This is a genomic window from Ruminococcus flavefaciens ND2009 (assembly GCF_000621785.1).
In the GTDB taxonomy this organism is placed as follows: domain Bacteria; phylum Bacillota; class Clostridia; order Oscillospirales; family Ruminococcaceae; genus Ruminococcus; species Ruminococcus flavefaciens_C.
The window spans coordinates 1-57,671 of the sequence record NZ_JHXI01000011.1; the positions used below are offsets into that span (position 1 = coordinate 1).

The following is a 57,671-nucleotide window of genomic DNA, read 5'->3' on the forward strand; positions in this document are numbered from 1 at the left end:
ACATATGCTCCGCCTGCCTTGATGATTCCGTAGATCCCGGCTATCATTTCTATGCTTCTGTCTGCTATTATCGCTACGAAATCGTCAGGCTTCACTCCCATCTCTCGCAGCTTATGCGCCAGGCTGTTTGCCTTTGCATTCAGCTCTGCATAAGTCAGTTCCTTGTCTTCAAATACAAGTGCAACATTGTCAGGGGTCTTCTTTACCTGCTCTTCAAACAGCTCTGCTACTGTCTTTTCTCTCGGATAGTCTGTCTCCGTTGCGTTGAAGTCGTTGAGGATCAGCTGCTTTTCAGAATCCGTAATTAATGATATATCCTTAATAATTGAGTCAGGATTATGCAGAATATCGTCTATCAGTCTACAGTATGAATCAGCAATTTTTTCTATTTTCTCATGAGTATAAATATCTTCAGCATACTGAATGATCAGCTCAAAAGAATCCGCCAATTCGTTCACATAAACCGAAAGATCATTAGAACAATGCAGAGGTGTTTCACCCTTTATCTGGCAGCTTGCTCCGTCAATAGTAAGCAAGTCTCTATATGATTTCTGATAACGGAATGCAACATTATATAGTTCATTTTTTACACCGCAGACATCATAAATAGTTTCATAAAGAACATCAGAATTATCAAGTACTTCATAATAGCTTGTCTGCATTTCGCTTACAAAGTCACCTAAATTTATATTTGTATCGATCTGCTTTTTTACAGGTACAGTATTAACATACATACCTACGGTATTGGAAAGCTCATTAAACTTTCTGCCGGCAACAAATGTTCCGATTGTTATATCCTTTTCAGATGTGAGCTTATTAAGAACCAGGAACAAAGCTGAGACAAAAAAAGTATTTCTTGTGCACTTTTTAGCCTTGCAAAAATTATTGATCTCATCAGCACACAAAATACTTCTTTCAAATCTTACATTGTTCATAAGATTTTCCTTAACATAAGGATTATCCTTAAGAAGATCAAGTGAGCTGCTGTTATCATCAACAGTTTCCTTCCAGAACTCTGTTTTTGCCTTATACTCGACGCTGTTGATGTATTCCTTCTGCCATCTTACAAAATCACAGTACTGATATTCAGATAAACAATCTGTTACTTCATTCTTGTTATAAAACTCACCAAATTGTTTCATAAATACAGCTACACTTCTGCCGTCAAATACAATATGATGAAAGGCAAGCAGCAATAAAAATGTATCATCACTGCATTTTACAATTTCTGCTCTTGTCAGGAGCTCGTCAGAATCAAGATCAAAGGGCTTGCTAAAACTTTTTAATTCCCTCTCCTTTATCATATCAAATGATTCACCGTCAACTGACAGATCCTTATAATCAATCGAGGTTGAAACGAAATCTTTTATAAAATAAAAAAGCCCATCATTATCATGATAGAATCTCGCTCTAAGCATCGGGTTAAGACTTATGCATTTATTATAAGCCTTTTTCAGCTGGTCAATGTCAACAACGCCATTGATTTTTACTGAAAGGGTTATATTATAATCAAGTCTTGACGGTTCAGAACAATAAAGTGCATATAACCTTTCCTGAACTGATGAAGCAGCATTACGCTTCTCAAAATCAGAATGTTCAAGTGTTAAATACTTCTCTTTATCGTCTTCAGAACTATTTTCTATCAGATCGATGAGATCTTTTACATATTCACAATTTGCCAGATCATGTATCCCAATCCCCACATTAAAAACATCTTTTATCTCTTCAATAATACTTATAAACTCAAGAGAATCCCATTCCTCTATATCTTCCAGCGCAAAATCAGGGGTAATAATTATGGAATTATCTTCAAAAACATCAATAAAAATATCTTGTAACTCTTTTACTATCATTTTTCTTCTCCTATTATGCATTTATTACTATGTAATTAAGAAGCTTAAATAGTAATTCATAATAAAGAATATCATTATTGATAATTAATAAAGCACAAACATTTTTCATTATTAAATTAAGTACTGCTAAAACTATAACTGGATCTATTGGTAAAAAGTTGAAACTACTGCTTTGTAATACAACAATGTATTCTTTATTGAATCACTTTAAAGCTTTTCAAAACTCAACAATACTTTGCTATATCACGCAATACTTTCTTCAGGTACGAAGGGTATTCAGGGCAATTGAACGGAAAGAAATGCGAGTCATCAAAGCATTTCAATAAAAACAACGATGTTGTATATTTTTTCCATTCACCCATGTCCTCAGCAGGCGCTTCATCATCTTGTAAACCGGTACCAACAAACATCGGTATATTGATAGGCTTTATTTCATCCTGCTCAAAATTTTCACCGGCGCTGATATCAGCAATAAAAATATCCGAGAGGATATCCATAAGTTCAGGATCCTTCAGGATCTCCTCGTCCATCTGTCCCAGTTCTATCATCTTTTCAATGATCTTCTCTTTTGAATATCCGGACAATCTTTCGTCCTTATACTTCAGATGAGGAGGTCTTGTACCGCCTATAATGACAGCCTTGGGAGGATATTTGTACCGGGAGCTCAGCTTCAGCGCGGTCAGATACGCTATAAGGCATCCCATGCTGTGCCCATACAGAACATAATTGCTGGGAGCTTCGCTTATAATTGTTTTGACCACATCATCGGAAATCTTCTGAGCGTCATTATAGAGCTCCTCAGTAAACCTTGAACCATGGCCGCTGTACTCTACAGGTATCACCTCAGCAACATCGGAGTATCTGCTTATCCAGTCGCTGTATATCGTTTTACTTCCACAGGAATACGGTAAACAAAACATTTTTAACTTATTCATGAGTGCCCCCTATAATAAAAACATATTGTAATATATATATAATTATAACCTAACTGTAGAAAAATGTCAATAGTTAATAGTACCTTATTATTTATTACATCTTTCAATTGTATTATATAAAACTGTCAATTATATTGTAAAGAATGCACAAAAAGCAATATTTACGCTCCATTTCAGAGGATAAATACAACAGTTTTCTTAAACTTTAATTTAATAATTAATTCCTTGCTTAAATCAAAGCTTTATCATATGGACAAATAATAATCTTTTATGTAATTGACAAAAGTGAAACAAATTATCATCCACTATATATAAAAATTATATTGACAAATAGTTATATCGATGCTATAATATAACAGTGCGTTGATTGTTAAAGAGGTTTATTTTTTATACAATCTTCATAATTTTTGCAAAAAATCTCAGGAGGGAATATGGAATCACTTATCGTTAACAACCTGGTTAAGAAATTTCCTTTGAGTAAAAAACAAAGGAAAAAACTTTACACATCCGAAACCGAAAAAACAGCTGTTGACAATATCAGCTTCGTAGCAAAATCGGGAGAGGTTTTCGGGCTTCTCGGAACAAACGGTGCCGGAAAAACCACTACTATGCGTATGCTTGCTACACTTATCAAGCCCAACTCAGGTCAGATCTTTTTCAACGATATCAATGCTATCGAAAATCCTGAAAAAGTACGTTCACAGCTTGCATTTCTCACGACAGACCTTAAACCTGATATGAAATCCACGCCAAGTGCAATGTATGACTTTTTCGCTGAACTGTATCATATTCCTCGTAACTACGCTTTGGAACGTAAAAAACAATTATTTAGTGAGTTCCAGATAGAACCCTACGCTGAAACAATGATAGCTAAGCTCTCACAGGGACAGCGTCAGAAGGTTTCATTGGTCATCTCTGTTATACATGATCCCAAATTTGTTATTTTCGATGAGCCGACAAACGGACTTGACATCATAGCAGCCAGAGAGGTTCGTGATTTTATCATTTCCATGAAGAAAAACGGAAAATGTGTCATTATTTCCACGCATTTATTTGATCTTGTCGAAAAGATATGCGATCGTGCAGCTATAATCATGGACGGTAAGATCATCGCCAATGACACCCTTGATAATTTAATGCAGGGTCGCTCACTCGAAGATGCATTTTACGAAATGTATTTAAAGCAAGTTAAGATGAAAGAGGTGTGACCATGAGAGATATTATTACAGTTGCAAAAAAAGAACTAAAGACCTTCTTCTCAGATAAGGTTATTTTATTCCAGATGATTTTTCTTCCTTTCGTAATTATTTTCGGCTACTCCTCTCTTATGTCCGGAATCGCAAAAGCCAATACAGAACCGGAAAAAAAGGAAGTCAAGGCATATTATATGAATGCGCCTGAATCCTTCAAGGATCCTCTCGAAAACCTGAAAATAAAGGTCGCTCCCGACAATAATGAAGAGAAATACATAAAAGATGTCAAGAACAAAGAATTAGACCTTTTTGTTATATTCCCCGAGAATTTCAAGGAAGCTCAGCCGGGTCAGACAGACCTCTCTAATATCGACATCTATTACAATTCGGAAGAGAGTTCTTCGATCGAGCTGTTTTCAGGTGTTACAGCCCTCTTTACAACAATGCAGCCGCAAATATTCACAGTAAATGCTTCCCCCGATAAAACATATGACCTTGTCGATAAAGATGCAGCATTCAGAGACCTCATCAGTTCATTTGTACCATTAATGGCATTTTTCGCAGTATTTATGATCTGTATGACACTTGCAGCAAATTCAATTGCCGGTGATAAGGAAAACGGTTTCCTCAATACTCTCCTTGTTTCTCCTATCCGACGCAAAGATCTCGCAATCGGAAAATCAGTTTCTATTCTTATAGTTGCAATAATCGCAAGTCTCTCAACATTCGTCGGAATCATATTATCACTGAGAAAGCTCTCTGATGCCATCAATTCAGGTGAGGGAGTGAAGTACGGTGTTTCTGAATATCTTGTACTTTTAATGGCACTTGTTACCGGAGCATTTACCCTTGCTGCAGTTCTTCTTATCGTATCAACTTTAGCAAAGAATGTAAAACAGGCAACAACCGTTGCCCCGATATTCCTGTTCTTCTTAATGATACCGTCATTACTCAGTACAATACCTACTTTTGAATCCTTTATAAAAGCACTCGGAAGAAAGAATTACATCATTCCGGTATGGAATTCCGTAAGACTGTTCCAGGATGTTTTAAAACTTGATTTCTCAATGCTCAATGCACTCATAACTTTCGTTTCAAATATTATCGCAGTCCTCTTAGGAGCACTTCTCATCGGACACTTATTCAATAAGGAAAAGATCGTAAACGGATAATAAACACACACATATACAATAAGCGCCACCATCCTATAGTCAATAACTCCCCCGCAGTTTTCTGTCGGGGGTTTTTGATTGAAGATAACTAAAAGAATGGTATAACAATTGAAAAGATAGCCGCACCTGATAAGGACGGTAATGCGCCTGCGATAGTAGTACCAAAGGTCAAGACAGGTAAACCTCAGATAATTGAAGTTGAAGCAACACCTGAGCAGCGTGAGATAGTTAAGGACTTTGCAAGACGTGGTAGAGAAATACAGCTCGGCAACGTCAGACCAGATCAAGACAATCTCTTAAAGATAACAGGAGAAGCTCATCTGGTAGGTCTTGGCAACAGAGCTGTGGCTTCGGTTTACGCGAAAAATGGTTGGGAGCTGATGAATACGAAGAAGAATATTATAAAAAATGAAAAAAGTGCAGAACACTTCGATTTTTATTTACAGAATTCAGATTTTTAGTCGTATCATAACCAATTATTTCAGATAAAAAGAAAAGCCGCAATTGCCGATATATAGGCAACAACAGCTTATAAATGAAAAACCTTTCTGAACGTGCGGGTTCAGAAAGGTTTAGTCATATCATATGGTTGGGGTGGAAGGATTTGAACCCTCGAAATAACGGAGTCAGAGTCCGCTGCCTTACCACTTGGCGACACCCCAGTGTATGTACTGAATTATTCAGCTTTATTATTATATCACTGTCAGAGCTGATTGTCAATAGATAAAATATATTTTTATTTTTTAACTTTAGTTCCCATATGAAAAGCAGCAGCTCCCACGTTAAAATGACCGACCGCGGGAGCGCGCTTTTTCGCATATAAATACATTTTTCTTTCTTTTGCTCTGACTCTATGTAAACGCCGTAAGCTCCGGCGAAAACCAGTATAAAAGCATTCTGCGCTCTTTTCCTTTTGTATCCCTATTATACTCTTTTCCCCTGCCATTTACAATAACAGAAAAGTTCCGATATAAGAACGGTTTGACTGCATTTTTCTTACGATGCAGTATCATAATCTTACAGAATGTTTAAATAGTTACAGAATTCTTTCGGTTGCCTGTTCTCCCATTATACATTTTATATGAAAAAAATTCCGTCCAGGTCTTTTCAAGCAGTGATAAATGTGATATAATATACTTATCCTTTAATATAAAGTTTTAAAGCTTTTCTGAAGTGTGCTTCGGCATACTTTTTAATTACTAAACAGCGTATATGGAGATCTTTTTTATGGACACTAATTCTTACAATTCAGCAAAACAGGCAGCGCTGAAAAGATATTTCAGCCGTATGAACGATATGCAGCAGGAGGCTGTATTCACTGTGAACGGTCCCGTTCTTGTGCTTGCAGGCGCAGGAAGCGGCAAGACCACGGTGATAGTCAACCGTATCGCAAATATGATAAACTTCGGCAACGCCTACTTCGATACCACCCGTCAGGGCAGTGATGATGACATCGCCTTCCTGAAGGAGTACGCAGAGGGCAGGACCGATGACTTCGATACCCTCAGGGACACCGTTGCCGTTGACCCTGTGCGCCCCTGGAATATCCTCGCCATCACCTTCACCAACAAGGCAGCAGGCGAGCTGAAGGAGAGACTCTCCGCAATGCTGGGCGAGGAGGCTCTGAATATCCATGCCTCCACCTTCCATTCAGCCTGCGTAAGAATACTCAGGAGCGAGATAGAGGCTCTGGGCTACGGCAGGGACTTCACTATATACGACTCCGATGACAGCCAGCGCATGATAAAGAACGTCATGGGCGAGCTGGACGTTTCCGAGAAGCAGCTTGCTCCCAAGGCGGTTCTCAGTGAGATAAGTTTCGCCAAGGACAAGATGATAACTCCCGCGGAGCTCCGCGCCGATGCAGGTCAGGACTACCGCAAGAAGATGGTAGCCAAGCTCTATGCCCTGTATCAGGAGCGAATGAGGGCTGCAAATGCTGTGGACTTCGACGATATACTGGTTCTTACAGTTGAGCTTTTCGAGCAGTTCCCCGAGGTCCTGGAAAAGTACAGGAGCCGCTTTAAGTACATAATGGTGGACGAGTATCAGGACACCAACCACGTTCAGTTCAGACTTGTATCCCTCCTTTCGGGCGGACACAAGAACCTCTGCGTAGTGGGCGATGATGACCAGAGCATTTACAAATTCCGTGGCGCAAATATTGAGAATATCCTGGGCTTTGAGGAGCAGTTCGAGGGTGCAAAGGTCATTCGTCTCGAGCAGAATTACCGCTCCACACAGACCATACTCAACGCCGCAAACTCAGTTATCAGCAACAACAACGGCAGAAAGCCCAAGACTCTCTGGACCTCCGGCGAGCAGGGCGACAAGGTATACTGGTACAAGGCTGTGGACGAGACCGATGAGGCAAAGTTCGTGGCGGACACTATACTTGCCTCCTACAAGGAGACAGGCCGCTATTCCGACAATGCTGTGCTCTACCGTATGAACGCACAGTCCAACTCAATAGAGCGTATGCTGGTAAAGTGCGGCATACCCTACAGGGTTTACGGCGGTATGCGTTTCTACGACCGCAAGGAGATAAAGGACGTTACCTCCTACCTGAGCTTTATCAACAATCATAACGATATGCTCCGCTTCAGGCGCATTATCAACGAGCCCAAGCGCGGTATCGGCGACTCTACCCTCACCGTTATCGAGGACATCAGCCGCGACCTGAAAATATCACCCTTTGAGGTGCTGAAAAACTGCGAGGAGTACGCTCCACTTGCCAAGAAGGTCACAGCTCTCAAGAGTGCCTACCAGATGTTCGAGTTCCTCACCGAAAAGTCTGAGGAGCTTCCCCTTGACGAATTCCTCGACGTCCTCCTTGACAAGACAGGCTATCTTGACAGCCTGAAGGCTCTTGAGAATGCCGAGGCCAAAATAGAGAACGTACAGGAGCTCCGCACCTCCATGGCTCAGTACATGGAACAGGCTGAGGAGCCTACCCTCGGCGGCTTCCTTGAGGAGGTAGCCCTCTACACAGAGGCTGACCGCGATGACGGAAGCGATGACAAGGTAACTCTCATGACCATACACTCCGCAAAGGGTCTGGAGTATGAGAATATATTCGTTATCGGCATGGACGACGGTATCTTCCCCAGCTCGCGCTCCTTCGACAACGAGGACGATATGGAGGAGGAAAGACGTCTTGCATACGTTGCCATAACCCGTGCAAAGAAGCGTCTCTACCTCACCAACGCCAGCCAGCGTATGCTCTTCGGTCAGACACAGCGCAACGTCACCTCACGCTTTATGCGCGAGATAGGCAGTGAACTCATCGAAAAGCACGACAACGCAGCCGCTATGAAGAAGCACCTGGAGGAGAATGACAAGTCCGTTACCGAGGTTCGCTCGGCAACTCTCCAGCAGCAGCTTGCAAGAAGCAAGAAGGCAAGCTCAGCTCCCAGGGAGGCTGTTGCCTATGCCGCAGGCGAAAAGGTATCACACAGCATTTTCGGCGAGGGCGTTATAGTTTCCGTGACCCCCATGTCCAACGATTCAATGCTTGAGATAGCCTTCGACAAGGTGGGAACAAAGAAAATAATGGCAAATTACGCAAAGCTTAAAAAGCTCTGATACACAAGGAGTGATAATATGAGAAAGACCAAGATAGTCTGCACTATAGGACCTGCAACTGACGATGAAAACATTATGCGCGAGCTCATGCTGGCAGGCATGAACGTAGCCCGCTTCAACTTCTCCCACGGAGACTATGAGACCCACGAAAAGCGCTTCCGCGTTATCGAGAAGCTCCGCAAGGAGCTTGATCTCCCCGTGGCTACCCTTCTGGATACAAAGGGACCCGAGATACGTCTGGGCAAGTTCGTTGACGACAAGCCCGTAGAGATACACGACGGCGACACATACACCCTCACCACCGAGGACGTGCTCTGTGATGACAAGGTGGGAAGCATCAGCTTCAAGAAGCTTCCCCGTGACGTCAGCATGGGTACAAGGATACTCATCAATGACGGCGTTATTGAGCTCCTTGCGGAGAAGGTCACCACCACCGAGATAGTCTGCCGCGTAGTTCACGGCGGTACCCTCTCAAATAACAAGGGCATAAACGTGCCCGGTGTAAAGCTGTCAATGCCCTACCTCAGCGAAAGGGACATGGACGACCTTGAATTCGGCTCAAAGATGGGCTTCGACTTCATCGCCGCCAGCTTCGTCCGCACAGCTGCGGATATAAACTACCTCAGGAAGTTCACACAGAGCCTGGGCTGGTTCGACGTAAGGATAATCGCAAAAATAGAGAACACCGACGGCGTCGAGAACATCGACGAGATACTCGAGGCTGCCGACGGTATCATGGTAGCCCGCGGAGACATGGGCGTTGAGATACCCTTCGAGCAGATACCCGCTATCCAGAAGTCCCTTATCAAGAAGGGCTACAACGCAGGAAAGCAGGTCATTACAGCTACACAGATGCTGGAATCAATGATAACCAATCCCCGTCCTACCCGTGCGGAGATAACCGACGTTGCAAACGCTCTCTATGACGGCACCAGCGCTATCATGCTCTCCGGCGAGACCGCCGCAGGCGCTTACCCTGTGGAAGCCGTAAAGACCATGGCTCTCATAGCAGAGACCACCGAGAACAACATAAACTACAAGGCACGCTTCTCCTCACGCCGCGCCGACCAGAACGGCACTGTGGCTGAGGCTATCGCCCACGCTACGGTAACTACTGCCCATGACCTCAACGCAAGGGCTATCATCACCGTATCTCTCGGCGGACAGACAGCGAGACTTATCTCAAAGTACCGTCCAAGCTGTCCCATAATCAGCTGCACCATGAGCGAGGTGGTATGCCGCCAGATGAACATGAGCTGGGGCGTTATACCTTTCATAATCGACGAAAAGACCAATACCGACGACCTGTTTGCCGCAGCTGTTGAGGCTGCAGAGTCCCACAGACTCGTAGAGGACGGGGATCTTGTGGCTATCACCGCAGGAGTTCCTCTGGGTGTATCGGGAACCACCAACCTTATGAAGGTGGAGAAGATCGGCGGCAAATAATATTAAAATGGGATAATTGCTCCTTTGCTAAAAGGCGCAGAATATATTTTATAAACATGATATAAGGAGAAATAAAAATGTCAGTACAGAAAAGAAGCAGAATATTTGAGGTCATCATTGCAATACTGATGATAAGACCGACATTATCGATATTATCCGACCTTTATTCATATGACAGCGGTGATATAATAAGCGGTTTATTCAGACAGAACGCTCCGATCTTTTTCATCACAGTATCGGCAGCTATACTCATCATCACCCGCAAGTACGACCGTTTATGGGCAAAGCTTCTCCTGGGGGTCTCTATTGCCGTTTTTGCCTTTTCAGAGAGAAACAGGACCTATTTTGATATTAAGTTTGTCGGTAAATATATAAAAAGCTGCATCGATTATTTTACTTTTGACGGTATTTTCACATTGTTCACGTTCTATCTCACGATAGCCATGGGAATAATTATCCTTCTTATGATGTTCGGAGTTATAAAATGGAAAAACAGGACCAAGCTGCTTATCTATCTTTATGTAATTGCAGGCATTGCAGCTGTCGGAGCACTGGCGTTTTCTTCGCGCAGCTTTACTGTAATGCTGTACCTTTTACTGACCTGTTTCATTTACGAATTGCAGGAAAAGCCCGAACGCACAGCCCTTATCGGCTGGGCAGGAGCCATTACAGGAGCAGCCTCCGAGCTGTTCTTTGAGTATTATAACAAGTACTCCATGAAGGTCAATAGTACTGATGATATTCTTGATTACCTGAATGCAGGAAGGCAGAATGAAACTATACGCTGCCTGATATTTGCAGCTGCGATCATTCTTATTCCCCTTATTGTCTTCGAGAGAAAGTCTCCCCTTGAAAAAGTGGTATCTCCTGTTATTACCGACATCGAAGATGAAGACGATGACGAGTCCGACGATAACGAATGACTGTCTTTTTGCTCCGCCGCTGACTGCGAAGGACGGAGACCTGTTGGCTATCACCGCAGGTGTTCCTCTGGGCGTATCGGTAACCACCAACCTTATAAAGGCGGAGATGACCGGCGGCAAATAATAACATGATATAAGAGGGGATAAAAAATGAATATCACAGTAAAAAAGCGTACAAGGATCGCAGAGATCTTTGTCGGAATAGTTCTTATCTGCTTTTCTGTTATGAGCTTCCGCAGTTTCTGGCTGATGTATTTTCCGGATATGAGCTATTTCAAGCTCAGGATAACGCCCTATCTGCTGATCCCTGTACTTTCCACATTGTTCAGGATACTGCTTGCCGTAATGCTCATATTCAGACTGTATCACTCCAAGGTCATAAAAATACTCTACTGTATAACGGTGCCGGGATTGCTGCTCAACAGCCGCGGCGGCAGTATACTGCTGGGTTATTTCTTTGAGCCCTATTCAGTTTTCACTGCGTCAGGCTCATATTATGAAAATCATGACCTGATATTGTTCACTGATATACTCATGTTCCTTATTGTACTGGCAGCAGCTGTCATAGCTTTTCTGACTATGAACAGGAACATAGTATGGAAGTCAAGGAAACATCTCCTTATCTATACCTATGCCACAACAGGCTTGTATATGGCGCAGTCGCTCATCAGTTTAGCTGATTATTATGCAGTCCTGCTCTTTATGCTCCCCTGCCTCATGCAGGACTACACCGAAAACAAGAACACAAAGGGCATCACAGGCTGTTCTGCCTTTGCAGTAAAGCCCGTACTCCCTGCTGTCATCGGCTATTTTTACGCTCATTATTACGATAGCATATCAAGCGGCTTCTCATACATCACAACGGGCAAGAGCAATATTTCATCAAACGGCAACGAACAATACATATTATTTATGACCTGTCTGAATATTCTCCTTGTCCTCCTCACTCCCCTCATGCTCTTTGAGAGAAAGTGCACCGAGGCTGAGGACGTCGCTCAGGTAAAAAAGCTCAGCTCCGACGATGACGATGATGATGAAGACGATTACGAAGATGATAACGAGTATGAGGACGACGATGAGTATGAGGAAAATGAGCCCGAGGATAACGACTGATCGTCTGCTGCTCCGCCCCCTGACCATCGATGACGCCGAGGCTGCCTTTGAGTGGACTGGGGACGATAGAGTGGCGCAATACATGATATACTCCACCCACGAAAGCGTTGATACCACAAGGGAGTGGCTCCGCAGCATAGTCACCTCGGATACGCGCTTTGAGTTCGGCTTTGTCCGCAGGAGCGATAACAAGCTCATAGGCTCCGGCGGCATAAGGCTTCTTGAGGACGGCTTCTGGGAGTTCGGCTATAATCTCCGCTTCGACTGCTGGGGACAGGGCTATGCCACAGAGGCTTCAAGGGCAATGATGGAGCTTGTGCGCAGTAAGTTCGGAAACATAAAACTGAGAGCCGAATGTGCCGTGAAGAACACAGCCTCCGCTCATGTGATAGAAAAGTGCGGACTTGTGTTCAAAGAGTTCGGCGAGTATTCAAGCTATGACGGAAAGAAAACCTTCAGAGCGAAAATATTCGAGCTTTGATACCAAGCACTATGCACTAAAAACCAACAACTAAACAGAAAGAAGGAAATATTATGATAAAGCACATAGTTATGTTCAAATTAAAGGACGCCGAGGGCAGAAGCGAGTACGAAAACGCTGTTGAGGCTCAGAAGCGCTTCGACAACGTCATCGCTAATGTCAAGGAGCTGAAAAAAGGTGAGGTTGTAATCAACTCCAAGGACGCTCCCGAGAGCAACTACACTATCGCTCTTATCTGCGACTTCGACACCATCGACGACCTGAACGCATATCAGGTACACCCCGCACACCTTGAATTCGGCAAGTTCATTGGCACTGTAAAGACCGACAGAGCCTGCATAGACTACGAATGCTGATGATCGTCCCCGTGGCACGCAGCACGGGGATGTCATATATATAAAACCCGAAAAGGGAGGTAGAAAACATGGTAAATGTAAAAGGCAGATGGGCACTCATTACAGGCGCAAGCCGCGGACTCGGCTATCTTGCAGCCATAGAAATGGCTAAGCTGGGCTGTAATCTGGTGCTCCACAGCCGCACCGAGGAGCACTGTGCAAAGGTGCTCGGCGAGGTGAAGACTCTGGGCGTTGACGCCTATGTGGTCACCGCAGAGCTTTCCGACATGGAACAGGTGGAGGCGATGTGCAGAGCTATCGACGAGAGAGGGACAAAGCTCGACATCATCCTCAACAACGCAGGTCTTCAGATAGCCTACAGAACGGAATATCTCACAACACCTGCATCTGATTATGACATCAGCTTCAGGATCAACACCACCGCTCCCATGATGATCTGCTATCATTTCCTTCCCGGTATGAAGGAAAGAGGCTTCGGACGTATAGTCAATACCACCAGCGGTATCGACCTTGAGCCCGAGCAGGCAGGCTATTCCGCAGCAAAGGCTGCACTCAACAAGGTAACACGCGACCTTGGCAAGAACTACGAAGGCACTGACGTAACTATCAATCTCACTGACCCCGGCTGGTGCAGAACAGACCTTGGCGGTCCCAACGCTCCCAACTCTCCCGAAAGTGCTATCCCGGGAGTTATTGTTGGCGCATTCGTGGACGACAAGAAGTGCGGACGCATCTTCGCTGCCCAGGAATTCAGCGGCATGAGCCTTGTGGAGGCTGTTGCCCAGGCTGAAAAGCAGGCAGGAGTATATTAAGTATAGCGGTATGGGCGGCATTGCCGCCCTGCTGATTTTTTATCTGTTTGATAAAGGGGGAAATAGTATGAAGATAGGCAAATTGAAGGAAGTCAACATAAGAGAGCTGTGGGCGCATGAGCAGTATGACTTCTCCGCATGGCTGGCTAAAGAGGAGAACATCGAGCTCCTTAACGAAAAAATCGGTCTCACTTTAGTTGATATAAATACGGAAGCTTATGTAGGCTCCTACAGATGTGATATTGTTGCAGTCGATGAAACTACGGGTATCAGGGTAATAATCGAAAATCAGCTTGAGAACTCCAATCACGACCACCTGGGAAAGATAATAACCTATGCTTCGGGCTTGGACGCAAAAGTCATCGTGTGGATAGTCAAGGAAGCAAGGGACGAACACCGAAGCGCCATCGAATGGCTCAACAACAATACAGTTCAAGATATAAATTTCTTCTTAATTGAGCTCCATGCTTACCAGATAGGCAATTCAGACTATGCACCTATGTTTCAGATAGTTGAACAGCCAAACGATTTCATAAAAGAGCAAAAAGGCAAAAAATCAACCGATACAATGAATAAAAGCCAATCAGAAAGGCTTGAATTCTGGACTCTCTTTAACGACCATGTGGTTGAGCGCAACAAACCATTTGCAATCCATAAAGCAAGTTCTATAAGTTGGTACAATATAGCTGTCGGAACAAGCCAGGCGTATATTAGTGTTTCTCTTGTGAATAAGGATTCTTACATTGGCGTTGAATTATATATTGCTTCTAACAAAGAATTATTTGACAAACTATATGCAGAACATGAAATAATTGAAAAGGAACTTGGCTTTGAAGTCGATTGGCAGAGATTAGACAATGCAAAAGCAAGCAGGATACTGTATAAAATCGACGGCTTGAATTTCGACGACCACAGCAACTATGATGCGCTTATCGAAGAAGCTATCGATAAGGTTCTGATAATGCGCGACGTATTCAAAAACAGGCTGAAATAAGTACACTATAAGGAGAAACCATGAACATCGAAGAATGTATGAGCTTCATAAACTCCTACAGCAAGTCGGGGGGCAGGATAACGGACCTCTCCCGCGCGAGAGAGCTTATGAGACTTGTGGGCGACCCACAGGAAAGACTGAAATTCGTTCATATCGCAGGCACCAACGGCAAGGGCTCCACCCTTGAATATATCGCCAATGCCCTGCAATTCTCGGGCTATAAGACGGGAAAGTTCACCTCTCCCTTCGTGCTGCGCTACACCGACAGGATACGCATCAACGATGACGAGATAGACGAGAACTCCCTCTGCGAAATAGCTGAGTTCGTAAAGGAACGTATCGGCGGCGCGGCTTACTCTCAGTTCGAGATAACAATGGCAATCGCCATGCTCTGGTATGACCGCGAGAAGTGCGATGTGGTAGTGCTGGAAACGGGTATCGGCGGCACTCTTGACTCCACCAACGTCATACCGCCTCCGCTGGTATCTGTCATAACCTCTATATCCCTTGACCACACGGCTCTGCTGGGCGAGACTGTTGAGGAGATAGCCTCCCACAAGGCAGGCATAATCAAGAGTGGCTCGGCAGTCATACTCTCAGAGGATAATCCCGACAGTGTCCGTGAATTAGTCCGCGAGACCGCCGACAAGGTTGGCGCGGAGCTCATTCCCTGTGAGAACTGTCCCCCCTCGGTTGACGGCGGACTTTTCTCCCCTTTCATGTACAGGGGCATAAAGCTGACTCCTGCCATGGCAGGAATACACCAGAAGTACAACGCCCAGACTGCAATAACCGCCTGTATTTACCTGAGAAGCAAGGGCTTTTCGGTCAGTGACAGTGCCATTATACAGTCCATCGAGACCACTCAGGTCCGCGCAAGGGTGCAGTACATAGACGGCGAGCCCCCAGTGATAGTGGACGGCGGACACAATCCCGCAGGCGTGGGAATGCTGTCCCTTATGCTCATGTATCTCAGTACAAGGGGCAAAAAAATATACACCGTCATGGGCATGGTGGACTCCAAGGACTATGTGGACTGCGTAAAGAAAATATCGGAGCTCTCCGACAAATTCTTTGCGGTGGATGGCTTTGCGCCCAACGCCGTATCTGCGGAGACTCTTGCGGACATTGCCAGCTTCCGCACGGAAGCCGAGTTCGGAAGCCTTGAGGAGTGCACCAAAAAGGCAAAGACACTTGCCCTTGAAAACGGTGGAGTTGCCGTTATCTGCGGTTCTCTATACCTTGCCAGTGAGTATCTCAATACAGTGCAGTGATCTGTGAGAAGTTCCCCTAAGCAAGACTTATGCTCATATATAAAATTTGCCCCTGAGTGTTACAAAACGCTCAGGGGCATTGTGTTTTATTCGGATGTAGGATAAATCATAATTTATCGTAATACCTTGCGGCAACTATGAATGGGATTCCAAAGGGACTGTGTTCCTTTGGCGGAGTCCAGAGGCAGCGCCTCTGGCAGGGGTCAAGGGGCAGAGCCCCTTATTACGTCAGGCGCCTCGCAAGGGGTGAATCCAAAAACAGTCCGGTGGACTGTTTTTGGAGAGGGGACGCCTTGTAAGAGAAGGCGTCCCCTGGCTGAGCGGATGATAGTCGTCACTATAATACGAATTTTGTGGGACGTCGAGGACGCCGTCCCCTACAAATGTAAATTATGATTTATATCAGCTGTAATTCTTTGCGATGCGGTAGTCCACAGAGCCTGTGAATGGGTCATAGAGTATATCCTCATTATCCTCCTTGGCAACAAGGTAGGAAGTCTTATAGAACAGAGGCACGAAGCCGTATTGCTGAAGGATCTCCCTCTCAGCGGAAACATAGCCGTTTACCAGCTCGTTCACCGTAGAGCACTTCATGACAGCCTCAGAGCTGTCAATGCCCCCTGCCGCATTTTTAAGGCAGTCCACCTCAGCGAACTTCTCAAGAACGGCAAGTCCGCTGTTGAAGTCGCCCTTCACAGGATACAGGGCAATGCTGTAGTCGCCGCTTTCTATCCTCTCGCGGAACTCCTTCGAGGTAAGATCCTCTATGCCGATATAAATACCCAGGCTGTCCTGCCAGCTCTGTGAGAGTATGTGGAGATAACGTGAATCCACTGTGCCTGAGTCCACTATTATCTTTACGCTGTCGATGGAGCTGACCTTCAGTTCAGTCTTAGCCTGCTCCACAAGCTCAGCTGCCTGCTGGGGAGCGTAAACATCGAACTGCTTGTCAGAAGCAAGTTCACGGTAGCTTCTGCCTGCAATATCCACAGCGGGCGGGATTATGCCGTATGCTGCTTTGAGGTCGCTGTCCAGCTCCTTGTCAAGAGCCTCCCTGTTCACCGCAAGGGCAACAGCCTTACGGAGAGCGGCGTTTGAATAGAGCCTGTCCTCGGGGTTGAATATCATACCCAGGGTCATTGCCTTCTGACCCTTGATGTTGTACTTCTTGGGATTATAGCCTCCTACCTTCATAGTGGAGAAGCACTCCGTCTCGTCGTCCTTGAAAGCCTGCTTCACCTCAGCCTCGCTGTCCAGAACGGAGAAGCTTACAAAGGTAGGCAGCACCTCGTATCCCTCATGGAGGTTCTTGTCGTTCCTGCGCATATAGAGGATATTGTTGCTGCCGTAGGGGTCATAGAACCACTGGCGGACGTAAAATGGACCGTTGGACATTACCGACCTGTCATCAAGACCGTATCTGCCCTTGGTGGAGTTGAAGAACTCCTCGTTGCAGGGGAATGCGGCAGGCGAGGTCAGAAGTCCCAGGAACTCCGCACAGGGATAGTCCAGAGTGAACTGAATAGTGTAGCTGTCCACAGCCTCAACGCCCAGACTGTCGGCGCGGTAGCTTCCCTCAGCTATCCTTTTGCTGTTTTTCAGACACATGAAGTACCTTGAGAAGGGCGAGTGCATCTTCGGGTCAAGGAGACGCCTGAAGGCGAAAACGTAGTCATCGGCGGTAACGGGAAAGCACTCCTCCTCGTCGATGACATCGTCATCATTCTCATCAAAAAACCAGTAGTTGTCCTCTCTCAGATTGAAGGTATAGACACAGCCGTCTGCGGAAACGTTATAGTCCGAGGCATTGCAGCAGACTATGCTTCCGTCCTGATCCTTCATCATGAGACCGCTGTACATATTCTTTATTACAGTTGCCGAGGAAGGATCGTTGGCGAACTGCGGGTCAAGGCTCTGAGGATTTCTTGCCAGAGCGGCTCCGTACATATGACCTTCGCCGCCGCCCTTTTTGTCTCCCCCTCCGCAGCTTCCGAGTGAGCCTGCTACCACAAGGGCACAGGCTGCAAGAGCGAGTATTTTTTTCTTTTTCACATTTTTCTCCGTTTCTTCTGCGCCAAAAGGCTTTTGCCGCACCTGCGGCACATCGTGTCATAATCAAAATATGTCCCCCGAAAACGGGGGACATTCAGCTTTAATTCATGCTTACGGTAATGATGAAGCCGTCAACGTTATTTCCCGATACCGTATAGGTCTTGTTGGAGGGAACGGGCACCTCTGTATCACCCGTAGCGTTGGCTGCTGCGTAGTATATCTGGTAAAGCTTATTGCCGACCGTGACCTCAAGGGGGCTTTCGTTAGTATGCTCCTTGATCTTGTCGATATACTCCTCGAGGCAGAGTTTATTCTGCTTCATATAAACTGCATGGGGAACTCCCACATACCTGTATGTATAGTCTCTCTGACGCTCCCCTGTTACGGAGTCCTTACCCTCTGGGAAGCGGACAACGAAGCCGTACTCTGCGGCGTGCTCGTCGATCCAGCCGTAAACGCCCGTAGGCATATAATATCCCGAGCTTGAACCGTCTGTGGGGAAGATACCCAGATCGAAGCTTCTGCCCGTATGATAGTCGGAATAGCCGCCCTGGAACTGGGAATTGCCGTAGTTATACTTTTCGTCCTGCTCCTCAGCAGTACGATATGCGCCGATAACATAGATGTCTGAATTTGTCTCTGCATCATAGAAGCCGTCCATGAGCTGATTGAGGTGATCCAGAGCCTCTGTATCCAGCTTTGTTACCAGATCGCTTACATGATAATGTGTATCGTCGTGGTTATAGTAGATGACTTCCAATTCGGTGTCGCCTTCGATGAATTTGTACTCATGGGCTGAGTTTACGAGGATGAGGTTTCCTCTGTTCACATCGTCGGCCTTGTGTACTTCTGTTGTATACTGTGACTCCGAGGGCTTCTGATCGCCGGGAGTACCTGTTATAAGCGAGCTTGTCTCTCCGTTGGATGTGAGGTTATCCACGATTGAGGACTGCTGCGTATTGTCAGTGATAGTTGTCTGTGCCTGTTTACCGGAGGTTTTTCCATTGTCCTTCTTTGAACAGCTCTTACAGCAAGAGCCGAGTACAACCAGGAGGACAACAAGTACCAGTACCACCGCAACGAGTCTGTCGTATCTTACCTTGTAGCGCTTTGATACACGGTCTCTCTTGCGGTTTCTGCGCTTATCTCCGTTAGCCATAAAATGAAATCGCTCCTTAAAGAATATTCGGTTAAATCGTAACAGTCAGCTGCTGAGAAAGAGGGTAACAGCGTACTGTCTGCGTATGCACACCGCGCTAAGCCGCGGGATCTCTCCAAAAATTGCTCCCCAAGCGTCAATATATCATAAATTGCTCATACTCAGTATTATATCACAAATTTTTGTAATTGTAAAGAGTTTTTTTGATTTTTTGCACTAATAATTTCATATAATTTGCGCATAGTGTACTAAGGAAATCAAAATGTCCACAAATGTCTACTGTTCTTCCCCTGATAAAGCCCTTCTCCGGAACTCGGAGGGAGTGCAGTTTTTGTGCTTTTTGAACTGCCTCATGAAGTAGGACTCGCTGTCGTAGCCGCAGTCCACAGCTATCTCATATACGGACTTATCCGTATTTTTCAGCAGCTCAGCTGCTCTGAGCAGTCTGCTCTCGATGACGTCCTGGCGGCAGGTAACGCCGAAGGCTGCGAACCACAGCCTGTGGAAGTATGTCCTGCTTATGCGCATCTCGTCGCACATCTCGTCGATGGACCAGCTGCTGACGGGATCGTCGTATATAGCCTGTCTCAGCTTTCTCAGCTCATCATAGCGCGGTATGGTCTCCCCGAGAGAGGCGGGGGCGTTATCGTTTATCTCGCTGAGGGCGATGAAGATGATACGCATTGAGAGCTCCATGAACTCGCTGAAATGCCTGCCCCTGTGCATGGACTGTGACTGCATGGAGCGGAGGGCACCTGCGATGACGAAGTCGTCCCCCAGCTCGATAGGCGTATCCTGAGGCAGGTTCATTGAGGCGATGTACTGTCTGTCGGCGGCAGAGGTCCTGAAGCTGACAAGGTCATAGCGGATGGACTTGCCTTTGAGCGGGCGGAAGCTCTGCTTGTAGCCGCTGGTGAGAAGGGCAGCCGAAACGCCCTCGGTGCGGCGCTGCTCACTGTCCTCCTCATACATGATAGGAGTCCTGAGCAGCAGGAAAACGGGGTCTGCGCCCAGCTCGCCGCCGAAAGCGGTATCGCGTCGGCAATTCAGCTGTATACGGTTGATCTTCACAAGCTCTCCCCCTTCCCTGTTACAGTAACTATATATATTATTATAGCATAAACTGAACAAAAATGCAAGGAGCGCGGAGATAACTCTGCGTTTTTTCTTATTTATATCGCGAAACAGCCTGCGGGGGCTCCCCGCTTGTAACATAAACTATACAAAAATGCAAGCCTTGCAGGGAACGCTGCCCTCGCCATAATCACGCATTACGCATTATTAATTACGCATTAAAAAAGGGGCATTGCCCCTTTTTTCAGAATTATTCGGCAGTTTCAGCCATTTTAACAGCCTTCATCATGATAGCGCACTCAAGGCGCTTCTTTTCCAGCTGACATGAGATCTTGTGAGCAGTTCTTATATCGCCCATATACTGGTAGTTATTGGCGTTACAGCCGCCGCTGCAATAGAACTTCGCCCAGCAATCGCGGCAGTCGGGCTTTGAGTAAACGTGAGCCCTTGCAAAGTCTGCCTTCATCTCCTGATCGAAGGTGCCCTCGTCGATGTTGCCCATCTTGTACTCGTCAATGCCTACGAACTGGTGACATGGGAAGATGTCTCCGTCGGGAGTAATGGCTACATAGTCATTTCCGCAGCCGCAGCCTCTCAGACGCTTGATGGCGCAGGGACCCTGATCCAGATCCAGCATGAAGTGGAAGAAGTTGAACTTCTTGCCCTTTTTCTCGTTTTCGAGAAGCTGAAGCGCCAGTTTCTCGTACTCTGCAAATACCGCAGGAAGGTCCTTTTCGGTAAGCGCGTAGACATCGTCATCGCCTACAACGGGCTCAACGGAGATCTGGTCGAAGCCTGCCTCGTTGAGGGCGAAAACGTCCTTGGAGAAGTCCAGGTTCTTGTTGGTGAAGGTACCTCTTACATAGTACTCCTTATCACCTCTGCCCTCCACCAGCTTCTTGTACTTGGGAAGGATAATATCATAGCAGCCCTGACCGTTGGGGAGCACGCGGAAGTAATCGTTTACCTCCTTGCGTCCGTCGATAGAGAGGACAACGTTTGACATCTCGCGGTTGATGAAGTCTATCTTCTCGTCGTCCAGAAGCAGACCGTTAGTGGTGATAGTGAAGCGGAATTTCTTGTTGTATTCCTTTTCACGGCTCCTTGCGTACTCAACTACCTTCTTTACCACGCCGAAGTTCATAAGGGGCTCGCCGCCGAAGAAATCAAGCTCCAGATTGGGACGGTCGCCCGAATTTTCCAGCAGGAAGTCGATAGCGTGCTTGCCTGTCTCGAAGGACATGAGCTTTCTGCCCTTGCCGAAGTCGCCTGTGGACGCAAAGCAGTACTTACATCTGAGCTGGCAGTCATGGGCGATATTGAGGCACATAGCCTTTACGGGAGAAGCTACGGAATACTTTGCATACTTCTCGTAATCGTCCTCTGAGAAGAGTATCTTATCGTTATACAGCTCCACTATCTCGGCATAGCAGTCGCGTATGTCCTCCTCGGGATAAGCCTTTGAGAGCTTGTCCACCACATTCTGAGGACATTCAGCCTCGAAGGGGGGCTCGACATTGTCCAGAAGGTCGTATGTGAGCTCGTCAACGATATGAACGCCGCCGCTGTTCACATCGAGAACTATGTTCAGTCCGTTAAGCTTGTACTTATGTATCATTATTCATACCCTCAATTCAAAAAATATGAGGCAGCATTTTCATACTGCCTCCACCGTTTTTTCAGTGTTAAGAGCTTATCTCTCGCACTTCTGGTTAGCAACTGTGCAAGAGGTCTTGCAAGCAGACTGACATGAAGCCTGGCACTTGCCGCAGCCGCCCTTCTGAGCAGATTCCTTGAGATTAGCCTTATTGATAGTCTTGATGTGTTTCATTTTTTTACCCTCCATAGGAATGTACGGCACTCTGCCGCATAGTACTTTCTGATATTATATCATATTTTCAGCTTCAATGCAATAGGTATTTCAAATAATTCAGATTTTTACCTTATTCTGCATGAAGGCTGTCAAAGACGAAGTTGTATATATCGACGTAAGTCCCGTCCGTATAGTGGAGACCGTCAACAGTTGAGAAGCCGTTCCACATAAGGAATGTATAGGAATCAAGGAAGGTTATCCTGCTGTCGAGACCTGCGCTCATATTGCTGTTGAACTGCTCTATCCTGCTGTTGAGGTACTGATAGCTGCCGTCGCAGGGATTTACAGCCATTACGATGACCTTGTTGTTGTCAAGGAACTCATCGGGCATACTGTTATAGAGATTGAGGTAAGCGGTGCTGTCCAGGTCGTTTACGCCCAGGTTCATGATGACCGTCTTATCGCGTATCTGGTAGATAGACTCGGCATTGTTCCTGAAGAAGCTTATGGTAGCTCCCACCTTGCCGATATAGTCGATGTCGATACCTCTTGCCATACCAACGGTACGTGAGTCGCCCACCCAGAACCACTCAGCATACTCGCTGTCGATACGGGGGATAGTGTACTCGAAATTGCCGAATTCAAGGGGAGGAACTTCCTCCGCAGCAGCGGCAGTCTCTCCGCCCTGCTCCTTGACCTTCTGTTCTATTTTCTCCTCGGTCTCACGCTGTTTGAAGCCGTTCTTCTCAAGGAAGTCGGTCATGATAGCACCCTCGTCGCTGGTAGCAGCCCAGGCATAATACGAGAGTATGAGTGAAGCGTCCACTGCGTCAACATGGGTGTCGCCGTTAAGGTCGGCAGCCGAAAGCTGATATGAATACAGGGGCGATTCCTTTCCTGCTGATGTACACGCGTATGCAGCAAGCACAGATGAAGCGTCGATAGCATCGACAACTCCGTTGCCGTCTATGTCGCCTATCATGAACAGTGAAGCTTCACCGTATGCGGTGATGCCTGCTGAAGAAAGGGCGACAGCCGCAGAAGCGGCAAAGCTCATAAGCGTTTTCATTTTCATAAATTACTCCTTTTCACTGGTCAAGCTCAATAAGAAGCTCGAAATCCTCATCGATCCTCTGTTTAAGCTCTTCGATCCCGGCGCATTTTTGGTTCATCAGCTCATAGTCGCTGTAGACCTCCTCCCTGCCGATCTCCTCGGTAAGGGAGTCTATCTGCGCCTGAAGGTCGTCGATTTCCTTTTCAAGGCGTCTCATTTCGTTTTTTCTCGCAGCGTCGGCACTTCTCTGCTGCTTGCTGCGATAATTCTTAGCAGTTTTTTCCTTGGCTGCTTCCGCAGCCTTCTGCTGCTTTTCGGCTTCTATTGTCCGTCTCTCGGCAGCCTGCTCCTCACGGAGGACGTCGAGGTATTTTTCAAAACCGTAATTATGAAGTCTGTAAGTTCCGTCAGTGAGCTCTATAAGCCTGTCGGCAATTTTACTGAGCAGATAGCGGTCATGGCTCACGAAGATGACCGTACCCGTATATTCAGCCAGAGCCTCCTCGATAGCCTCTTTAGAGCTGAGGTCGAGGTGGTTGGTGGGCTCGTCAAGAATGAGGACGTTGCCGTGCTCCTGCATCATGATAGCGAAGCAGAGCTTGGCACGCTCGCCGCCGCTGATAACTCCCGTCTCCTTGAAGACGTTCTCGCCGATAAGGCGCACCTGCGCCAGAAGGCTTCGCACCTCAAGGTCGGACATTGAGGGATAGCGGCTGTGGAGCTCCTCCATAACGGTAAGCTCCTTGTTGAGGTTGGTGCTCTCCTGCTCGAAGTAGGAGATCTTGATATTGCTGTTCCAGCGGACCAGTCCCTTATGGGGGAGCTGCTCCTGGATTATGCGCAGCAGGGTGGATTTGCCGATGCCGTTGTCACCGATGACACCCACCTTTTCCCCTCTGCGGACCTCGAAGTCGATATTGTCCACAAGGGTCTTTCTTGAGCCGCCCTCTCCCACGGAGATGTCCACGCCCTTGACTTTAAGGACGTCGATGGGGGGCTCAACTGCGTATGTGAAGCGTATCTTCGCATTTTTTGTATCATGGACGGGGCGCTCAATGCGCTCCATTTTCTCAAGCTGCTTTCTGCGGCTCTGAGCCATTTTTGTAGTTGAGGCGCGGACCAGGTTTTTCGCAACATAGTCCTCAAGCTGGGCTATCTGCTTCTGCTGGAGCTCATACTCCTTCTCGCGCCGCGCGTCGCTCTCCTCTCTCTGGCGGACGAAGGCGGTGTAGTTGCCCTTGTACCGCGTCAGCACTCCCCTCTCTATCTCGCAGATAGAGGTGCAGAGCCTGTCGAGGAAGTATCTGTCATGGGAGACTATGAGGACGGCGCCCCTGTAGGAGCGGAGGTAGTCCTCAAGCCACATGATGGTCTTGAAGTCCAGGTGGTTGGTAGGCTCGTCCAGTATGAGGAGGTTAGGCTCCTCAAGGAGCAGCCTTGCAATGGAGAGACGGGTCTTTTCGCCGCCGCTGAAGCCGGATACGGTACGCTCCAGCTCCTCACCGGAGAAGCCCATGCCGTTGAGGACCATTCTGATCTTCACGTCGGTATTGTAGCCGTCGTTGGCTTCTATCCAGGAGGAGAGCTGCTGATACTCGTCGGCGGAGGAATTATTTCCGCTCTCTATCTCCAGCTCTATCTCTCTCAGGCGGTCTATCGCCCTGTGAACGGGCTCAAAGACGCTTCTCATCTCCTCGATGACGGTATTCTCGGTATTAAGTCCGCCCATCTGCTCAAGGTAACCCACGGTGGTCTTTGCCGCCATGGAGATGACTCCGTCCTTCTCGGTGAAGCGGTCGGGCTCCACAGAGCCTGTGAGTATCTTCAGCAGTGTGGACTTTCCGCAGCCGTTTTTGCCCACGAGACCTATCTTGTCTGTCTCGTCTATGGACAGTGACACATTGCAGAGCACCTGGTTACCGTTATAGAATTTATTTACATTAGTTAGGCTTGCAAGCATATTTACTTTCCTTTGTCTGCCAGTATGCACAAAAAACGGTGTGATTATTTGTGCAGGCTGCAGTTATATAACTTTATCATACCATTTTCTGAGAAAAATGTCAACTGTCACGGTAAATATAAATGGCAGGGGGAATTTTTCCGATTTTATACATAATATATCAAGAAACGGCTGTTTTTAGCAGTTTTCGCAATAAAAATGAAAAAAACCTCCCGCTGGGGAGGTCTTTTCCGAGGGATAATGAATAAAAAATAAGAGAGAGAACAAAAATATGTCGTCCTGCACTATATGCGGCTCCGTGAGCCGGGACCGAAATAACGCCGTGAGTGCCTATTCTCACGATGTACGAGGGCGGTCATTCCCCTGAAAGGCATATCGGATGGGGGGGAGGACAGCTGCCTATGCTGTCCTAAAGGATCCGTGTTCGCCTTACGATATATATTATACACCTTATATCGACAAAAACAATGAAAAATACTATCTTTTTGAGGAGATTTTTTGAAATTATCACAACAAATATATAAAATCATCTTGCAATCCACTCACATATATGATACAATAGTACATAGATGAACCGGCGGACTGTGTCTGCCGACAAAAATCACGCAGAAAGGAGAGATAAAATGAGCCGCAGGATACTTATAGGCGTTATCGTGGCTGACTGTCATATAGACTTTCAGTGCGAGATACTCAGAGGCATAATCACTCAGGCTTACAAGGGCAACTGCGACGTTGCGGTTATCTCGCCCCTTCACAACTTCTCTATCCATTCCGTCCACAAGGACGCGGAAAAGGCAATATTCGACCTTATCTTTTCCGAAAGCATTGACGGTATAATCTATGACAGGAACTCCTTCCACAACGAGGAGATCTGCAAATACATCGACGGGCTCTGCAAACGTTCCGAAAAGCCCGTAATGCTCCTTGACCACAATGACCACAAGAGCTTCGAGACCACCTCCGTGGACGACCTTGAAGCCTTCGAGACCATCACCGACCACCTGATAAACGTTCACGGCTACAGGAAGATATACTGCCTGACAGGTCCGAAGAACACCTTCAGCGGTGAGGAGCGCCTTCAGGGCTACAGGAACTCTATGAAGCGCCACGGCATAAATATAGGCAAGGACTGGTGTGAGTACGGAGACTTCTGGACAGAGGCTCCTAAAAGGTACGCAAAGCGCATACTCAGCGGCGAGCTCAGCCGTCCCGAGGCAATAGTCTGCGGAAACGACGTCATGGCTATCACACTCTCAAAAATATTCATCGACGCAGGCCTCCGCGTCCCCGGAGATATAGCCATTACGGGCTATGATGCCTCCATAGAGGGCTACCAGTCCAACCCCTCCATAACCAGCTACAGCCGCCCCAACTTCCAGCTGGGAGCCGAGGCTGTACGCAGGCTCTACCGCATTATCACGGGCAAGATATGCAGCAAGGTCCCCAACGAAAACGGTGAGCTCCGTCTCGGAGAGAGCTGCGGCTGCGACGAGAACCCCGGTCTGCGCAGGAGCATACTCCGAAACCTCAGCATAAACAGCCGTTTCGAGTCACAGCTCCTCTACGGCGATATGCTCTTTGACATAACCAACGCCGACAATATCCACACCTTCGCAGACAGGCTGGACAACTACACCTACCTGCTCCATAAGATGAGAAGGCTCAGGATATGCCTTACCCGCAGCTACGTTGACGCCACGGTGGATAAAAACGCCGAGGAGCTCAGCTTCCATGAGGGCGACGATATGAAGGTGATACTGGCAAAGTCCGCTATCTGGCGTGAGGCTGAGACCCACGACTATTTCAGCTCAGCAAAGCTCCTTCCCGACTACAGCGAGGAGCGCAGCTATCCCTCCGCCTTCTTCATCTCTCCCCTTCATTATAATAACAACTTCTTCGGCTACTGCGCAGTTTCCTTCGGAAAGGAGCCCCGCTCCTTCAGCTCGCTGTATCTGAAGTGGATAAACTACGTCAATGTGGCACTTGAACAGGTGCGCATAAAGGCTATAATGAACCGCACTATCCTCAACACCAGCAAGGCTCTACTCTATGACCACATAACGGGTCTCATCAACAGGAGCGGTATCGAGCAGGAGTTTGCGGCGAAATTCGGCGGACAGACAGGCGGCACTATCGAGTGCATGACCTTTGAGCTCCACGGTCTTAAAAAGGCATACTACCAGAGCGGCGAGGAGAAGTCCAACAGCATTATGGCAGCCTTTGCAAAGAAGCTCCGCTCCTGCATAAGCAGCAGGGAGATTTGCGGCGCCTGGGCTTCACAGACCCTCTGCGTCATCAGTCCCGACCAGGGACGCGCGGAGAGCATATACAATGACCTCTGCGGCAGGATAAAGGAGACCCAGTTCAGCAGCGGCGAGGAGAACTGCAACATCGACTTCACCATGGGTCAGTGCAGTCTTGCCCTTAGCCCTGCGGCTGACCTCTCCGACGCCATGTACAAGGCGACTATGAACCGCGTATTCTCCTACACCATCTCAGAGCCCACTTCAAATCCACAGTTCGAGAAGCTCTGCCTCCTCCGCAACAGGATAATGAAGAACCCGGAGCTCCCCTGGAACATCAGCGAGATAGCCGAGAGCCTGTATCTCAGCAAGAGCTACCTCCAGAAGATATACAAGTCCTACTTCGGAAAGAGCATAATCGAGGAGATGATAGAGTTCCGCATAGACAACGCCAAGACCCTGCTCTCACAGACGGATATGACCGTCACGGAGATCTCAAGGGAGTGCGGTTACTCCTCATACAACTACTTCGTCCGCCAGTTCCGCACCAGCGAGGGCTGCTCGCCGTCGGACTACCGCGATGAACAGAAAAGGAAGGCTGAAAACGATGAAAGCTGAAGTTATACTTATGAAATGCCCCGAAACGGGACGTATATACGGAGTAAGAGCCGAGGAGAGAAACGGCGACTGGTACAGGACATGGGCTTTCCCCATAGACGCCCGCCGCGCCTCCAGCGAGGGCTTCGACAGGACAGAGATAAAGGGCAGCCTCGACTACACCGAGGACTATAACGGCTGTCCCTACTGCAAGACCAAGACAATGGTGCTGTGCAGCCGCTGCGGCAAGCTGAGCTGCTGGAACAACGAGGAACGCATAACCTGCGGCTGGTGCGGTCTCACAGGAGACGTGCTCACCACCGAGGGGGATATAAACGTCAAGGGCGGAAGCTACTGACCACAGGAGGCTGATAGATATGGCAGTTATAACCATAAGGGGCAGGAGCAGTATCTCCGTAAAGCCCGACCTCATACACCTGGACCTGGATATGCAGTCCCGTGATACGGACTGCGGCGCCGCCATGGAAATGGCAGAGGCTTCCCTTTGGGAGCTGCGCCTGGTGCTGGAGGGCTGCGGCTTTGAAAAGGGCGAGCTGAAGACCTCCGCCTTCGATGTAAGGACGGAATACGAGACCGTCCCCGACGAGAACGGCAATTACCATAACGTATTCAAGGGCTACTGCTGCGCTCATACCATGAACGTGGAGTTCCCGCTGGACACTCAGCGCCTTGCGGAGGTGCTGGGGCGTATTTCCGCAACGGGAGCCGCTCCCCAGCTGTCGGTGAGGTTCACGGTGAAGGATACCGAAACCGCCCGTGAGGAGCTTATACGTCAGTCCGCAGCCGACGCCCGCAGAAAGGCAGAGCTGCTCTGTGAAGCCTCGGGTGCCTCTCTCGGCAAGCTGGTAAAGATAAGCTATGACAGGTCAGATATGAACATGATCTCCGAGGCACGCTACGCTATGGGCACAGACTGCCTCCGCGCCTCGGCAAAAGCCGTGAGCATAGATCCCGACGACATAAAGCTCACTGACAGCGCAGAATTTGAATGGGAGATAAACTGAAAGGAAGCATACTTCATTGAACAGGGATAAGGTCATAATCCGAACCAGTATCATCGGTATACTGGCAAATATATTTCTCGCGTCCTTCAAGGCTGTGGTGGGCATACTCAGCTCCTCCATCGCCATCGTACTGGACGCCGTAAACAACCTGAGCGACGCACTTTCGTCGGTCATAACCATTATAGGCACAAAGCTGGCTGGCAAGCGTCCCGACAAGAACCACCCCTACGGCTACGGCAGAATAGAGAACCTGAGCGCTACCCTCATCGCAGTCATCGTCCTCTACGCAGGTGTCACCTCCCTTGTGGAGTCAATAAAGAAGATAATCCGCCCGTCTGTCCCCGACTACTCAGCGGCAGCCCTTGTGATCGTGGCAACGGCTGTGCTGGTGAAGATACTGCTGGGACTATATGTAAAGAAAAAAGGCGAGAGCGTAAACTCCGACTCGCTGATCTCTTCGGGCAAGGACGCCCTGCTGGACTCGGTCATCGCCGCCTCTACCCTTGTGGCAGCAGCTATCTTCCTCATCTTTGATATAAGAACAGAGGCATGGCTGGGTGCTGTCATCTCACTGGTCATCATAAAATCAGGACTTGAGATGCTGGGCGACTCGCTGTCAAACATCATCGGAAAGCGCATAAGCAGCGACCTCTCCAAGGAGATAAAGCAGACCGTTACCTCCTTCCCCGAGGTACAGGGCGCATATGACCTGCTGCTCCACAGCTACGGTCCCGACCTGATGATAGGCTCCGTGCATATAGAGGTGCCCGACACCATGCCCGTTGCAGAGCTCGACAAGCTGGAACACCGCATTACCGAAAAAGTCCTTGCCGAGCACAGCGTTATCCTTACGGGAATAAGCGTATATGCGGTGAATACACAGAATGACCGTGCCGCACAGATATACGGCGATATACGCAGAAACGTCATGTCCCATGAGTACCTGCTCCAGATACACGGCTTCTATCTGGACGAGGAGCACAAGACCATTCATTTCGATATAATCATCGACTTTGCCGCTCCCGACGCTAATGAGATATATCAGCATATCCTCACGGAAACACAGGAGGCTTACCCAGACTACAAGGTAAGCATAACCCTTGACACAGACGTCAGCGACTGATAACAGCTCCCTTAACTGTGGTGCTTATATAGCAGTCTTATGTATAATATAGAGGGAAGCCCTTTTGAAAAGTGCTTCCCTTTATTCTTTTTCTGAGGACTCTGTTTTCGTTTTTCTATGGAGAGGACGCTTGAAATTGTCTGCCATTTTATTATATTATAGGCGTCCTCTCCATAGAAAAAACAGCAAAAAGTCTTTGGAAAAAGGGGTATGGGGGGAAAGAACCTTTCCTCAGAAAGGTTTTTCCCCCATAATTACGCGTAAACTTCTATATAAGCACCGCCCTTAGAGGGGATTATTTGCCAAGCACAAAAATGCAATAGCAAAAATATATATTATGATATGTTTTTTATATACCTCAGGTATAAAAAATACATATTACTATATATAATAAACAAATAACTATTGAAAATGAGCAGCAACTTCTATGCTGCTGCTCGTTTATCACACAGAATAATCACATAGTGTACACACAAAAATGTATAATAAATAACAGAGCGGTCGACTACTCAAAAAACTTTACAAAGGATATATAATTATGAAACACACATTTAAAAAGATCGCAGCTACACTTTCAGCAGCAGTTATGTGCGCACTCCCCGCAGTAAACGCACTCTCTGCAAATGCAACAGCAAGCGCAAATGCACGTTACACAATGAGAAAAGTATACTGGGTAGACGGCTCTGCAAATGTTAAGAAGCTCGAATTCGGCTTCACAAACCAGAGAGGCGGCTGCTCACCTGCTACTATCACTACTATAGCTCCCGGCACTAAGAGCGTCGGCGGCAGCGCAGGCGATTCATACTACAACTGCGGCGGTACACTCACCGGATACGGATATATCGGCGGTCCTGCTTTATCATTCTCTGTAGTATGCGATAAGCCTTCTTACTACAAGGAAGGAAGCAACGTATACTGCAGGGCTTACAAGGCTAACGGTACACAGTCCTTCAACTCTGTACGTTATTCTCAGGCTTTCCTCGTAGGTGACCTCAGCGGAAATAACGTAATTGACGGATATGATTATGCTATCCTTGATTATGCTCTCAACCAGTTCGGCATCAACTCTTACGGCTTCGACTCTCAGGTATATATCTGGGGCAACACAGTAAAGAAGTACCAGATGGATATAGATGACGACGGCGATGTTGATTCTGCTGATTCAGCTCTTCTCATGAAGTATATCAGCGGACAGATCACAAGATTTGAAAAGTGATCGCTGAATAATAAATTGCACGAACGATCAAAGGCTCCCTTCGGGGAGCTTTTTTTATACCTCAAGTAGAAAAAAGCATTGTGCTCTGTACCCTTCGCTGCAAATGAGCAGCAAGTCCTCTGTTTTTTTCTATGCCCGCATTTTAATATCACACGAAAACGTCACGTTATTGTCACATAAAATTGTATAATAAATAACAGAGCGGTCGACTACTCAATAATAAATTTACAAAGGATATTAAAACTATGAAACACATTTTCAAAAAGATCGCAGCAACAATCTCCGCTGCAGCTATGTGCGCTGCTCCTATGGCAAACGCACTCTCTGCAAACGCAGCAGCAAGCGCTAATGCACGCTATACATTCAGACAGGTATACTGGGCAGACGGCTCAGCTAACGTAAAGAGATTTGAATTCTCTTTCGCAGTAAGAAAGTATCACGATTCTGTACCTTTCTATAATCTTATCGGCAATCAGGCAACTATCGCAGGCGGCGGCAGCGCTGGCGATTCATATTACAGCTGTGGAGGCACTGTAACTGCAAAGACACGTCTCAGCGGTCCTTTCCTCTCAGTATCAGCTTATTCCGAGAATCCTGCTGATTACGCTGACAGCTTCGGTACCTGCCGTGCATACAAGGCAAACGGACAGCAGTCATACAACAGCATCTACTATTCAAACAATTGCAATCCTGACTATCTTGACTGCGCTGCTTTCCTCGTAGGCGACCTTAACGGAGACCTTATCATCGACGGATATGATTATTCTATCCTCGATTATGCTGTAAACCAGTTTGGTATCAGCTCTTATGGTTACAACTCTGTATTAAGCATCTGGGGCAACACAGTTAAGAAGTACCAGATGGATATCGACAATGACGGTGATGTTGATACCAGTGACGTAGCTCTCCACCTCAAGTATATCAGCAACCAGATCACAAGATTTGACAAGTAATCACTGAATAATATTATTGCACATACAAAAAGGCTCCCCTCGGGGAGCCTTTCTTAATTATATCAGCCTTACTTTGTCTGTGATACCAGAAGCTTTCTCAGCTCCACCTCGTCATAAACGTCAACGTTCCCGTCGCCGTTGAAGTCGAACTGCATTGCTATCTCCTCGGAGGCGAAGGGCTCACTTCCAAGAAGCATTTTCCTCAGCCTTACCAGCTGTGCTACCTTATATACCTTTTCGGGCTTGGTGCCGTCGGGCTCGGTACCGCCGATGAGCTTGCCGTCAGCGTATACACACACGTTCTCACAGCGCTGTGCGAACTCAACGCCGCTGACGATATTATCGTAGTCCTCGCCCTCCTTGGTAAGGTCGATCATGCCCTTTTTGCTCCAGTCGTTGGAGGAGTCCCAGTTCTCGCCGAAGTAGTTTCCGATGATGAGCTGATACTTCTTGTTGGAGTTGGCAATGGCGTATTCCGGCCATGCGATCTCGATATAGTAGATGTCGTCCTTGTACTGCTTTGGCTGTGACAGCACTGCCGACTTGCCTGTTACCTCGGTCTCCACCTGGTCATAGGTCTTCTGTAGCACGAAGCTTCCGGGGATCTCCTTTTTCTCAAACTCCTCAATACTGAAATAGTAGCGTATGGAGATATCCTCATGTGGCTCAAGAGAGTCTGTCTTCACGAAGAAGGTCAGCTTTGTAACGCCTGCGCCTGTCTTTTCTGGAGCGTCTGAGCAGTAGCCTGCCACGTAGAAATCGTCTCCCGAGAAAAGCTGTGTATCGTCAGCCTTCTCTGCGGGCGGGAAGTTTTCCTCGGGCTTCATGGTGCCGTCGTTCTTATAGAGGTACATACCTGCGGCAGCGCCCACAACTGCGGCGTTATAGTCGATAGTTACCTCGTTGTAGATCCAGTCCTTGGTGAGATCAACGTGCTCGTCCTTGGCGTCGGGACCGCCTGCCAGAGCGCCGTAGAGAACGTGCTTCTGGGGAGCTGGATCCTCAGCCATGGTAAGTCCCGAAGCCGCACGGTGGTGGGGATATTTTACGGAGTTTTCGCCGTAGCCAACTATGTAGCTCCTGCCGAGAGGATTATCGCCGATGATGTATTCCATCTGACCGATAGCCCAGTCCGTAAAGGCGTAGTCGGGATTTTTCTCGTTATACTTGTCCTTGCCCTTGTTGTACTTATCATATACCAGAGCGGTGAACTGCACGGCAGTGTTGTATCTTGCGCTTCCCCACTTGTCAAGGTAGAGATAGCCTCCGGGAGAGATCTCGCCCTTCTTGCCTGATGTCACCTCGTTGAGAGCCTTTGCCTGCATCTTCCAGAAGTCCAGCACCTCGTACTGGTTATAGCCTCTTGCGTCACGGGTCTCGGCGCAGACCTCGGGGTAGATGTCCTGTATCCTGCCGAATACCAGTCCCACGCCGTTCCACATATCGTTCCAGCAGAGAACGTATCCGGGAGGTGCATAGTAGTCTATATATTTCTCGCAGGCAGCAAGGTAATCGTGATCCTTGGTTATAAGGTAGAGCCAGCCTGCGGCGAAGCAGAAGTCATCCTCCCACTTGCTTGAGGTGTAGAAGCTGGCAGGTCCGTCGCCGCCTGCTCCCACCTTTTTCTCGTTCTTGTTTGCAAAGTCAAAGAGTGCCTTGGAGTAGTCAAGGCATTTCTCGGCATACTCGGGGTCTGTCTCCTTGAAGTTGAGATAATTTATTGCCAGAGCCGCTGCACTTTCCGAAACATCGTCGGTGGTAGGCAGGGACGATGTGGCGAAGAATGCAGGACGTCCCATTGCGTCTATCTCCGGAGACTGCCAGTACTCATGATCAACGGCTCCGTCGCCCACCTGATAGCAGAAGGCTATGACGTCACCATTATCGTCGCGGAAGGTGCTCCGCATGAAGTAGTCGCAGAAATGGCGGCATATGGTCTCAACGTGTTCAGCCTGGTCGGTCTCCTCATAAGCCTGTCGGAACTCATAGTAGCCCCAGGACACAACAGAAGCGGCGTAAGCCTCGGGAAGTCCGAACTTAACGTGGTCGCCCGCGTCGTGGAAGCCGCCCGAAACGTCGATATATCCGTCACCATCGGGATCCAGTATATCTTTGTACTTCTCCATGAAGCTCTCGGACATATTCACGCCCGTATGGTTATCGTCAATGGGGTGCATTGGCACCTTCGAGTCATAAACATGGCAATTGCCCCTCCAGCTGAACCTGCTCTTGCCTGTGACATCTGTACCGCACATATTGGCGTCATAGAAGTGGAGAGTGTACTGGAGCACCTTCGCCCAGTTGTTGTCGGTCTCCTCATAGTCCACCTTATAGGGAGTCGCCGCAGCATCTGCCGTAAATGCGCAGGGCACCGCCGAAAGCGCCGTGACCGCAGCCGCTGCCAGCACCGATAGTTTTTTTGCTATTCTCATTAGTATCATTCCTTTCACAGGATATTTGTCTGTAATTACATTTTACTCCATATCTTCTCCCCTGTCAATTCAATACTTGCGGTATTTCCAGCTCATTCAGCCCAGCCGAGGCTTGACAGTCAGCGGCATATAGTTTATAATTAATGTATACTCAATAACAAATCACGGAGGTGCTTCGTGGGAAATAAAAGTCTTAAAGAAGGGCTAAAGCACGCCGATTTCATCATAATCGACCTGCTGTGCCTCCAGCTTTGCTTCATAGTAAGCTACTGGCTGCACCTGCCCTTTGAAAATCCGTACGGTACCGAAGCATTTCAGTATCAGGCGGTAATACTCACCACCAGCCAGCTTCTGGTAATAGTCTTCACCAACAACTACAGGGGCATACTGCGGCGCGGCAGGCTTGATGAGCTATGGGCGGTAATTAAATACATAGCCCAGGTAATGATACTCGCCCTCATCTACCTCTTTGCAGTAAAGCACTCCACCACTGCTTCACGACTCCAGCTGGGTCTTACGTCCGTCACCTATACTGCTGCGGACTATGTTTTCCGACAACTGGGCAAGCTGAGGGTATTCAACTCCAGCAAATACCGGCAGAACCGCCGCTCGGTGGTGCTGATAACCTCTGGGAGCATAGCTGAGCCCACCCTGTCCGCTCTCATGAGCGACCCACGCCACAGCAGCTTCTTCATCTCGGGAGTAATAGTCACCGACAGGAAATGCAACAGCGGTGAAAAAATAGGAGATATTCCCGTATACGCCCTGGACAGCGAGACCATTTCCCGCCTCAGCCACGGCTGGGTGGACGAGGTGTTCCTGCTCCAATCCGAGGATATGACCTTCCCTTCAGAGCTGATGAACAGCCTGTTCAGAATGGGAATAACCGTAAACTACTCCATAACGCCCATTACCGACGGCAGATGGAACATCACGGAAATGAGAAGCCTGGGTCCATACAGAGTGCTGTCAAGCAGTGTATCCGCAGCTCCCGCAGGAAAGCTGGCGGTGAAGCGCCTTGCGGATATTGTGGGAGGACTTCTGGGCTGCATTATCACCCTGATAGTTTTCATTTTCCTTGCTCCGATAATATATCTGAAGTCTCCGGGGCCCATTTTCTTCAAACAGAAGCGTGTGGGACAGAACGGCAAACCCTTCGTCATGTATAAGTTCCGCAGTATGTATATGGACGCAGAAAAGCGCAAGCAGGAGCTCCTTGAAAAAAATAGGATCGGCAGCGGCATGATGTTCAAGATGGACGACGACCCCCGTATCATCGGCAGCGAGAAAAAGGACAAAAACGGCAGGCCAAAGGGTATCGGCAACTTTATCCGCCGTCACTCCATAGATGAACTGCCCCAGTTCTTCAATGTCCTCATCGGCAACATGAGCCTTGTGGGCACAAGACCGCCTACTCCGGACGAATGGGAAAAATACGGTCTCGGTCACAGGATAAGAATGAGCATAAAACCCGGTCTTACGGGGCTCTGGCAGGTCAGCGGCAGAAGTCGTATCACCGATTTTGAGGAGGTAGTAAGGCTTGACCGCGATTATATCGAAAACTGGAGCCTGCTCCTTGATGCAAAGATTATTTTCAAGACCATAGCCGTAGTTTTCAAGGCAAGCGGCGCAGAATAACGCATAATCAATAAGTCTGCCCCTGAACGTTTTATAGCGCTCAGGGGCTTTGCTTTTATTCAACTACACAGATAAATCATAATTTAGCATTATGTAGGGGACGGCGTCCTCGACGTCCCACAAAATTCGTATTATAGTGGCGACTATCATCCGCTCAACCAGGGGACGCCTTCTCTTACAAGGCGTCCCCTCTCCAAAAACAGTCCACCGGACTGTTTTTGGATTCACCCCTTGCGAGGCGCCTGACGTAATAAGGGGCTCTGCCCCTTGAACCCCGCAAGGGCTGTCTGCCCTTGACCTGACCAGAGGCGCTGCCTCTGGACTCCGCCAAAGGAACACAGTCCCTTTGGAATCCCATTCATAGTTGCCGCAAGGTATTACGATAAATTATGATTTATCTCATTGCCCTGCAAAAAGCCGCCGCCCCGTTCACTGATGATACAGCAAACGGGGCGGTGCTTATATAAGGATATTAAGAAGTGAGAAGTTTTCGGTATCTGATAAGGTCGAACACATCGGCAGTGCCGTCCTCGTTCACGTCGGCGACTCTGTGCTGCTCCGTGGAGAAGGTTATGCTGCCCTGTATGTACCTTGTGGTGAGGACAAGGTCCGCCACGTTGAGCCTGCCGTTGAAGTCCACATCGCCTATTACCCTGCTTTCGGGTATTGCGACTGCGATACGGTCAATGGAGGGACCGTAGCCCCTGTCATTGTAGAGCCTGATAGTGTTCTTTCCCGCCTTCAGCTCAGCCTCAAGATTCACGGCTCTTATGCCCGACCAGTCGTTTTTGTTGGCATAGAGGTCGTTGAGGGTAGTGACATAGCTGCCGTTTATATCCACTTTAAGACTGCGGCGCTCACCTGAGACATAGTATATCCTGACCGTGTACTTCCCTGCCTTGTCCACGGTCACGTCGTTGAAGGTAACAGCGCTCTGACCGTCGCCGCCCACATAGCCCACATAGGCGTCGTTGGAGCAGTATTTGCCCTGCTTGCCTGCGGTTATGGAAGCCTTGCCCGAGAGCACTGCGTTCTCCGCCTCATAGCTCCTGTAGTTGGAGTAGGGAGTGGTCAGCTTCATAGCGCCCTTTGTCAGCTTTATGACGAAGCCGCCGTTTTCAAGAAGGCTCCGAGAGATAGTGTCCTCCGCTGTGAGACCGTTGAGCACGGTGACCTCAAGGTCGCTGCCGTCAGCGTTGTCCGCGAAGATATATGCGTTGTAGGTGCCGCTGTCTATCAGGTCGGAAAGGTGTATATCCACCTTCCTTGCCGCCAGTGTGGAGGCACCGATGTACCAGTCGCTGCCGTTGCGTCTTGCGGTGACATTGAACTGCATGGGATAGCCGTCCAGCACCTTCATATCGTCCCATACTACGGGAACGTCATTGAGCAGGGGCAGTGCCGATGAGCCCTCATAGGTGTAGACCGACTGGGCGAAATGCTGTATGCCCGATTCTATGGTGACAACGTCCGCAAGGGCAAAGCCTGCCGTTGCCTTTATGCCGTATATGGGTATGCCTGTGGGAGTGAAGTCCGCTGAGCCTGCCACGCATCTTGTAAAGGTATAGGATACGCGGTTTGCAAGGGAGGGGCTCTCGAACCACTTGTAGTATTCGCTGCCGTTTATGGCTTCAAAGGAGATGACATTGGGGTAGGTGCGGCTTTCTCCGCGGGGGATAGTACAGCCGTGGAAGAGCACCATGAGGTGATTGTCCGCAGCTATCTTCGCGCACATATTCATCTGCTTCATGGTCTGCTGGGTATCGCTCTCGTAGTAATCCACCTTGACGCCCTTGACTCCCAGACCGCTTACACGTTTGAATTCACGGGAGATAGTCTCCTCGTCCAGCAGCGAATAATACGGGTAGGCAGGGTGACCTGCGCTGTCCTTATAGCCCGAATGTCCCGTATTGTTAACGCCGTACCAGAGGTAGATGCCAATGCCCTTTTCGGCGCCGTAGTCGCAGAGCTCCTTCACCTTCTCCTCGCTGCCGTCCCAGAGTGCCCAGCCGAAGTCCAGACACACGAAGTCCCAGCCGTTTTCGGCAGCAAAGTCGATGTAGTCCTTCTGAGTGTGGTACTCTATGGGTGAGTCGCCGCCGCTGCTCCACCAGGACCAGGCGGTCTTGCCGGGCTTTATCCAGCTTGTGTCCTCTATGACAGAGGGGGGATTGAGGTTGAGTATCAGGTCGCTGGACGCCATTCTGTCAAGGGAGTCCCCTATGACCACGGCTCGCCAGGGTGTGTGGAATGCCTGCTTCATGGTTATGGACTCCACCTTGACGCCGCTCTTGAACCGCAGATCATGGTAATTGCCCACGAACTGCAAAGCGCCTGCACAGTAGGGCTCATCCTCGTTGAAGACTCCTGCTTCCGTGACCGTTACCCAGTATTTGTCATTGATAACGCCTGTATAGGGGCAGGAGTAGGTGGAAGCGGTCTCGTTGGGTCTCTCCTTCGGGAGCTCCACCATGTCCCATTCGTAGGTGGCGTTGGGCCAGTTGCCCCAGAATTTGCTGTTGTCAGGGAAGATGACCTGGCTCGCCTCCTCCTTTATAGTTGCTCCGCCGCCGTAAGCATAGCGGAAGCCGATACCGTCATCGTATATGCGGAAAATGACGTCAAGCTTGTCGCTGCCCTTTTTCATGGGGAAGGTGAGCTCGGTGCAGCGGTCGCGGAGCTGACGATGCTTGCCGTAGGGCATGGAGTATCTGTCGTCCACCTCCTTGCGGACAGCCGCAGAGGGCTGCACGGTAACACCGCCTGTGAAGCTGACCGATGAAAAAGCAATTCCAAGGGCAGAGGGCTCGATTATGGCAACACCTGAGCTGTTCTCCACGGAGTAGTAGTAAGTGCTTCCGTCAGTCCAGAACTTGACGGTCAGGTCTCCCTCGGGAGAAGCAGTCTGAAGCTCGGGAACGCTGGTGACCTTTTTGCCGTTCACCGAGAATGAGGTCTCTGTCACGGGGAGGACTTCTCCCTCCTCTATGGTGTTCTTCTCGAAGGTGTAGAGGAACTCCGCATCATCTGGAAGTGAGCCTATCTCGGAGCCGCTGAGTGGACGTGTGTAGAAGGCAACATCGTCAAAGCAGGCGGCGATGTCATCGTCATTGTAGAGGGAGCGTCCCAGGGAATTATACACATAGGAGCTGAGCACCTTCTCCGAGAAAAGGCTGTTCAGGGTGGCGCTGACGGTGTCCGCTGTGTAGGAAAGCTTCTGCCCGTCTATGTAGTAGTCCGCACCCGTGGGAGAGCATACCAGCACAAGGTCATGCCACTTGTCCGTGTCGGGCTTTGCCGAAAGGTCGTAAATAGCGCGGTGCTTCTTGTCGTTTTCCGTATCCATGCCGCTGCCTGCGAAGATACTCGCGCGGAAGGCGGTCTTGTCCTTCACATCTATGGATATGTCGGGAGATGAATAGGAGGACGAGTTTCCCGACGCAAAGGGTACGGGCGAAAACTGGAAAAGCCTTGAATAATTGGAAGCCTCCTCCTTCAGCATGAACTTCATCGCCAGAGTGAAGCCGTTTCCGCAGCCATTCTCAAACAGCGGCGGCAGCTGGAGCCAGCCTCCTCCGTTGCTGCTGCCCTTCAGATACAGAACATCTGAGCCCAGACTGCTGTCGGAAACTATAACTGCGTCGCTGCCCTTGAGGACGGCGTGGGCGGAGTTCCTGCCCTGACTGACCGCGTGGAGCTCGGTGTAGGTGCCCGTATCGGCAGCTGAGACCCTTGGCGGCAGACCGCCGAGACCTGTCATAAGTGCCGACAGGCAGACCGCCGAGATCTTTTTTATCCTGTCATTTTTCATAGTATGTGACCTTCTTTCTCTTCCGAAGTGTGAGAGGACACTTCGGTTTATCCATTATCATAGCTATTTTAATTATAGTCCCATTCATTGTGAAAAACAACCCAAATTTCAACAAATAAGTGGATTTTTCACGGATATTATCGCTAAATATCGAACTTGGAAACTGCCATGTAAAGTCCGCAGTATTAATATTTTTATTTTTAATGCTTTGAAGTCATTATATTGCTATCCCTTTTGACTGCGAAAAAAATATCCGCGCTCCACATAAAGTGAAACACGGATATTTCTACTATCATTTATAGTATCTCAGTTCTTTTTGGCGAAATACTTAAAGAACAGGGAATCCTGATACTCGCCGAAGAAGTTCCTTCTTGCGCCGTCTTCGTAAAGATCGATCTCCGGATTATCTATTACGGTATCGGGATTTTCGCAGTGTTCGGCAGTCCTTCTTACAGAACGTCCTATCTCATGATATGCTGTTATTCCGCCCACCAGCAAAAGGGCAATGATAATGAGGTTTGCCCTCTTATCGCCTGATACCTTATTCTTTTCTATCGAATCGGTGACCATCACAAACAGCACCACAAGGGACGGTATGGACGTCCTCATTACAAAGTCCACATGATAGCCGAATGAGATCATGGGAACTATAAGGAGAGTTGCCAGTGTGACCCAGTAAAGCGGCTCCCGCTTGTGGGTCTTGTATATGGCAAAATAATAGACCAGAAACTCCAGCAGTATGAATATGAGATAGGTCATTCTCAGCCTTTCCATATCTGTTTTGCGGAAGCCTACAGTACCCGAGGTATTAGCCTTAAAGAACAGATACGATACCAGCGCCATGGGAACTCCCGTAAAGACATTCTGGAAGGTAAATGCCTCCTTGCATAAGCCTTGCAGGTTCTCCTTGAAGGGCTTCTTCTTATCATAGGTCTTTACTATCCTTGTTATGCCTATACAGCAGAGTACGGGCAGCATTCCTATGGCAGGGAGCGAGCAGGCTAAAAAGCTGAAGGAATAAATGAAGATAACAGAGCGGTTGTCCTTCTGACAAAGCAGTAGCGCCGTTATTATCCAAGCAGGTATAGCCTGATTGTACACCCAGAAAAGCTGAGTGCAGAACGAGGACATCTGGAAGCCGTATGCCCAGTTTTCGATGTGATTGACGTCAAGCCAGATATGATCGGCTGAATTATGAAGGATAAAGTATCCGACAGCGTCCAGTCCGCTGAAGAAGATAAAGGCTATCAGAAGCCAGGGAGATATTTTTTTATTGAGTCCCGAGATAAGCATGAACAGCAGGGAAACGCCTGCCACACACCACCAGAACAGAAAGGTCTGAGCTGCTGCCATACCGAACATCTTGCCTACGCAGGCAGCAGGGAGCCATAATGCAAAATAGTAGATCAGTGCAACGGGTCTGCTGAAGTATTCTCCTGTTTCCGTGATTATCACAGGCCAGTCGTTGGAGACCAGCTTGGCAAGCACGGCATTTCGCCACATATGATCCTGATTCTGATATGAATATCCGCCTATGCCCGATAAATATACCCATGCCGCCGCTATCAGCACCACCATGATGAGCTTAGGGAGCTGCTTCCGCGCAAAGAATGTGACCTCCATGGCAGGAGCGTTCTTCAATGCCTTATAGAGTCCCCCTGACAATAATGCCGTCATTATTATTGCCAGCGGCAGTTTTAGCCAGCCGAACATGAATATGTACATGGGTATCGCAAGATATAAGTATGATAGTCCCACAGGTATCTTAGACCCCGTGCTTTCGCTCAGTGAGATCTTTTTCAGAAATGAGAGCGGAGATCTTGTTTTCGTTTTTGCTTTTGAGTTGCTCATTATTTTTTTCCTTTCTTTATGTCCCAGCTTGTGATTTGTCCCTTATTTATGAGGAATGCCTTTGCGGCAAGCTCAGCCATGGGAAGGTCCGACAGGGAATCGGAGTAAAACTCCCCTATCTTCTCATCAGGAAAAGCTTCCCGAAACCGCATTACCTTTTCCCTGCCCTTGCAGTTGGCTGATAAAAAAGCTCCGCTGCCGGTATCCACATCAGATGCTATGAGTGCTTTTATGCCCAGCCTTTTACATGGGAGCTCCAGCAAAAAACGCGGTGAAGCGGAGATGACTATATCCGTGTCTTCCCTCTTATCCTTATACCATTCCGCCATATACTTCATATGAGAGTCCCAGAACAGTGCAAGCTCCTTCTGAACATCAGGAATATCCTTCAAAAAAGAAAAGAAGCAGGCTTTCAGCTCCTCTGTAGTGCATTTCCCCAGCTTGTGCCTGACAGCTTTTATCAGGAAAGCGGGCAGACGCCTCAGTATCAGCGGGTGCCGCTTCAATTCAAATTTAAAGAAGTCCACAGAGCTGTCCCGCGAGTAGACCGTCCCGTCAAAATCATATACGTTCATGAGGCCGCCTCCCCGAAATATATCTGCCACAGGACAAATAAGGCATAAGCCGCTCCCAGGAGCAGCAGCACCTTGTCCTTCAGTATCATGTCAACGGGATTTCCCTGCTCGTCCTTTTCCAGAGTATAGGTATATCTCATGACCATTACTATTACAAGAGGAGTCGTATATATCATACCGGGAAGCGCTCCCTTGTCAACGCTCCAGAGGGCGTAGAATACAAGGAAAATGCCTAAATACATATACATACTGCTGTTTAAGTATGTATCGCTGTAATGGGTAAGGACAGAGCGGGTGTTATCGCCGCAGTGCAGCTTTTCATTGCGTCTTTTTCCGAAAGCCATAAACAGCGAAAGCGCCATAAGCGTCAGATACAGCCACTTCGATATTCTTATATCCGTTATGAATGAACCGTACAGCATACGCAGTACAAATCCCGATACCAGTATGACTATGTCCACAACAGGGTGGTTTTTAAGCTTTATGCTGTAAAGTATATTCAGTACAAAATACAGCACCGGTATGGCTGCCCCTATACTTATGCCGCATAGCAGCAGATCAAGTATCATTGCCGCGGCACAGCATATCCCTGTCAGTACAGCCCCCTCTGTTTTGGAGACTGCTCCGCTTGCAAGCGGTCTTTTGCATTTTTCGGGATGATTTCTGTCCTTTTCAATATCACATATATCATTGATAACATATATAGCCGATGAACATAACGAAAACGTCAGAAATCCGACTATTGTCCTGCATAATACGGGCAGCTCAAGTATCGCGCCTCCGTAGAACGCAGGGATAAATATAATAATGCTTTTCAGCCAATGACTGACACGCAGAAGCTGAAAATAGCTTTTGACCTTGCTAAACATCAAGAACCTTCCGATCATTTACAGTATCGCCTTATATAGACTTTTACTCTGATTTTACGTCACGCGAGACACCTCGCCTTATAATAGTATACATCAAAGCAGGCGAAGTGTCAACATGAATGCAGAAGCCCACAGCACCTGCTCTGATACCTGCGTTCTCACATTAAAAGTACACTTGTTCAGAAACAAAAATACTCCCGGAAAATCGGGAGTTTTTCCTTTCAGTACCGGATCGTTCTGCCATTATCTGTTACGATACGGATAAGACTTCACGCGAAATGTGTATGTGCTGCGATCCGGATACCGCTTCATGCGCGAAAAAAATTCGCGTCCCAGCTATACTGAGACGCGAATATGCCTGCGGGGGCTCCCCGCTGTGTATGTGTTACAATTTAGATGCCGCTTCATACAAAAAAATTCGCGTTCCACTAAAAGTGAAACGCGAACTGTGCTTGTGTCACGATTTAGATACCGCTTCATGCGCGGAAAAAAATTCGCGCCCCAGTTATACTGAGACGCGAATATGCCTGCGGGGGCTCCCCGCTGGAGCTGATGATCGGACTTGAACCGACGACCTACGCCTTACCAAGGCGTTGCGCTACCGACTGTGCCACATCAGCAACCGACAAATAATATTATACAGCAACGGGAAGTAAAAGTCAATAGGAAGATATATTATTTTTTATGTTAACCAAATTTTTCTGAAATTTTTTTTCAAAAAAAGCTTGACAAGCACGTTCATATCTGATATAATATTAAAGCAGTCACGAAACACTGCAATGCGAGTGTGCTGGAATAGGCAGACAGGCACGTTTGAGGGGCGTGTGTCGACAGACGTATGGGTTCAAGTCCCATTACTCGCACCACGAAGCGTTTACCGCAAGGTAAGCGCTTCTTTTCTTTTGTCAGCAGATAAAAAAATAATATTATACCGAGCCAAAAAGCTCCCCAAAACCATGAACGCAGGTTTCGGGGAGCTTTTTATCGCTTATTCAAATTCGTATTCGCCGTCGTAGTTCTTCTTGAACTCCTCGAAGATCTCGCCGAGAAGCTTGTCATCGTCAACGGAGACAAAATCGTCCTCATCGGGGGTCTCGCCGGGGATTATCTCAAGGATGACCACCTCGTCGTCCTCATCGTCCCAGGGCAGAAGCACACCGTAGAGATGCTCTTTATACTCAACTGTGCCGATTATCTCAAATGAGACCTCGTTGCCGTCATCGTCCGTAAGGGTGATGTAGTTCTCTATTTCCTCTTCGTTTTCAAGCTCATCGAGCTCTTTATCGTTCATATCGCTCATAGCTGCACCTCCGCAAAAATTGTATATCTCATTTTACCACATAAGCCTTGAAATTGCAATACCCTATCGCTCCATGACCACAAGAACGGTCTTTATACCGTATTGGCGGAATATCTCAATGCAATCCCTGTCGATGACCTCGCCGCTGACCGCTATGGGCACCGCAGGCGGACAGGGCACCTTCACCGAGGCACATATCCTGCCCTCTGCCTCCTCCACAGTTATCTCCTCCGAAGCAGAGAAGGCGGCTTCGCGGATGGTGCAAGCCATCCGCGGGAGCTTCACGTTGAGACTTCGGCTGCTCTTTTCCCGGGAAGAAGCTCCCGCCACCGCGCCCTCCAGCGCGGTGCGAAGCCGCCGTAAGTCGCCGATGTCACCAGAAGGAGCCAGAAGCAGTATAAGGAGTTCATCGTCGGCGTATTCACACTCCACGCCGCTGCTGCGAAGAAGGTCTGCCAGTTCTGTGCCGCAAAAGCCGCTCTCGGCAGCTCTCACTGTAATGTGGAAGGGGTCTCCCTCCGCAAAGAGGAGCCTTCCCGCGAAGCTGCCTTTCAGCTCCGCTATCTCAGGCAGAGCCGCCGCTATGTCACTGCGGATATTCTCAGCGATATAGCGATTGCACAGGTCCAGGGAAGCCATTATAAGATAGGACGGACTGGTGGAGCCGAACAGACTCATTGCCTGCTTCAGCAGCGGAGCATACTCCTCACGGGAGGTATGGAGCACAGCCGCTCCCGTAAGAGCAGGCAGCATCTTGTGAAAAGAATCGCAGCACATATCCGCACCCAGAGCTATGGGGTGAATATTTTTCTCAAAAAAGGCAAGATGAGCACCGTGAGCGCCGTCCACTATGAGCCTTGCACCGTGTCGGCGGCAGACCTCCGCAAGTCCTGCAATATCCGCAAGTCTGCCCGTGTAATCGGGAGAGGTGACGTAAAAGCAGGCTGGCTTATCCGAAGCCGCAAGAGCCTCCTCCACATCGGACAGGGCAAGCTCCCCCGACAGGATACCGCCGCTGTAGCGAGGGAGCACCCAATCCACATCAAGTCCCAGCAGTGCAGCAGCATTGAGGAAAGCGCGGTGAACGTTCCTTGCAGCGATAATACGCCTCCCCTCCATCTTCATAATGGCGAGCATAGCCTGTATACAAAGAGTGGAGCCGCCTGCGGAAAAAGCCGAGGCTGCGCTGCCGTAGAGAGCGGCAGTATTTCTCTCGCTTTGGGCGATGATGCCCTCAGCCTCAAAGAGACTGTCCGCCCCTGCAATTTCGGTAATATCCAGCCTGAAAAGCTCAGAAAGTCTTTCGTCGGGAGCCTTCCCCTTGTGTCCCGGCATATGTGCGCGGAGACCGTTTTTCTCCGCATAATCAACAAGAAAGTCATAAACAGGAGTTTCCATAAAAGCACCTCAAATATAGTACTGCAAGAATCTGAACAGCTTCAGCCTTGCACGGGACATGACTGCGCAGACCGCCTGAGAAGACACTCCAAGCTTTTTTCCGATAGCAACAGTATCCATGTCCTTGAAATAGTATAGCATAATTATCTCTTTTTGTCTCGGGGTAAGCTCATTATTAATAATTTTTAACATCACACGGCGTACCCTTGACCCGTCCTCGTCGTCATCGAGACCGAGGATAAGTCTTATGCTTCTGTCGGCTTCGCCTGTGAATGAGTCTGAGTAGGTATCACGTTTTGCCACAGCCTTATCCCCTCCTGTACGAGGTAAGGTGTGCGATGACCTGCTGGAGCTCCCCATGCTCCTCATAGAGCAGGCGTATGCGCCTGTCAAGGTCAAGCTCCTGAGCCCTGCGGCTGTCTCCGCATTGGAGAAGCTTTCTGCGAAGCTGTGAGAGCTCGGTGATACGCTGTCTGACCAGCGCGCGGCTGTGAGTGTAGTTGCTGATAAGTTCTGTCATGAAAATTGCCCCCTTAAAAATGAAATAAAGAAGCACGAAGCAGCTAAGGCTGCACCCTTGCGCTTTCACGCCGCAAGCGGAAACGGCGTCAGAAATAACGCAGGCAATGTTAAGATAGCTTTGCGAACTATTGTTCTATTCCTTGTAATCATATTATAGAACATCTGTTCTGATTTGTCAAGAGGGTACTCAAAATTATTTTTCGTCCGACAAAATACGACAAGTGACAACAGTCACTTTTTTAGTTATATCCGTCATCTTGTCAGCTGCCGCTGTCCTTGATATAATATAGTAAAAAGGAGGGATTCCATGAAAAGAACATTCTTACTCATCACCGCCGCAGCTCTCACACTCGGACTATTCTCCTGCGGCAGTCCGCACACCACAAAAAACAGCAAGCCTGTACTCAACGACTGGCAGAAAGAAGTTCTTGCGGCAGAGGGGCTTCCCACGGAAGCCGACCAGCTGACAGACGCTCAACTCCGCTCAATTCAGCGCATCTACGAGATGATAACCTACCTTAACGAAAAGTACAATGAGGAGTTTATCTATGCGGGATACCTTGAGCCTGCGGCAAATCAGACGGAAACGCTGTATGCTTACCCGCGCTTATTAGGCAATGATTACGGCAGAAACACCGTTACAGTCAAGGCAACAAAGGACGGTTTTACCGACGATTACAGTGAAAGGTCGATAGTTGACTATGCAGAGGAAATGGCAAACGACTTTATGAAGGATTATTTTGATTCGGATCAGGTCATTGCATTTTTCAAAGTCAACGCCTGCAATATTAAGAAAAATGAGGTGGTAGATGGGGATTTCCAGTGGAAACTTGGCGTTTCTGACATTATATTTGTAAATGAAGACATTTGCAATGCAGATCAGGTGGAAGAATTTGCTGTTAATTATGCAAAATGGCTTTATGAGCATAAATTAAGTGGAGATCATAGAATAAACATTTTGCAACAATACGATGTTACTAAAATAACATATGGTGAAATAGCTGATTTATATAATACTGATAATTATAAAGGATATTATGATTTCCTTTTTGACTCTCTCAAGAAGAATGTATTACAAAGCGAGCATTTAAAAGGTAAAAGAACTCAAAATGATTATTCAATAGATGAATTTTTTTCTATGTATGTTAAGTAAAAGGAGTAGTAAATATGATATTAAACGGAGAATATGTTGATAAACTGACAGATGAAGAATTATGCATGATTGAACAATTGACCTATCTCGATGAAATGGTTGCTGAAAAAGCATAAGAAAAAGGCGGACATTGTCCGCCTTTAGTCTTACTTGTTAATTCCTGCTGTTACCTCGTCGTACTCCGCTGTTATCTCCTTTTCAGGAGCCTTTGTGACGAGAGATACGATGATTATTGCAGCCAGTGCGCATACGAATGCGGGAAGAAGCTCATATATGGCAAGTACGCCGCCCATGGGAGCTATTGCGAACTTCCATACGAATACCATTACCGCACCGACAATGAGTCCTGCCATAGCGCCCCACTTGTTGGAACGCTTCCAGAAAAGAGCTGTCAGCATAACGGGTCCGAATGTAGCGCCGAAGCCTGCCCACGCGAATGAAACTACTCTGAATACGGAGCTGTCAGCGTCCCATGCAAGGGCTACGCCGAGAACCGCGATAACGAGAAGAACTATTCTTGCAGTGAGCATTGACACCTTGTCGCTCATCTTCACATTGAATACGCCCTTGAGTATGTTCTCCGACATCGAGGAGGAAGCTGCAAGGAGCTGTGAGTCAGAGGTGGACATGGTGCAGGCGAGGATACCTGCGAATACCAGACCTGCGATGACGGCAAGTCCTGCGTGGTGCTCGCTCATGTACTGTGCGATCTTGATTATTACCTTCTCGGAGTTGCTTCCGTCGAGAGCCTCAAGCTTGCCGCTCTTGCTGAGTGCGTTGCCGATAAATCCGATGAAGATAGCGATAGCCATTGAGATAACTACCCATACGGAAGCTATCCTTCTGGAGGTCTTTATCTTGTTCTTGTCCTTGATAGCCATAAAGCGGAGGAGGATATGAGGCATACCGAAGTATCCGAGTCCCCACGCAAGGAGAGAAGCTATGGTCAGTGCGTTATACTTGTCAGCGCCGCCTGTCTCCACATTGTGGATATGGCTCAGTGAGAAGTAGCCCTTTATGGACTCAGCATTGTCGATGACATTGTCGAAGCCCCCTGCGGAGTTGATACCGAAGATGACGATACTGATAAGTGCCACAGTCATAACGATACTCTGGATAAGGTCAGTGGTACTTGCTGCAAGGAAGCCGCCTGTGCAGGTGTAGGAAATGATGATTATCGCGCTGACTATCATAGCAATGTGATAGTCCCAGCCAAAGAGGGAGCTGAAAAGCTTTCCGCAGGCTGAGAAGCCCGAAGCGGTATAGGGCACGAAGAAGATGAGGATTATAAGCGCGGAAACGCCCATGAGTATCTTGCTCTTGTCCTTATAGCGCTGAGAGAAGAAATCGGGGATTGTGATAGCGCCGCAGTGCTGGCTGTAAACTCTCAGCCTTTTTGCGACGATGAGCCAGTTGAGGTATGTACCGACGGCAAGACCGATAGCGGTCCAGCCTGCCTCAGCTCCGCCTGTGAGGTAAGCGACTCCGGGGAGACCCATGAGGAGCCAGCTGCTCATATCGGAAGCCTCTGCGCTCATGGCAGTTACCAGCGGTCCCAGCTTACGTCCGCCCAGGTAGAAGTCCCCGACGTTTTCGTTTTTTCTTGAAAAGCCGATACCCACCAGTACCATACCCACAAGGTAGGCGATTATCGTTCCAAGAATGATGATGTCTGTTGTGTTCATGACTTACTCCTTTTTGTAGATTTTTGGGGTAATAGCTAACTTTTATTATAGAACAATTTCAGAGCTTAGTCAATATGGGGAAGCTGTTTTTGTGCTTATTTTCCGTCTTTTCGGAGCCCTCCCACGTCATAACTCACAAAAAAAGCCGTCCCGATTTGTGCACCGTGACAGGTTTTGGAAGTTGAGAGTTCAGAGTTTAGAGTTGACAGTTGAGGTGTCGCCTTCGGCGACAGGATCTGAATAATATAAGTGAAGCGAACACTTTAACTCTCAACTCTCCACTTTCAACTCTCAACTAAATCAAAAAGCCCCGAAGCGCTTTAAACGCTTCAGGGCAGATTTTCTATATAGACACAGCGTCAGGGCTGCTCAGCCGACTCAGGCTCATCGGGAGCCTCCACGGGCGTATCGGTCTCAACAGGCATAACATCTGTGACTACCTGCTGTGAAGCCTCGTCATCGTAGACTATATTCTCGGGCACGGGCTCCTCCACAACAGGAGCTGCTGCCGCCAAGTCCTCACGGATACCGTCCGAACAGGAGCTGAGCTTGCTCATAGCGATAATACCCGAGCAGGTAACGTCATCGCCGCTGCCCTTCTTGGTCATTGCGGGAAGGAACTCGCCCAGCTGACGGACGCCCTCCTCCATGCCGTTTTCCACCATAGTCAGAGCCAGTCCGCGGAAGAAGCCGAAGAGCTGCTCCTCGTTCCAGTAGGAATTCTCAACGCCGTCTGTGCAGAGAAATACCGCCGCAGGCAGCATTCCCTTATTAAGGTAGAAGAACCTTGCGGAGAGAGCCGCATCGTCCTGACACATTGATGTGGTAACGTTCTCGTAGCACCGCGGGTCCTCGGGTATGGGAGCGGTAACGTTGCTGTCACCGTCGATGACAACACACTTGCCGTCGCCTATCTGAGCGCCGAAGGCATAGTCCTCGGTAACAGCCGCAAACAGCAGAGTTGTGCCGTATGCGCTTATATAGTCGCCCTGTGCGTATCTTTCGCGGTAATGGGCGAATTTATCGGGGATACGGTCCAGCTCCTCCTCGGTGAAGGGCTCGTCCGCAAAATCCTTTTCTGTCCTTTCGTGCCATCTTGCAATGATGCTTCGCCAGAGCTGATTAAAAAGCGGCTGACGCTGACGCTCATCTGCAAGCACCTCCGCAGCGTCCTCAAGGCTGTCCAGGAACTCCGCCACGCACTCCGCAGCGCACTCCACCGCGAATTTCGAGCCTCTCTCCGTGCGCAGATAGCAGGGACTTCCGTGACCGTCCGCCGCTGCCGCGAAGGAGTAGCTCTCGTGATCCTCGCAGAGAGAGCTGTCCTGACATACTATATCCCTGCTGAGATGCGAAGCGCCGACGCGCGTCTGAGCAAAGGAAGTTAATTTCTCCATAGGCTCACCTTACCAGTCCGCTTCGTCCCAGTCAGCAGTATTGGCGTCGCTGAGAGCGTCATTTGTCTGGGTCTGAACGTCCTCTGCAAGCTTCTTTGAGATCTCAACGGGGTCTGTATCGCTGTCAACAGTGCTTGAATGACTTGCGAACACGCTGGTGATAACGCTTGCCTTTTCTATCATAAGTCTCAGCTGATCCTTGTTCTTTACGTCCAGAACGGTCTCGGAGCTTCCCGAGAAGCGCGCCAGAACGTCCTTGTCGCAGTCGTCGCCTATAGCGAATGCGATCTTGATGGAACGCTTGAACCAGTTATTCTTCTTGAGGGCGTCAAGTCCGCTCTCCCAGTTATCCGTGGGACCACCGTCACTGAAAAGGAGTATTACAGGCGGATATGCGCCTGCCGCGGTCTGAAGGAATTCATTTCGTGAGAGCTTCTTGTCCAGCTCCTTGCAGGCAGCGCCTAAGTCGGTAACGCCGCAGGCTTCAAAGGTCTTGAAGCGGTAGCCCTCGGGAGAAACAGGCTCGGGTGTGACCCATGAAGCTCCTGTGGAGAACTCCAGAACGGCTATTTTTATCTCGGCGTCATCGCTCTCGTCGCTTATCTCCTGCAATGTCTGCATTACCTCCTCAAGAGCTGACTCCACCTGTCCTATCTTGCTGCCCTGCATACTTCCGGAAGTGTCGATGACATAGAAAAGTGTCATGACCTTTCTGACAGCAGGTGCGTAATCGTCTAAACCCGGCATGATTTTATCCTCCGTTCATTTATTGTTGCGGCAGAAGCTGCGCAGGGCTGTATTTCCCCGTGAGCGCCGCCTTATTGTGATCAGTATAATCACATACATTATACCACGAATACAAGCGGCGGTCAAGTACCAAATGTTCACATAAATTTAACATTTACAGTGGTGACATATCCGATCATATAATGTATAATAAAATCACAGAGATATGATCGGAGGGAACTTGCCGTTTTTCGGCTCATTATGGAAAAAAGAGAGATCAAACGCTATATTTTCATCGCATTCCTGGCTATCGCTGTATGCGTCATAAGCCAGAATTTTGCAGTGTTCGTAAATTTCCTGTCAGTAGTGCTGGGAGCCCTCAAGCCACTTGTCATGGGGCTGATGATAGCATATATCTTCAATATCATCATGAACTTCTTCGAGAAGCATTACTTTCCCAAAAGCAGCTCAAAGCTGGTGACAAAGTCAAGGCGCCCTGTGTGTCTGGCAGCTTCATTCGCAATAACCATCGCCGTGATCATACTGATAATGTATATAGTCGTCCCCGAGATAGCCTCGGCATTCGGGGTGCTGTATGACGAGATACCGCCTGCCTTCACCAAGTCCAAGGACTTCATCCTCGGGAAGCTCAAGGAGTACCCCGAGATACAGGAGCAGATAAGCACGGTGGAATTTGACTGGGCAAATATCGCGGAGAAGGCTTCAAAGCTGCTCACTTCGGGAGTCGCGGGAATACTCAGCTCCGCCGTGGGCATAATAGGAGGGCTGACCTCTGCGGTCACAAACCTTGTTCTGGGACTTATCTTCGCTGTATACCTTCTTCTCAGGAAGGATAAGCTCATAAAGGACAGCAGCCGCCTGAGACGGCTGTGGTTCAGCGATGATACCAACAGAAAGCTGGGCAGAGTGCTCAAAACTGCCAACGAGACCTTCCAGAGCTTCTTCATCGGACAGTTCGTAGAGGCGATAATCCTGGGAACTCTCTGCTTCATCGGCATGAAGGTTCTGAAGCTCCCCTACGCCGCTATGTCCGGCACTCTTGTGGGAGTCACAGCCTTTATCCCCATTGTCGGAGCCTTCCTTGGCGCAGGCATAAGCGCATTCATAATCCTCACCGAGAGCCCCATGCAGGCACTTATATTCGTGATCTTCCTGCTGATACTCCAGCAGTTCGAGGGCAATATCATCTACCCCAAGGTAGTTGGCGGCACCGTCGGTCTGCCGAGCATATGGACCCTTGCTGCTGTAACAGTGGGCGGCGGTCTCTTCGGAGTCCTCGGCATGATACTGGGCGTGCCCCTGGCGGCTACACTGTATAAGCTGGCATTCGTAAAGCTGGAGGAAAAGGAAGCGGAGCTTGGCATATCACCTCCCGATGAGGAAGAAAAAAAGCCGAAGCCTTCAAAAAAGTCAAAGAAGCCTGCAAAAGAAGCCGCTAAGAAAAAGTAATATTCAGACGTCCTCAGATCATTAGCCGGGTACGTCAGCAAAATCTGTCAAATGCACAAATAAGCCAAACAAGTTCATATTTTTTTGATACTCACCGTTCAAGCAGCTGCCGAAAAACTTCAAAATACCGTAGAAGTTATTCGGCAGTTTTTTCACCTCGGACAGACTTTGTAATCTGATAAAACGAAAACGGGCTTTTTTCCGTTGCCCGCGGTTAATACGGAGATTGACAAAAATTAAACAATGTGGTAATATTACCTTAGACAATAAAATCAAAGGAGTAATGTGTTATGATCAATACATGGCCAAAGGAATGGGACGGCTTCAAAGAAGGCCGCTGGAGCACCACTTCCGTAAACGTTAGAGACTTCATCAAGAAGAATTACACTCCTTATGAAGGCGATGAAAGCTTCCTCGCAGGCCCCACGGAAGCTACAAAACAGCTCTGGGATCAGGTCATGGATCTCACCCGTCAGGAAAGAGAAGCAGGCGGAGTCCTGGATATGGACACCAAGATCGTTTCTACAATTACATCCCACGGTGCAGGCTATCTCAATAAGGATCTTGAGCAGATCGTAGGCCTCCAGACAGACAAGCCCTTCAAGCGTTCTCTCCAGCCCTTCGGCGGTATCAGAATGGCTCAGCAGGCTTGCAAGGAGTACGGCTACGAGGTAGACCCCGAGGTAGTCGAGATCTTCACCAAGTACAGAAAAACTCACAATCAGGGCGTTTTCGACGCCTATACCCCCGAGATGCGACTGGCTCGCCACTCGGCTATACTCACAGGTCTCCCTGACGCCTACGGCAGAGGACGTATCATCGGCGACTACCGCCGTGTGGCTCTCTACGGCGTTGACCTCCTTATCGAGGACAAGAAGCACCAGATCGAGACCTCACTCGTCAGAATGACTTCAAAGAATATCCGTCTCCGCGAGGAGCTCGCAGAGCAGGTAAGAGCTCTCCAGGAGCTTAAAAAGCTGGGCGAGATATACGGCTATGATATCTCAAGACCTGCCGCAAACGCCAAGGAAGCCGTTCAGTGGCTCTACTTCGGCTATCTTGCTGCCGTAAAGGAGCAGAACGGTGCGGCTATGTCACTGGGAAGGACTTCCACATTCCTGGACATCTTTATCCAGCGTGACCTTGACCGCGGCGTACTCACCGAGGAGCAGGCTCAGGAGCTCATCGACCACTTCATCATGAAGCTCCGTATCGTCAAGTTCGCCCGTACTCCCGAGTACAATTCACTGTTCTCGGGCGACCCCACATGGATCACAGAGTCCATCGGCGGCGTAAGCGTTGACGGTAATCATATGGTAACAAAGAACAGCTTCCGTTACCTCCATACTCTTGAAAATCTGGGAACTGCTCCCGAGCCCAACATGACCATTCTCTGGTCCACAAAACTCCCGAGAAAGTTCAAGGAATACTGTGCAAAGATTTCCATCAGAACATCGTCCATCCAGTACGAGAACGACGATATGATGCGTGTTATCCACGGTGATGACTACGCTATCGCCTGCTGCGTATCTTCAATGGTAGTGGGCAAGGAAATGCAGTTCTTCGGCGCACGAGCAAACCTTGCAAAGTGCCTGCTCTACGCTATAAACGGCGGTGTGGACGAGCGCCTCGGACTTCAGGTAGGCCCCAAGTACAGACCCGTTGACGGCGAATACCTCGACTTCGACGATGTATGGGAGAAGTACATGGATATGATGGAGTGGCTGGCAGGTCTCTATGTCAACACCCTCAACGTTATCCACTATATGCACGATAAGTACAGCTATGAGAGACTCCAGATGGCTCTCCACGACAGAGATGTAAAGCGCTATTTCGCAACAGGTATCGCAGGTCTCTCAGTTGTTGCAGACTCTCTCTCGGCTATCAAGTACGCCAAGGTAAAGCCGATCCGCAAGGATATTGAAATAAAGGACAAGGCAGGCAATGTAACAGGCGTTGCAAAGAACGTTGTCGTTGATTACGAGATCGAGGGAGACTTCCCCAAGTACGGCAACAACGATGACCGTGTTGACAAGCTGGCTGTCACTGTTGTCCGCAAGTTCATGGACTGCGTAAGAAAGCACCACACCTACCGCGACAGTGTTCCCACAATGTCTATCCTCACTATTACTTCAAATGTTGTATACGGCAAGAAGACAGGCAACACTCCCGACGGCAGAAAGCAGGGCGTTCCGCTGGCTCCCGGCGCTAACCCCATGCACGGCAGAGACACCCACGGCGCTGTTGCCTCACTTTCATCAGTTGCCAAGCTCCCCTTCAGACACGCTCAGGACGGTATCTCCAATACCTTCTCTATTGTCCCCGACGCTCTCGGCAAGGATATGGAGGTGTTTGCAGGAGACCTGGATCTCGACAAGCTCAGAGGAGAGGACAAATGATAACGCCTGATATGCTTGGTAAGACCGACGACCCGTCAGAGCTTGCCGACCTTATCGACCAGCTCATGGAACAGGGCAGCGGTCATGTGAATATAGTCTCGGAGGAAAGCGGCAGCGGTCTCAAGGTGGATACCGTAAAAAGCACCGATGTGTGCGGCACAAAGGGTGCCTGCTGTCAGCCCACCGAGCTTGAACCCGAAGACGACGAATAACAAAGGGACGCCGTTACCGGCGCCCCTCACACATAATGATATAACAGGAGGTCAATTATGGATAATCAGAAACAGGTAGATAACCTTATCGAGCTTCTCGACGGCTACGTTGAAAAAGGCGGTCACCACCTCAACGTGAACGTCTTCACAAGAGAGACTCTCCTTGACGCTCAGGCTCACCCTGAGAAATACCCTCAGCTCACCGTAAGAGTTTCGGGCTATGCAGTAAACTTCGTCAAGCTCACCAAGGAGCAGCAGGACGACGTTATTTCAAGAACCTTCCACTCTGCTCTGTAAATACACACAAAAAGGCTGTACCGCTATGGTACAGCCTCTTTTTATTATTCAAGAGAGCCTCTCTTGCCAAGGAGAAATTCCTGTATTTTCAGGGCATCGCCGCCTGTGAGTCCCTCGGTGGACTTGTCAACGTCTCCGTTTATCTTGCCCTGAGTCTTCAGGTGCTTGGAGTCTGAGCCGTTCTCACCGTATCTGTCGGGATTAGAAAGGACCTGCATAATGAGTATGGCGTCTGCCAGCTCCACCTTGCCGTCGCAGTTGGTGTCACCCTTTTTCAGAGACTCACCCTCAAGAGCAGTGAACTTGATCCTATTTGCCTCGGCATAAGCCTCAGCAGTTGAGCTCTTGTAGCCGACTATCTCCTGTGCGTATAAACAGCTTTTCCCCAGAACACAGTCAGGAGAAAGCACTGTTACCTTTGAAATACTACCAAAAGTAAATGCCCCATCACCTATATGGCTGACATTTGAAGGTATCACCAGCTCTGAAATCTGATTACTGCTGACAAATGCATGATCATCTATCCATTCCAGCTCATCGTTGAGTTCGATCGATGCCAGTTTAGCACACTGAAATGCACCTTCACCTATGATCCTGACATTTTTACCAAGCTTTACGGATTCGATGCTGTCCATATACTTTGAATTCATGCTGAGATTCTTTGCTACCGAGACAACAGGATAGCCGTTGACCTCATCGGGGATCAACAGATCGGTCATATCGCTCCGGATATTATCCAGACAATATCCGCCGTTGTCAACTGTATAGAATAATCCGTCCTTCTCAAAATTATCACGGGGAGTATTCTCGTTATCTATATCACAAAAAGTAAGATGCATTTTCTGTGAGTTATTGACATATTTCTCAGCAGTCGAGCCCTTGTAGCCGATAATACTCGTCATCTTAACGAACCCCTCTCCGAGAACGCAATGAGGGTTTGGGATAGTAACACTCGGGATCCTCTGAGACCTGGAAAAAGCATTGTCACCTATTGTTTTTATAGTCTCAGGGAAAGCAAGAGGAGTTTCTATAAGCGCATTAGTGAATGCGCACTCTCCTACATATTCAAGCACATCATTCAGTTCCAAAGAGGTCAGTTTGCTGCAATCAGTAAACGCATGGTCATTTATGATCCTGACATTTTTTCCGAGCTTTACAGATTCGATGTCGTCCATATGCTTTGAATCCATGCTGAGATCTTCTCTTACCGAGACAACAGGATAACCGTTGACCTCATCGGGGATAACAAGGTCTTTTGTGGAGCTTGCTATCTTCACAAGGGAATAGCCTCCCTCGACAGCCTTAAAGGTCATGCCGTCTACCTCGACCTGTTCTGCTTTTTCCGCAGCTGTAGTGTCTGCGGCTGTGTCCTCTGCGGCAAAGGCAGAGCTGCCCGAGCCATACTGATAGCCTGATGTGCCATAGTTTACCCCGACTATGGCAACTGCCATTACAGCAGCGATGATCCTTTTGAATTTCATAGTTATTCCTCCTTAAAAATACCTATATCTTGTCTTATAAGACAATCAT

The 57,671-nt window shown here is 48.4% G+C and carries 46 protein-coding genes and 3 tRNA genes; 25 read left to right on the forward strand and 24 right to left on the reverse strand.

Going from position 1 to position 57,671, the window contains the following annotated elements; genetic code table 11:
* Both T488_RS16820 and T488_RS18545 read right to left on the reverse strand, forming a co-directional pair.
* Window positions 1-1,853: acyl carrier protein (locus T488_RS16820; RefSeq protein ID WP_037296934.1), on the reverse strand; the 1,853-nt coding region annotated here is incomplete at its 3' end.
* A gap of 224 nt (window positions 1,854-2,077) precedes the next feature.
* Window positions 2,078-2,788, reverse strand: a complete 711-nt coding sequence (locus tag T488_RS18545) for a thioesterase II family protein (protein ID WP_028519512.1) — start codon at window positions 2,786-2,788, stop codon at window positions 2,078-2,080.
* 431 nt (window positions 2,789-3,219) lie between these two features.
* Between T488_RS18545 and T488_RS0102985 the strand changes: the two genes are divergently transcribed.
* The gene (locus T488_RS0102985; protein ID WP_028519513.1) at window positions 3,220-3,996 is read left to right on the forward strand and encodes an ABC transporter ATP-binding protein; all 777 of its coding nucleotides are present in this window, start codon (window positions 3,220-3,222) and stop codon (window positions 3,994-3,996) included.
* A gap of 2 nt (window positions 3,997-3,998) precedes the next feature.
* Window positions 3,999-5,153, forward strand: coding sequence for an ABC transporter permease (locus T488_RS0102990; protein WP_028519514.1), 1,155 nt, complete (start codon window positions 3,999-4,001; stop codon window positions 5,151-5,153).
* 586 nt (window positions 5,154-5,739) lie between these two features.
* Here the strand turns inward: T488_RS0102990 and T488_RS0102995 are convergent.
* Window positions 5,740-5,815 (reverse strand) — tRNA-Gln (locus T488_RS0102995).
* 565 nt (window positions 5,816-6,380) lie between these two features.
* Between T488_RS0102995 and T488_RS0103000 the strand changes: the two genes are divergently transcribed.
* The 10 genes from T488_RS0103000 to T488_RS0103045 all read left to right on the forward strand — a co-directional run bounded on the left by T488_RS0103000 (window position 6,381) and on the right by T488_RS0103045 (window position 16,137).
* On the forward strand, window positions 6,381-8,738 hold the full coding sequence (locus T488_RS0103000) for an ATP-dependent helicase (protein ID WP_028519515.1): 2,358 nt from the start codon (window positions 6,381-6,383) through the stop codon (window positions 8,736-8,738).
* Window positions 8,739-8,756: 18 nt separating this feature from the next.
* On the forward strand, window positions 8,757-10,184 hold the full coding sequence (gene pyk / locus T488_RS0103005) for a pyruvate kinase (RefSeq protein WP_028519516.1): 1,428 nt from the start codon (window positions 8,757-8,759) through the stop codon (window positions 10,182-10,184).
* A gap of 77 nt (window positions 10,185-10,261) precedes the next feature.
* Window positions 10,262-11,107, forward strand: a complete 846-nt coding sequence (locus tag T488_RS0103010) for a hypothetical protein (RefSeq protein WP_028519517.1) — start codon at window positions 10,262-10,264, stop codon at window positions 11,105-11,107.
* The gene (locus tag T488_RS19510; RefSeq protein WP_196243261.1) at window positions 11,073-11,231 is read left to right on the forward strand and encodes a hypothetical protein; all 159 of its coding nucleotides are present in this window, start codon (window positions 11,073-11,075) and stop codon (window positions 11,229-11,231) included. Before T488_RS0103010 ends, T488_RS19510 begins: the two co-directional genes overlap by 35 nt.
* 26 nt (window positions 11,232-11,257) lie before the next feature.
* Window positions 11,258-12,220 (forward strand): hypothetical protein, encoded by a 963-nt coding sequence (locus T488_RS0103020; RefSeq protein WP_028519518.1) that lies wholly within the window; start codon window positions 11,258-11,260, stop codon window positions 12,218-12,220.
* Window positions 12,189-12,701 (forward strand): GNAT family N-acetyltransferase, encoded by a 513-nt coding sequence (locus tag T488_RS18550; protein ID WP_196243262.1) that lies wholly within the window; start codon window positions 12,189-12,191, stop codon window positions 12,699-12,701. The genes T488_RS0103020 and T488_RS18550 overlap by 32 nt, the downstream gene beginning before the upstream one ends.
* 53 nt (window positions 12,702-12,754) lie before the next feature.
* The gene (locus T488_RS0103030; RefSeq protein ID WP_028519519.1) at window positions 12,755-13,057 is read left to right on the forward strand and encodes a Dabb family protein; all 303 of its coding nucleotides are present in this window, start codon (window positions 12,755-12,757) and stop codon (window positions 13,055-13,057) included.
* Between the two features lie 68 nt (window positions 13,058-13,125).
* Window positions 13,126-13,869 carry an SDR family NAD(P)-dependent oxidoreductase gene (locus T488_RS0103035; protein WP_028519520.1) on the forward strand — a complete coding sequence of 248 codons (744 nt, stop codon included), beginning with the start codon at window positions 13,126-13,128 and terminating at the stop codon, window positions 13,867-13,869.
* 67 nt (window positions 13,870-13,936) lie between these two features.
* Window positions 13,937-14,863: a DUF4268 domain-containing protein gene (locus T488_RS0103040; protein WP_028519521.1), complete on the forward strand. Its 927-nt coding sequence runs from the start codon at window positions 13,937-13,939 to the stop codon at window positions 14,861-14,863.
* A 20-nt stretch (window positions 14,864-14,883) separates the two neighbouring features.
* Entirely contained in the window at window positions 14,884-16,137 is a 1,254-nt protein-coding gene (locus tag T488_RS0103045; RefSeq protein WP_028519522.1) for a bifunctional folylpolyglutamate synthase/dihydrofolate synthase, read from the forward strand.
* Between the two features lie 402 nt (window positions 16,138-16,539).
* On the opposite strand, the gene T488_RS0103050 is transcribed toward T488_RS0103045, so the two are convergent.
* From T488_RS0103050 to T488_RS0103080, 7 genes are all read right to left on the reverse strand, one after another.
* On the reverse strand, window positions 16,540-18,189 hold the full coding sequence (locus T488_RS0103050) for a peptide ABC transporter substrate-binding protein (protein WP_242838294.1): 1,650 nt from the start codon (window positions 18,187-18,189) through the stop codon (window positions 16,540-16,542).
* A gap of 100 nt (window positions 18,190-18,289) precedes the next feature.
* The gene (locus T488_RS0103055) at window positions 18,290-19,348 is read right to left on the reverse strand and encodes a M15 family metallopeptidase (protein WP_028519524.1); all 1,059 of its coding nucleotides are present in this window, start codon (window positions 19,346-19,348) and stop codon (window positions 18,290-18,292) included.
* Window positions 19,349-19,624: 276 nt separating this feature from the next.
* The gene (locus T488_RS0103060; protein WP_028519525.1) at window positions 19,625-20,419 is read right to left on the reverse strand and encodes a helix-turn-helix transcriptional regulator; all 795 of its coding nucleotides are present in this window, start codon (window positions 20,417-20,419) and stop codon (window positions 19,625-19,627) included.
* Between the two features lie 253 nt (window positions 20,420-20,672).
* Window positions 20,673-22,040 carry a thioether cross-link-forming SCIFF peptide maturase gene (gene scfB / locus T488_RS0103065; RefSeq protein ID WP_028519526.1) on the reverse strand — a complete coding sequence of 456 codons (1,368 nt, stop codon included), beginning with the start codon at window positions 22,038-22,040 and terminating at the stop codon, window positions 20,673-20,675.
* A gap of 75 nt (window positions 22,041-22,115) precedes the next feature.
* Window positions 22,116-22,253, reverse strand: coding sequence for a six-cysteine ranthipeptide SCIFF (gene scfA, locus T488_RS19195; RefSeq protein WP_019679123.1), 138 nt, complete (start codon window positions 22,251-22,253; stop codon window positions 22,116-22,118).
* Between the two features lie 112 nt (window positions 22,254-22,365).
* Window positions 22,366-23,310, reverse strand: a complete 945-nt coding sequence (locus T488_RS0103075) for a dockerin type I domain-containing protein (RefSeq protein ID WP_028519527.1) — start codon at window positions 23,308-23,310, stop codon at window positions 22,366-22,368.
* Between the two features lie 13 nt (window positions 23,311-23,323).
* A complete protein-coding gene (locus T488_RS0103080) occupies window positions 23,324-25,249 on the reverse strand; it encodes an ABC-F family ATP-binding cassette domain-containing protein (protein WP_028519528.1) in 1,926 nt (641 codons plus the stop codon).
* Window positions 25,250-25,872: 623 nt separating this feature from the next.
* On the opposite strand from T488_RS0103080, the gene T488_RS0103085 reads away from it, so the two are divergent.
* The 6 genes from T488_RS0103085 (at window position 25,873) to T488_RS0103110 (ending at window position 32,406) form a co-directional block, all read left to right on the forward strand.
* Window positions 25,873-28,110 carry a substrate-binding domain-containing protein gene (locus T488_RS0103085; protein ID WP_028519529.1) on the forward strand — a complete coding sequence of 746 codons (2,238 nt, stop codon included), beginning with the start codon at window positions 25,873-25,875 and terminating at the stop codon, window positions 28,108-28,110.
* A 10-nt stretch (window positions 28,111-28,120) separates the two neighbouring features.
* Window positions 28,121-28,447 carry a TerY-C metal binding domain-containing protein gene (locus T488_RS0103090; protein ID WP_242838295.1) on the forward strand — a complete coding sequence of 109 codons (327 nt, stop codon included), beginning with the start codon at window positions 28,121-28,123 and terminating at the stop codon, window positions 28,445-28,447.
* A 19-nt stretch (window positions 28,448-28,466) separates the two neighbouring features.
* Window positions 28,467-29,114, forward strand: coding sequence for an SIMPL domain-containing protein (locus T488_RS0103095; RefSeq protein ID WP_051536224.1), 648 nt, complete (start codon window positions 28,467-28,469; stop codon window positions 29,112-29,114).
* Window positions 29,115-29,130: 16 nt separating this feature from the next.
* Window positions 29,131-30,237 carry a cation diffusion facilitator family transporter gene (locus T488_RS0103100; RefSeq protein WP_028519532.1) on the forward strand — a complete coding sequence of 369 codons (1,107 nt, stop codon included), beginning with the start codon at window positions 29,131-29,133 and terminating at the stop codon, window positions 30,235-30,237.
* Window positions 30,238-30,775: 538 nt separating this feature from the next.
* Window positions 30,776-31,453, forward strand: a complete 678-nt coding sequence (locus tag T488_RS0103105) for a hypothetical protein (RefSeq protein ID WP_028519533.1) — start codon at window positions 30,776-30,778, stop codon at window positions 31,451-31,453.
* 245 nt (window positions 31,454-31,698) lie between these two features.
* Window positions 31,699-32,406, forward strand: a complete 708-nt coding sequence (locus tag T488_RS0103110; protein WP_028519534.1) for a hypothetical protein — start codon at window positions 31,699-31,701, stop codon at window positions 32,404-32,406.
* Window positions 32,407-32,474: 68 nt separating this feature from the next.
* On the opposite strand, the gene T488_RS16835 is transcribed toward T488_RS0103110, so the two are convergent.
* On the reverse strand, window positions 32,475-34,838 hold the full coding sequence (locus T488_RS16835) for a glycoside hydrolase family 9 protein (protein WP_037296942.1): 2,364 nt from the start codon (window positions 34,836-34,838) through the stop codon (window positions 32,475-32,477).
* Window positions 34,839-35,015: 177 nt separating this feature from the next.
* Between T488_RS16835 and T488_RS0103120 the strand changes: the two genes are divergently transcribed.
* A complete protein-coding gene (locus T488_RS0103120; protein ID WP_028519535.1) occupies window positions 35,016-36,476 on the forward strand; it encodes a sugar transferase in 1,461 nt (486 codons plus the stop codon).
* A 472-nt stretch (window positions 36,477-36,948) separates the two neighbouring features.
* On the opposite strand, the gene T488_RS0103125 is transcribed toward T488_RS0103120, so the two are convergent.
* From T488_RS0103125 to T488_RS0103145, 5 genes are all read right to left on the reverse strand, one after another.
* Window positions 36,949-40,287: a glycoside hydrolase family 97 catalytic domain-containing protein gene (locus tag T488_RS0103125; RefSeq protein WP_028519536.1), complete on the reverse strand. Its 3,339-nt coding sequence runs from the start codon at window positions 40,285-40,287 to the stop codon at window positions 36,949-36,951.
* 306 nt (window positions 40,288-40,593) lie between these two features.
* Window positions 40,594-42,138, reverse strand: a complete 1,545-nt coding sequence (locus T488_RS0103130; protein ID WP_028519537.1) for a hypothetical protein — start codon at window positions 42,136-42,138, stop codon at window positions 40,594-40,596.
* The gene (locus tag T488_RS0103135; RefSeq protein ID WP_028519538.1) at window positions 42,138-42,713 is read right to left on the reverse strand and encodes a haloacid dehalogenase-like hydrolase; all 576 of its coding nucleotides are present in this window, start codon (window positions 42,711-42,713) and stop codon (window positions 42,138-42,140) included. The genes T488_RS0103130 and T488_RS0103135 overlap by 1 nt, the downstream gene beginning before the upstream one ends.
* A complete protein-coding gene (locus tag T488_RS0103140; protein WP_037296945.1) occupies window positions 42,710-43,582 on the reverse strand; it encodes a decaprenyl-phosphate phosphoribosyltransferase in 873 nt (290 codons plus the stop codon). Before T488_RS0103140 ends, T488_RS0103135 begins: the two co-directional genes overlap by 4 nt.
* A gap of 544 nt (window positions 43,583-44,126) precedes the next feature.
* A tRNA-Thr gene (locus T488_RS0103145) sits at window positions 44,127-44,202 on the reverse strand.
* A gap of 161 nt (window positions 44,203-44,363) precedes the next feature.
* Between T488_RS0103145 and T488_RS0103150 the strand changes: the two genes are divergently transcribed.
* Window positions 44,364-44,448, forward strand: a tRNA-Leu gene (locus T488_RS0103150).
* A gap of 122 nt (window positions 44,449-44,570) precedes the next feature.
* Here the strand turns inward: T488_RS0103150 and T488_RS0103155 are convergent.
* The 4 genes from T488_RS0103155 to T488_RS0103170 form a co-directional block, all read right to left on the reverse strand.
* Entirely contained in the window at window positions 44,571-44,882 is a 312-nt protein-coding gene (locus T488_RS0103155; protein ID WP_051536226.1) for a DUF1292 domain-containing protein, read from the reverse strand.
* A gap of 63 nt (window positions 44,883-44,945) precedes the next feature.
* On the reverse strand, window positions 44,946-46,280 hold the full coding sequence (locus T488_RS0103160; RefSeq protein WP_028519541.1) for an aminotransferase class I/II-fold pyridoxal phosphate-dependent enzyme: 1,335 nt from the start codon (window positions 46,278-46,280) through the stop codon (window positions 44,946-44,948).
* 9 nt (window positions 46,281-46,289) lie between these two features.
* The gene (locus T488_RS0103165; protein WP_028519542.1) at window positions 46,290-46,583 is read right to left on the reverse strand and encodes a sigma-70 family RNA polymerase sigma factor; all 294 of its coding nucleotides are present in this window, start codon (window positions 46,581-46,583) and stop codon (window positions 46,290-46,292) included.
* 4 nt (window positions 46,584-46,587) lie between these two features.
* Window positions 46,588-46,800, reverse strand: a complete 213-nt coding sequence (locus T488_RS0103170) for a hypothetical protein (protein ID WP_028519543.1) — start codon at window positions 46,798-46,800, stop codon at window positions 46,588-46,590.
* Window positions 46,801-47,109: 309 nt separating this feature from the next.
* On the opposite strand from T488_RS0103170, the gene T488_RS0103175 reads away from it, so the two are divergent.
* Entirely contained in the window at window positions 47,110-47,955 is an 846-nt protein-coding gene (locus T488_RS0103175) for a hypothetical protein (RefSeq protein WP_028519544.1), read from the forward strand.
* Window positions 47,956-48,101: 146 nt separating this feature from the next.
* On the opposite strand, the gene T488_RS0103185 is transcribed toward T488_RS0103175, so the two are convergent.
* From T488_RS0103185 to T488_RS0103195, 3 genes are all read right to left on the reverse strand, one after another.
* Window positions 48,102-49,640, reverse strand: a complete 1,539-nt coding sequence (locus T488_RS0103185; protein WP_028519545.1) for a sodium/proline symporter — start codon at window positions 49,638-49,640, stop codon at window positions 48,102-48,104.
* A gap of 359 nt (window positions 49,641-49,999) precedes the next feature.
* Window positions 50,000-51,037 (reverse strand): PP2C family serine/threonine-protein phosphatase, encoded by a 1,038-nt coding sequence (locus T488_RS0103190; protein ID WP_028519546.1) that lies wholly within the window; start codon window positions 51,035-51,037, stop codon window positions 50,000-50,002.
* A 9-nt stretch (window positions 51,038-51,046) separates the two neighbouring features.
* Window positions 51,047-51,784: a vWA domain-containing protein gene (locus tag T488_RS0103195; protein ID WP_028519547.1), complete on the reverse strand. Its 738-nt coding sequence runs from the start codon at window positions 51,782-51,784 to the stop codon at window positions 51,047-51,049.
* 240 nt (window positions 51,785-52,024) lie between these two features.
* Between T488_RS0103195 and T488_RS16840 the strand changes: the two genes are divergently transcribed.
* The 4 genes from T488_RS16840 (at window position 52,025) to grcA3 (ending at window position 56,141) form a co-directional block, all read left to right on the forward strand.
* Complete coding sequence (locus T488_RS16840) at window positions 52,025-53,233, forward strand: AI-2E family transporter (RefSeq protein WP_051536228.1); 1,209 nt, start codon at window positions 52,025-52,027, stop codon at window positions 53,231-53,233.
* 290 nt (window positions 53,234-53,523) lie between these two features.
* Window positions 53,524-55,632: a formate C-acetyltransferase gene (pflB, locus tag T488_RS0103205; protein ID WP_028519548.1), complete on the forward strand. Its 2,109-nt coding sequence runs from the start codon at window positions 53,524-53,526 to the stop codon at window positions 55,630-55,632.
* A complete protein-coding gene (locus tag T488_RS0103210; RefSeq protein WP_028519549.1) occupies window positions 55,629-55,844 on the forward strand; it encodes a hypothetical protein in 216 nt (71 codons plus the stop codon). Before pflB ends, T488_RS0103210 begins: the two co-directional genes overlap by 4 nt.
* A gap of 57 nt (window positions 55,845-55,901) precedes the next feature.
* Window positions 55,902-56,141: an autonomous glycyl radical cofactor GrcA3 gene (gene grcA3, locus T488_RS0103215; RefSeq protein ID WP_028519550.1), complete on the forward strand. Its 240-nt coding sequence runs from the start codon at window positions 55,902-55,904 to the stop codon at window positions 56,139-56,141.
* 44 nt (window positions 56,142-56,185) lie between these two features.
* On the opposite strand, the gene T488_RS0103220 is transcribed toward grcA3, so the two are convergent.
* Complete coding sequence (locus tag T488_RS0103220; RefSeq protein ID WP_028519551.1) at window positions 56,186-57,622, reverse strand: leucine-rich repeat protein; 1,437 nt, start codon at window positions 57,620-57,622, stop codon at window positions 56,186-56,188.
* Window positions 57,623-57,671: the final 49 nt, after the last annotated feature.

Coding starts and splice junctions, on each gene's coding strand:
- T488_RS0103135 (WP_028519538.1), bottom strand. CDS start 42,713: ATGAACGTATATGATTTTGACGGGACGGTCTACTCGCGGGACAGCTCT.
- T488_RS0103000 (WP_028519515.1), top strand. CDS start 6,381: ATGGACACTAATTCTTACAATTCAGCAAAACAGGCAGCGCTGAAAAGA.
- T488_RS19510 (WP_196243261.1), top strand. CDS start 11,073: ATGAAGACGATGACGAGTCCGACGATAACGAATGACTGTCTTTTTGCT.
- T488_RS0103030 (WP_028519519.1), top strand. CDS start 12,755: ATGATAAAGCACATAGTTATGTTCAAATTAAAGGACGCCGAGGGCAGA.
- T488_RS0103090 (WP_242838295.1), top strand. CDS start 28,121: ATGAAATGCCCCGAAACGGGACGTATATACGGAGTAAGAGCCGAGGAG.
- T488_RS16835 (WP_037296942.1), bottom strand. CDS start 34,838: ATGAGAATAGCAAAAAAACTATCGGTGCTGGCAGCGGCTGCGGTCACG.
- grcA3 (WP_028519550.1), top strand. CDS start 55,902: ATGGATAATCAGAAACAGGTAGATAACCTTATCGAGCTTCTCGACGGC.
- scfB (WP_028519526.1), bottom strand. CDS start 22,040: ATGATACATAAGTACAAGCTTAACGGACTGAACATAGTTCTCGATGTG.
- T488_RS0103160 (WP_028519541.1), bottom strand. CDS start 46,280: ATGGAAACTCCTGTTTATGACTTTCTTGTTGATTATGCGGAGAAAAAC.
- T488_RS0102990 (WP_028519514.1), top strand. CDS start 3,999: ATGAGAGATATTATTACAGTTGCAAAAAAAGAACTAAAGACCTTCTTC.
- T488_RS0103110 (WP_028519534.1), top strand. CDS start 31,699: ATGAAACACATTTTCAAAAAGATCGCAGCAACAATCTCCGCTGCAGCT.
- pyk (WP_028519516.1), top strand. CDS start 8,757: ATGAGAAAGACCAAGATAGTCTGCACTATAGGACCTGCAACTGACGAT.
- T488_RS0103210 (WP_028519549.1), top strand. CDS start 55,629: ATGATAACGCCTGATATGCTTGGTAAGACCGACGACCCGTCAGAGCTT.
- T488_RS0103085 (WP_028519529.1), top strand. CDS start 25,873: ATGAGCCGCAGGATACTTATAGGCGTTATCGTGGCTGACTGTCATATA.
- T488_RS0103130 (WP_028519537.1), bottom strand. CDS start 42,138: ATGAGCAACTCAAAAGCAAAAACGAAAACAAGATCTCCGCTCTCATTT.
- T488_RS0103190 (WP_028519546.1), bottom strand. CDS start 51,037: ATGGAGAAATTAACTTCCTTTGCTCAGACGCGCGTCGGCGCTTCGCAT.
- T488_RS0103175 (WP_028519544.1), top strand. CDS start 47,110: ATGAAAAGAACATTCTTACTCATCACCGCCGCAGCTCTCACACTCGGA.
- T488_RS0103105 (WP_028519533.1), top strand. CDS start 30,776: ATGAAACACACATTTAAAAAGATCGCAGCTACACTTTCAGCAGCAGTT.
- T488_RS0103140 (WP_037296945.1), bottom strand. CDS start 43,582: ATGTTTAGCAAGGTCAAAAGCTATTTTCAGCTTCTGCGTGTCAGTCAT.
- T488_RS18550 (WP_196243262.1), top strand. CDS start 12,189: ATGAGGAAAATGAGCCCGAGGATAACGACTGATCGTCTGCTGCTCCGC.
- T488_RS0103080 (WP_028519528.1), bottom strand. CDS start 25,249: ATGCTTGCAAGCCTAACTAATGTAAATAAATTCTATAACGGTAACCAG.
- T488_RS0103095 (WP_051536224.1), top strand. CDS start 28,467: ATGGCAGTTATAACCATAAGGGGCAGGAGCAGTATCTCCGTAAAGCCC.
- T488_RS0103035 (WP_028519520.1), top strand. CDS start 13,126: ATGGTAAATGTAAAAGGCAGATGGGCACTCATTACAGGCGCAAGCCGC.
- scfA (WP_019679123.1), bottom strand. CDS start 22,253: ATGAAACACATCAAGACTATCAATAAGGCTAATCTCAAGGAATCTGCT.
- T488_RS0103020 (WP_028519518.1), top strand. CDS start 11,258: ATGAATATCACAGTAAAAAAGCGTACAAGGATCGCAGAGATCTTTGTC.
- T488_RS16840 (WP_051536228.1), top strand. CDS start 52,025: ATGGAAAAAAGAGAGATCAAACGCTATATTTTCATCGCATTCCTGGCT.
- T488_RS0103195 (WP_028519547.1), bottom strand. CDS start 51,784: ATGCCGGGTTTAGACGATTACGCACCTGCTGTCAGAAAGGTCATGACA.
- T488_RS0103155 (WP_051536226.1), bottom strand. CDS start 44,882: ATGAGCGATATGAACGATAAAGAGCTCGATGAGCTTGAAAACGAAGAG.
- T488_RS18545 (WP_028519512.1), bottom strand. CDS start 2,788: ATGAATAAGTTAAAAATGTTTTGTTTACCGTATTCCTGTGGAAGTAAA.
- T488_RS0103220 (WP_028519551.1), bottom strand. CDS start 57,622: ATGAAATTCAAAAGGATCATCGCTGCTGTAATGGCAGTTGCCATAGTC.
- pflB (WP_028519548.1), top strand. CDS start 53,524: ATGATCAATACATGGCCAAAGGAATGGGACGGCTTCAAAGAAGGCCGC.
- T488_RS0103010 (WP_028519517.1), top strand. CDS start 10,262: ATGTCAGTACAGAAAAGAAGCAGAATATTTGAGGTCATCATTGCAATA.
- T488_RS0103075 (WP_028519527.1), bottom strand. CDS start 23,310: ATGAAAATGAAAACGCTTATGAGCTTTGCCGCTTCTGCGGCTGTCGCC.
- T488_RS0103125 (WP_028519536.1), bottom strand. CDS start 40,287: ATGAAAAATGACAGGATAAAAAAGATCTCGGCGGTCTGCCTGTCGGCA.
- T488_RS0102985 (WP_028519513.1), top strand. CDS start 3,220: ATGGAATCACTTATCGTTAACAACCTGGTTAAGAAATTTCCTTTGAGT.
- T488_RS0103055 (WP_028519524.1), bottom strand. CDS start 19,348: ATGGCTAACGGAGATAAGCGCAGAAACCGCAAGAGAGACCGTGTATCA.
- T488_RS0103040 (WP_028519521.1), top strand. CDS start 13,937: ATGAAGATAGGCAAATTGAAGGAAGTCAACATAAGAGAGCTGTGGGCG.
- T488_RS0103185 (WP_028519545.1), bottom strand. CDS start 49,640: ATGAACACAACAGACATCATCATTCTTGGAACGATAATCGCCTACCTT.
- T488_RS0103045 (WP_028519522.1), top strand. CDS start 14,884: ATGAACATCGAAGAATGTATGAGCTTCATAAACTCCTACAGCAAGTCG.
- T488_RS0103170 (WP_028519543.1), bottom strand. CDS start 46,800: ATGACAGAACTTATCAGCAACTACACTCACAGCCGCGCGCTGGTCAGA.